The sequence below is a fragment of the Bacillus sp. BS98 genome (assembly GCF_008432245.1).
Classification (GTDB): domain Bacteria; phylum Bacillota; class Bacilli; order Bacillales; family Bacillaceae_G; genus Bacillus_A; species Bacillus_A toyonensis.
Genome location: NZ_CP043830.1, coordinates 4099205 through 4156875, shown reverse-complemented (window position 1 = coordinate 4156875; position 57671 = coordinate 4099205). Strand labels below are relative to the sequence as shown.

Below are 57671 nucleotides of genomic sequence, written 5' to 3'. Positions count from 1 at the left end.
AAAAGGCAACTGTCTCATATAAAGAAAATACATACAGTTGCCTTTTCTTTATTGGCAAATAAGGGGGAGAACACGATGAATGTATATCGTGGAGTTCATGAGTTAATTGGTCATACACCAATTGTAGAAATTACTCGGTTTTCACTTCCAGAAGGGGTCCGTTTATTTGCGAAGCTTGAATTTTATAACCCAGGCGGAAGCGTTAAGGATCGTTTAGGAAGAGAATTAATCGAAGACGCGCTAGAAAAAGGGCTTGTCACGCAGGGTGGAACAATTATTGAACCGACTGCTGGAAATACTGGTATTGGACTGGCACTTGCAGCGTTAGAACATGATTTACGCGTTATTGTTTGTGTACCAGAGAAATTTAGTATTGAGAAACAAGAATTAATGAAAGCGCTAGGCGCAACAGTCGTGCATACACCGACTGAGCAAGGAATGACCGGAGCAATTGCAAAAGCAAAAGAGTTAGTAAATGAAATACCGAATTCATACTCTCCAAGTCAGTTTGCGAATGAAGCAAACCCACGTGCTTATTTCAAAACATTAGGTCCTGAACTTTGGAATGCATTGAATGGAGAGATTAACATATTTGTTGCTGGAGCAGGAACCGGCGGTACATTCATGGGAACTGCATCTTATTTGAAAGAAAAAAATATAGATATTAAAACAGTTATTGTAGAACCAGAAGGATCTATTTTAAATGGTGGTAAAGCTGGTTCACATGAAACAGAAGGAATTGGTCTTGAATTTATTCCACCATTTTTGAAAACATCTTATTTTGATGAAATTCATACGATTTCTGATCGAAATGCATTTTTACGAGTAAAAGAATTAGCGCAAAAAGAAGGACTTTTAGTTGGGAGCTCTTCAGGAGCAGCATTTCATGCAAGTTTACTGGAGGCAGAGAAAGCAACACCAGGTACAAATATTGTAACGATTTTTCCTGATAGTAGTGAGCGCTATTTAAGTAAAGACATATACAAAGGATGGGAATAAAAAATGAGAGCAAAGACAAAGTTAATTCATGGTATTCGCATAGGAGAACCTTCAACTGGATCTGTAAACGTACCGATTTATCAAACAAGTACGTATAAACAAGAAGCAGTTGGTAAGCATCAAGGATATGAATATTCACGTACAGGCAACCCAACACGAGCAGCTTTAGAAGAAATGATTGCCGTATTAGAAAACGGTCATGCTGGATTTGCATTTGGTTCGGGAATGGCTGCTATTACAGCAACAATTATGTTGTTCTCAAAAGGTGATCACGTTATTTTAACAGATGATGTTTATGGGGGAACGTATCGTGTTATTACGAAAGTATTAAACCGCTTCGGTATTGAGCATACATTTGTAGATACAACAAACTTAGAGGAAGTTGTAGAAGCAATTCGTCCAAATACGAAAGCGATCTATGTGGAAACACCAACGAATCCACTACTAAAAATTACTGATATTAAGAAAATATCTACTCTTGCTAAAGAGAAAGATTTATTAACAATTATTGATAATACATTCATGACGCCATATTGGCAGTCGCCGATTTCTTTAGGAGCAGACATTGTACTTCATAGTGCAACGAAATATTTAGGAGGTCATAGTGACGTAGTTGCAGGTCTAGTAGTGGTAAATAGCCCACAACTAGCAGAAGACCTTCACTTTGTACAAAACTCAACGGGAGGTATTCTTGGACCACAAGATAGCTTCTTACTACTTCGCGGTTTAAAAACGTTAGGAATTCGTATGGAAGAACATGAAACGAATTCACGCGCAATTGCTGAATTCTTAAATAATCATCCAAAAGTAAATAAAGTATATTATCCAGGCCTTGAATCACATCAAAACCATGAATTAGCAACAGAACAAGCAAACGGATTTGGTGCTATCATCTCATTTGATGTAGATAGTGAGGAAACATTAAATAAAGTACTTGAGAAACTGCAATACTTTACACTTGCTGAAAGCCTAGGAGCAGTCGAAAGTTTAATTTCTATCCCATCTCAAATGACACATGCATCAATCCCAGCAGATCGTCGTAAAGAATTAGGAATTACAGATACATTAATTCGTATCTCTGTCGGAATTGAAGATGGTGAAGATTTAATTGAAGATTTAGCACAAGCGCTAGCATAATAAAAATGCACTGCTAATGTGGAGCAGTGCATTTTTATTATGTTTATTTGTGAAATATTTCACAAATTAGACATACACAAATGAAATGATTTCATGTATATTGAATTCATGAAATGTTATTCACGAATAAACTTGTGAAATATTTCACAAACAATGGGATTCATGTAGGACGGTAACTCTATTTTTTTTCGCTAATCGGGACTTATTATGACCTATAGGGACTTATAAAGACCGTGATAACAGAATAGGAGGAAATTTACATGGTAGTCAAAGAGAAAGTTGTAAATGAAATGCAAGAGGTAAAAGAGATGATTGATACGTTAGTAAATAACGGTCAAGAAGCTTTACAAGCATTAGAAAGTTTTACACAAGAACAGATTGACAACATTGTTCATGAAATGGCACTAGCAGGTGTTGATCAACATATGTCGCTTGCAAAATTGGCTGTTGAAGAAACAGGCCGTGGTGTCTATGAAGACAAATGCATAAAAAATATTTTTGCCACTGAATATATTTGGCATAGTATAAAGCAAGATAAAACGGTAGGAGTTATTCATGAAGATCCTCATGAAGAAATAATAGAAATTGCGGAACCAGTCGGTGTAGTAGCTGGAGTAACGCCAGTAACGAATCCAACGTCAACAACAATGTTTAAAGCATTAATCGCGATAAAAACGAGAAATCCAATTATTTTCGCATTTCATCCTTCTGCACAAAATTGTTCCGTTGCAGCGGCCAAAACAGTATATGATGCAGCGGTGAAGGCGGGTGCGCCAAAGCATTGTATTCAATGGATTGAAAGACCATCTGTCGAAGCGACGAAACAATTAATGAACCATGATGGTGTCGCACTCGTTCTAGCAACTGGAGGCGCTGGTATGGTGAAATCGGCTTATTCTACTGGTAAACCAGCACTAGGTGTAGGTCCTGGTAATGTACCGTGTTATATAGAGAAATCAGCACATGTAAAACGAGCTGCTAATGATTTAATTTTATCGAAAACATTTGATAACGGTATGATTTGTGCATCGGAACAGGCAATCATTATCGATAAAGAAATTTATGATGATGTTAAAACAGAAATGATTGCAAATAATTGTTACTTTGTAACAGAGGAAGAGAGAAAGAAATTAGAAAAGCTCGTTATAAATGAAAATACATGTGCAGTAAATAGTGATATTGTAGGGAAATCTGCACAGTATATTGCCGAATTAGTTGGGATGACTGTGCCTGAACATACAAAAATACTTGTAGCTGAAATTAAAGGAATTGGGGCAGCGTATCCACTATCTCGTGAGAAACTGAGCCCAGTATTAGCTTGTGTAAAAGCGAATTCATTAGAAGAAGGATTTACATATTGCGAAGAAATGTTGAATCTTGGAGGTTTAGGGCATTCAGCAGTCATTCATTCTACAAATAAAGAAGTACAAAAACAATTTGGTTTACGTATGAAAGCTTGCCGTCTTATTGTAAATGCACCTTCATCACAAGGCGGAATAGGTGACATATATAATGGGTTTATTCCATCGCTTACACTTGGTTGTGGTTCATACGGGAAAAACTCAGTTTCTCAAAACGTAACAGCGACTCATTTATTAAATATAAAAAGGCTGGCAAATAGAAAAAAGAATATGCAGTGGTTCAAGTTGCCACCAAAAATTTATTTTGAAAAACATGCTACGGCGTATTTAGCAAATATGCCTAACATTTCACGTGCATTTATTGTAACGGATCCAGGAATGGTTGAGCACGGCTATGTAGACACAGTTACGCACTATTTACGTAAGCATGCAAATGATGTGAAAGTTGAAGTGTTCTTTGAGGTCGAGCCAGATCCGTCAGATGAAACTGTTTTTAAAGGTGCGGAAATGATGAGAAGCTTTAAGCCTGATGTAATTATTGCACTTGGTGGCGGTTCAGCTATGGATGCGGCAAAAGGGATGTGGTTATTCTATGAGCATCCAGAAACATCATTCTATGGCATTAAACAGAAATTTTTAGATATAAGAAAACGTACATGTAAATATCCGGAATTAGGAAATAAAGCGCAGTTTGTTGCCATTCCAACAACATCAGGAACAGGGTCAGAAGTGACACCATTTGCGGTTATTACAGATAAGAAAAATAATATAAAGTATCCGCTTGCAGATTATGAATTAACACCAGATGTAGCGATTGTTGATCCGCAATTTGTAATGACAGTACCACCACATGTAACAGCAGATACTGGTATGGATGTTTTAACACATGCAATTGAGGCGTATGTGTCTGTTATGGCAAATGACTATACAGATGGATTAGCATTAAAAGCTATTGATCTCGTATTCAAATATTTACCGAGAGCATATAAAGATGGAAATGATGAAGAAGCAAGAGAAAAAATGCATAACGCTTCTGCAATTGCAGGGATGGCATTTGCAAATGCTTTCCTCGGTATTAATCACAGCTTAGCACATAAGATTGGACCAGAATTCCATATTCCGCACGGACGCGCAAATGCCATTCTAATGCCGCACGTAGTCCGCTATAATGCTATTAAGCCAAGAAAACACGCATTGTTCCCAAAATATGAGTACTTTGTGGCAGATGAAAGATATGCACATATAGCGAGAATGCTCGGGCTTCCAGCAAGTTCGGCAGCAGAAGGGGTGGAATCACTTGTCCAAGCAATTATTGAGCTTGGAAAAAGCTTGAATATTAATATGAGTATTATGGGGCAAGGAGTCGATAAAGAGAAATTTGAAGAGGTTGTTGGAGTATTAGCAGAACGGGCTTTTGAAGACCAATGTACAACAGCTAATCCGAAATTACCGCTCATTTCAGAGTTGAAAGAAATTTATATGGAAGCATATAAAGGTGTGGAATAGATAGGAAAGAGTCGCAATTAAGCGGCTCTTTTTCTTTTGGAAAACATCTCCCCGAATGGCTGCATTTACTTGTCTTTCAGTTTCATAGAATATGATACAGTGAAATGGAGGAGTGAGAATATGATGAAAGAATTACAAGGGAAAATAGAAGATTATACTCGGTTCGGACAGATCCTTCTCGCTGTAAGCACATTGTTAATGGTTGGCTTATTGATTCCGAATGGAGCAAAAGAAACGATACAATTTTTTGTTATGATGGGGAGCATCGTTATATTTTTAAGTTTATCGTTCTTTTTCTTTCAGCGTGTAAAAGTGATGCGTGACCAGTTGGAGGAAAATGAATGTGAGTAATAGTATTAAATAGAGCGCTACAAAAAGAAAGGATCTTTTTGTAGCGCTTTTTGTTTTTTTTTTTTTGAAGAAAATGTATGCGTTTTTGTTGACAATGATAATCCTTATCAATTAAAGTAGAATAGTAGTTAATGATTATCATTATCAATTAGAGGTGGAAGAATGAAAAAGTCTATTACGCTATTTACAGCGATTTTATCTGTTTTTTTCTTATTAATAGGTTGCAATGCAAAGGGAAACGACAAAGCGTCTGCAACCAAAACAGAAAAAGGAAAAGAAAAAATCGAAATTACCGACCTATCGGGAAGAAAGGTAACATTCGATAAAACACCAGAGAGCTTTGCAACATTAAGTATGGGTGATATGGATATTATTCATGCTTTAGGCGGAAAGATTATAGGTCGTCCAGATACGAAATTAACTCTTCCGGAGGAGTTAAAGAAAGCGCAAGTAATTGGGAATGCACATCAGCCGAATTTTGAGCAAATTGCTAGCTTAAAGCCAGATGTACTTGTTGCTAACAATGGATTCCAAAAGAATGTTCCAACGGTTGAAGGTCAAGGGACGAAAGTAGTCATTTCTACTGCAAATTCTGTACAAGATATTCAAAAGAATATTGAAATATACGGAGCAGTAATGAAGAAAGAAGATAAAGCAAAAGAACTGAATCAAAAAATGAATGATCAAATGAAGAAATATGAGAAAAAGAGTGATGTGAAAGCATTGCTAGTGTATGGAGCACCAGGAACTTATTTAGCAGCATTACCAACATCTCTGTCAGGTGACATTTTAGAGAAAACGGGCGGAAAAAATATTGCAGCTGGTTTTCCAGAAATGAAAGAATATCCGCAATATGCACAGCTAAGTGTAGAACGTATTATTGAGGCGAATCCAGATGTAATTTATTTAATTACACACGGAGACCCGAATAGCGTGAAAAAAGCATTTGAAGGCGAAATGATGAAAAATGAAGCGTGGAAAAATTTAGATGCAGTAAAACAAAATCGTGTAGTTATTTTACCACCAGACTTATTTGGATCAAATCCTGGAACAAAAGTAACAGAAGCTATGGACTTTATGTATAAAAGTATACAAGATGTAAGGAAATGATAAGTATGGAGAGTAATGAAGTAGTAAGAGAAAAGGAACATCCTTTTGCGAAAAAAAGATGGGGAATAGCAGTTATTTTAGTTGTATTAACGATTCTAGGTCTTTTTTACGGTCTTTTCGCGGGAAGTTTATCCTTTTCTTTACGAGACATCCTAACAGGGATGCAAGATGAAGGTTCGATAGTTCATCGAATTGTATGGGATCTTCGTATACCAAGGGTGCTCGTTGGATTTATAGTAGGAACGTGTTTAGCGACATCAGGTGCATTATTGCAAGGGGTTATGAGAAACCCTCTTGCAGACCCTGGTATTATCGGGGTTTCATCTGGAGCGGGTCTTGTAGCAATTATAATTATGATTTTATTTCCTCAGCACATGGCTTTTTTACCGCTAGGGGCGTTTTTAGGAGCTTTCATCACAGCAATGGTCATCTATGCTTTATCATGGCAAAAAGGGGCACCACCTTCAAGAATTGTCTTAGTAGGTGTGTCGATTAATGCATTGATTGGTGCAGCAACGTCAGCATTAATGTTATTACATAGTGACAAAGTACAATCTGTTTTACCGTGGTTAGCTGGTGGCATTGGTGGTGTAAGCTGGGCACATTTAAATATGATTATTTATTATGCGATATTTGCTATTATATTAGCCTTCTTTGGTATTAAGCATATTCGAGTATTAATGCTTGGAGATGAAATGGCAAAGTTATTAGGACATAACGTGGAAAAAAGTCGTTTTTATTTAATCGTAGTAAGTACATTATTAGCTGGAATAGCAGTTAGTGTTTCTGGACTTATTGGGTTTGTCGGTCTTGTTGTACCGCATATGCTACGTTTATTAGTTGGAAATGATTATAAATATTTGCTGCCTCTATCATGTCTTGGCGGCGGGGTATTACTTGTTTTTGCGGATGCGATAGCTCGAAGCTGGTTCGATCCAATCGAATTGCCTGTTGGTATTTTATTATCCTTCTTAGGTGGTCCGTTCTTCTTATATTTAATTCATAGAGGAGGAAAACAACGTGATTTCCGTTGAAAAAGTGTTTTACGCACATTCTGAAAGATTTCAAATGCAAAATATGAATGTACATATTAAAGCTGGAGAAGTTGTTAGTTTAATTGGACCGAATGGATCGGGGAAATCTACTTTGCTTCGTTTAATGGCAAGGCTACTTAAACAAAGCGAAGGGGAAATCATTTTAGATGGGAAAAATATTCATACGATGAAGAGTGCCGATGTAGCAAAGCAATTAGCGATGTTACCACAAATGCATGATCATCAATTAGATTTAACAGTGAAAGAATTAATTGAATTTGGAAGAGGCCCCCATAAATCATGGAGTGTTCGCTTAAATAAAGAAGATGAAGAAATTGTTAATTGGGCATTGTCTGTTACAAATCTTGAAGGGTATGAATATCGTCTTTTACAATCTTTATCAGGAGGAGAAAGGCAGCGTGCTTGGATTGCAATGACGCTAGCACAACGCACGAATGTTTTATTATTAGATGAGCCAACAACTTTTTTAGATATCGTTCATCAGTTGGAAGTAATGGAACTTGTGAAACGATTAAATGAGGAGTTTGGTATGACAATTGTAATGGTTTTACATGACATTAACCAAGCTACTCAATATAGTGATCGTTTACTCGTATTAAAGCGAGGGGAGATTCAGTATGACGGTGTACCAGAAGAAGTATTATGTCATGAAATGTTTCAATATGTATTTGGTATAGAAGTGGATATTTTTCAAGGAAGTGACAAACCATTTTTTACACCGAAACGAATTTCTAAAAAAGGAGAAGAGCGATGCATACAGAAGAGCGTATTACCACTGAGTTAGTAAGAGAATTTGTTATGGCAGCTCACGGAAATTTAGAAAAAGTACAGGAACTGTTGGTTGAATCGCCCAGCTTACTTCATGCCTCTTACAATTGGGGCGGATCAGATTGGGAAAGTGCCTTAGGAGCATCGGCACATGTAGGTCGTAAAGATATTGCTCTTTATTTACTGGAAAAGGGTGCTCGCATGGATATTTTTGCTGCAGCTATGCTTGGAGAGTTAGAAGTTGTACAAGCTATTTTAGTAGCACAACCAGAAGCATTACGTGCATCTGGCCCACATGGTATTTCCCTTCTTCAACATGCGCGAATGGGTGGAGAAAAAGCACAGCGTGTGTTTGATTACTTAACAGTGCTCTCTTAATGACCGCAAAAGTTCTTATGTGCGGTAAACTTTTCACTTTCAAATAATTGAAAAGTTTACCGCCCGTTAGAACGGGATAAGTATCTAGTATATTTGAAAATCCTACACCCCCCTCAATTGTAGTTTTCTTTGTACTAGTTATGATATGGATGCAGTAGACAATATTTGTCTACTGCTTTTTTTATCGGGTAAAAGAATGAACATTCTGCATTTTTGTTTCGTTCATTTATAATAGGTAGTAATACTTATTATATATGTAAAATATGGTCGTGAAATAAAGAACACATTAGTGGGAAGGAGTGCAGAAATGTTTCATACAGATCGTTTACAAGTTCGCAAATATACAATGGATGATTTACAGTTCTACGCTTCACTATGGGGAAACGAGAAGGTAATGCGCTATATTGGAAATGGAACGTTAAAAACATATATGCAATGCAAAAAAAGCTTGGAGGAGTGGGTAATTCCTAATTATAAAAATGGTCTCGGTTTATTTGTAATGATTGAAAGGGAAACGGGAATACGAATTGGTCATGCGGGACTAGTAAAGCAGAAGATAGATGGAAAAGAGGAAATTGAAATTGGTTATTGGTTACTTCCTCAGTATTGGGGAAAAGGGTATGCGAAAGAAGCAGCTGCGGCATTTCGAGACTACGGTTTCCAAGCATTACAAATGAATAAATTAATTTCTCTTATTAATCCGAACCATCCCGCCTCAATATTTGTTGCTAGAAAAACAGGGCTTAGTTATGAGAAAACAACTTCATTTCAGGGGATGGATGTTCTTGTTTATTCGATTAAGCGAGTTGGATGAAAAAAGGTAAATTGCATCTTTTGAAGAATGGTATATAAAAATAAAGGGGGGATTACATGTATATTTACCATAATGGGCTTATTATCCGTGAAGGAACGAATGGAGTACCAGCATATGCAATTAAAACTTTATTTGAAGATGCCGGTTGGAGTAATGATAATATCCCTTCTTGGCAAATTGAAAAATTTACGCTTGCATTTGAAAATTCAACATGGGCTTTCACAATTTGGGATGAAGAAGAAATGGTTGCGATGGTTAGAGTGATTTCTGATCAAATGATGGTTGCTAACATAGTAAATTTGGTTGTGAAGTGTGAGTATAGGGGGAAAGGATTGGGTAAGAAACTTGTAGCTCTTTGTTTACAAAAGCTTCCCCATGGTGATTGGTTTGCACATACATCTGCGAACAATTTTGATTTTTATAGAAGTTGTGGATTTGAAGTTAGAGAGTTATCCAGAAATGGTACATGTGCGTATTATGGATACCAAATCGCAAAAAGAGATGGTCATCGGTAAATGGGTGAAAAGTAAAGAAATACAGTTATAAGTATTTCTAATTATTTTTTGTAATAGAAAATGAATTAAGACTCATTTCATGATAAAATGAAAGAAAATTCGGTTTATTATTAGGGGGATAAAAATGAGTATAAAAGTTGGGGAAGTATTTAAATATGAAAGAAGATTTACTGAGGAAGAAGTTTTCGAATTTGCAAATATTACAGGTGATAAAGGGAGACATCATATGGAATATGATGAGAATGGCCGATTAATGGTTCATGGTTTATTGACTGCTAGTATTGGAACGAAAGTAGGCGAAGAGTTACATTACATAGCAAGAGAATTAGTAAGTGAGTTTATTAGACCAGTTTTTACAGGGGATACGATTACTTGTGAATTAACTTTAACAAATATAGAGCAAATGGAAGGGTATAAAAAAGTTTCAATCGAATCAGTTTATCGCAATCAACATGAAAAGACGGTGCTAGTTGGGACAAGTTACGGGATTATACGAGAATAAAAAAGAAGCCTGTTTGAAGCAGGCTTCTTTTTTATTGATTAGTAAACGCGTTTTCGATTCTCCGCATGACTAGAGATAAGTAATAGTGCGGATTCTTTTCCTACATTACGAACAATATGTGGAACGCATGCATTCCAAGAGAAAGAATCACCTTCTTCTACAATTGCAATATCTTCACCATGTTGAACTTCTAGCTTTCCGCGTAGTACAAGATGACACTCTTCACCTTCATGGGCATTTGGTGAGTTTTCTTTCGGAAACCCGGCAGGAATTTCTACGAGATTCAGGCGAAGGCCACCTTGCTCCGCAACATGTTCAATTCTTTGCTCATCTTTGCCGTATACACTGTATTTTCGTTCTTCTTTTTTAACAATTTTCAATCGATCTTTTTGTTCTAACAATAAATAGGGAAGGGGAACGTTTAAAAAATTTGAGATCGTTTCTAACGTTGAGATAGATGGTGATGTTTTATTATTTTCAACCTGACTCATAAAGCCTTTAGAAAGACCTGTTCCTTCACAAATTTGTGCAATTGTTATGCCTCTACGTTGACGAATTTCACGTATTGCAGAACCAATATTCATAAAATCAAGCTCCTTTTTGTAAACAACTATTTGTATCATAGCAAAAAAAATATATTTTTTCCCAATGAAAATGAATTGACGAATAAAAAAAATTAGTGTATGTTTTGTAATGTGAATAAAAGTTTTGTATAAGAAAACTATAAAGGAGAGAAAGAAATGAATCAACATATTGGTAACTTAATTATTCGTATCGTGTTAGGGGTAACGTTCTTTATGCACGGTTTAACAAAATTCCAATCAGGAATTGACAATATTGCAGGATGGTTTACAAGCATTGGTTTACCAGGAGGACTGGCATACGGTGTAGCAACATTTGAATTAGTTGGAGGCCTATTATTAATTCTAGGTTTAGGTGTAAGATATATTGGATTATTATTTGCACTTGTTATGGTTGGGGCAATCGTAAAAGTGAAATGGTCAGCTGGTTTATTGGGAGATGGAAAAAATCCTGGTTTCGAATTAGAACTTGCATTATTAGCAATGGGTGCATACTTATTTGTTGCAAAAGCTGATGGTTTTGTAGATAATTTCTTAAAAGAAAAAATGTCAAAGAAGAACTAATTTAAATGGGGGGGCTAACAAGATGAGTTTTCAACTTCATCCCGATACAACACTTGATGTTGTTCATTTATACGTATCTAATGTAAAGAAATCACTAGAGTTTTATACGGAAGTACTAAGTATGAAGGTGCTAAAAGAAGAAGAAGCAGTCGTTACATTTGGGAATGAAAATGATGAACCACTTCTTATCATTGAAGAAAAGAAAGAAGCTTTTCCGAAGCAAAGAGCAAGAACAGGGTTATATCATTACGCAATTTTATTACCAAGTAGGCAGGATTTAGCGAATGTTCTTCGTCATCTTGTAGAGATGGTATATCCACTACATGGTGGAGCCGATCATTACTTTAGTGAAGCTCTTTATTTAGCTGATCCAGATGGAAACGGGATTGAAATTTATCATGATCGACAAAAAGAAGTTTGGCGTGATGAGAATGGAGAACTCCCATTTGTTAGTAACCCGTTAGCTGGTGAAGAATTATTACAGCAAGGAAGTACATGGAATGGATTTCCAGATGGTACTGTGATGGGGCATATTCATTTCCATGTAGCTGATTTAGAGGAAGCGAAACGTTTCTATGTTGATGGTCTTGGTTTTGAAATAACGATCCCAGCTCGTAATGGAGCGTTGTTCGTATCAGCAGGTGGTTATCATCATCATATCGGTTTAAATACGTGGCAAGGTGAAGGGGTACCACCGCAAATGCCAGGTTCTGTTGGTTTGAAATATTTCACAATTGTACTAGCGGATGAAAAACAAAAAGAGCAAGTATGTGAAAGCTTAAAAAATATTGGCAAAATTGCTACGTACAAAGATGGAATATTACAAGTCGAGGATCCATTTGGACATTGTATCCATTTCAAAATAAAAAGAGAAGCCTAAAAAGGCTTCTCTTTTTTTATTTTCTTATAATTGCATTTTCGTTTTGTAAAAATAGTTCATCAAATTGTTTTGCAAGCTCAAAATCTAGTTTCGTTAAACCTTTTGCATTCCAAGATGACAAAGTAATAATAACTGCTTTATACTGGATAAGGATAAATGGATGGTGATTATGTTCTTCTGATAGTTTGGCGGCTTCAGAGACAAATTCGACTCCTTTTAAGTAGTCGGAAAACATATATTTTCGTTCAATCCATTTCTCATCTTTTACCATCCATTTATCTACCTTCAATAACTCCTCGCGAACTTCTTCTTCAGTTAATCTTAGCATCATTTCTCACACCCTTTACTGGAAGTAACGTAAGACCATTGTTAATAAGGCGTGTTACAGCTTCGTCAGTTGTGAAAGTAGAAAGTTGATGTAGTAATGCTGCAGATGTTTCATGCCCTTTGTTATGCTCTAAAAGTAATTCTAATATTTCAAGGCGAAGCAGCCATTCTTTCGCATAAAATGTATTTAATACTTCTTGAATTGCTACTAATTGATCGATATGCGCGTCGTGTAAAATCCCCTCACTTCGAATATCTCGAACTGTTTGATACATACGTTCAAGTTCATTCAGTACAAGTGGAGCAGGAATTTCTTGAACTTCTTCATCCATTGGGAAAAATGCTGCTGCATCTGCGGCACCTGGGAATACTGAAGTGATTTGTGAGCCAACAGCCATATCAAATGCGCCCCATGAAGCATCAAATAGTAAACGATCTTTATAAGTAACTGTACAATCTATAAACGAGATAAGGGCAATTTTATTATCATTCTTTACAATATCAGTTACTGTTCCTTTTACATGAATGTCACTTGCAAAAGTAAAATCTGCGCTGTTTCCAATTGTAATGCCTAATGAATGTAACTTTTCTTCTGTACAATCTTCTAGTGCGATATTACCATTTAGTAATCCGATCGGTGTCCCGAATCCATCACTGTGTACAGAGGTAGAATGATTTGCCAACTGCTTATTATGAATTGCTAATGCAGTTGGAGAGCTTGTTCGCATGTAAATGACTTCGCCGGCATCATTTTTAATTGTTTCTGTAAATGTGCCCGTAATTTGTAATCCGCTACTTAACTCAGTTGTGGCATGATTTTCGGAGTGAATTGCTTTTTCTAATCCTTCTGTGCCACCTGTTTTGAATGCCATCGTTTCAGAGAACGTCTCAAGCGCCTCAGTTAACTCTTCAAATGATTGACAAACAAATAGCTGTGGTTGCATTTTTGTCACATCATAAGTTGTCCCTGTGCAAGCTTCAATTGAGAAAGGAACTTTTTCTACAGCATCTGTTAAGCAATGTTTGCTTTCGCCGACAGAGGAAAGAAGACCAGCACCGTAAATTTTTGGATCGTCAATATTTCCAATTAATCCGTACTCCACTGTCCACCAGAAAAGACGTGAAATTTGTTCAGCTTCTGATAAACCAGAAACTAAGTTTTGTTTTTCAATTACAGCATTTTCAGCAGCCTTAACTTCATCAGGAGTAGAAGTAGGGCTTTCTTTGACAATCGTTAATGTACGAACAGCTTCAAATGCATCATGTTCTTCTTTTGTAGAGAAAGCTTTTGCACCAATTTGTCCAAAACGTTTCACATATTTTGCATATGTAGGATCAAGTAAAATCGGTGCGTGTCCTGCTGCTTCGTGTACAATATCTGGAGCTGGTGTGTACTCGATATTTTCTACTTTACGAATATCTGTTGCAATTGGTAGTAATCCGTTCCCCTGAAAATCGAAAAATGCGACGCCAGGAATAAGGCCATCAATTGTTACAGCTCCCCAGCCGCTTGGTGCTAAGCATTCATTCATTTCTTCTACCTTTGGAATTGCATCTATATTAATACCAGATGATTGTAGTCCATTCACATAGGCTGGATGGGCAACGTCTTTTAAGAAGCTATGATTTTGTCTCATAATGTAACGCCACACAGCGTGATTCACCGGTGTGTATTGATCATAATGTTGTGTGGATACGAATGGTTTTAAATGCGATGGGATTTCTATTTTCTTTGTCATTTAGACATCCTCCTTGTTTTCTATAAAATTGAATATGAGTTTCGTATAGCTTATATCACCCCCTTTCAAATTGTAAGCGCTTATAAAATTTTATCATAAGATTCGGAATTATTTAACATTTGTTTCTTTGAGAAATAGAAAAAGCCCCTATCGGAACATCCGATAGGGGCGAAAGAATCGCGGTACCACCCTATTTGTAAGTGAAAATACACTTACATCTCAATTCATGATAACGGAAAAACTCCGTCTTTTCCTTCATGCATAAAAGCACTACGAAAAAGAAGCTCCAGAATTGTAATTCGTACTTATATATGTGCTAATTTCCACCGACCACTAGCTCTCTGTAACAGGGATATAATATACTACTGCGATTCTTTCAATGCGTATATATGAAGTTGTATAAAAGGGAAGGACGCAAAAAAGCCCCTATCGGAAAATCCGATAGGGACGATAAAAATCGCGGTACCACCCTAATTGTAAACATAAAAATTGTTTACCACTCACTTTAAGATAACGGAAAGATCCGTCTTCCTCTTCATGCACTATGTGCACTACGGGAAAGAAGCTCCAGAATTGTAATTCACGCTTGTATATGTACTGATTTACACCAACCATCAGTTCTCTAAGACAGGGATATAAGTCGCTACTAGTATTCCTTCAAAGCCGATATATAATTCGTTCAACTAAACTATGTTTCGTATTATAAAACTATTTTTAAAAGATTGTCAACAATAATTTAATTATTTCACTTCTAAATCAACATTCAAATTAGATGTATTTCCAGCGGCATCAGTTGCTACAATGTGAATTGTATTCTTTCCTTGCTGTAATTGACTACGATCGAAATAAATTTCGTAGTTTTTCTCCCAATGGTTCAGGAATGCATTTTCCCATGTACCATTCCCGTTAATTTCATACTGTATCGTGACAGGATGCCCTGGAGCAACCCATCCGGATTCTGTCATCCAATCTAACAGTATATCAGTTACTTTCCCTCTAATTATGAGATTTTCTTGATCAACTTCGTGTGTTAATTTAGGTGCAGTGCGGTCGACAAACACAGCCCCTGTTTGTTTCGTTTCTCCACCAGAATTAGAAGCAACAGCTTCAATTTGGTATAAGCCGTCAGGCAGAGGGGATCCACCAACTTTTGTACCATTCCATTTGAAAGATTTATAACCTGGTGTTTCATTTTTACCTTGATAAACGATACCTTGATAGGTTACTCGGTCTTTCGTAATTAAATTAGCGTGAAACGTTACATCCTCAACGGGTGTAACTAAATAGTAATTGATAAGGTTGTCATCTAGTATTTGGTCATTATTTGGACTGAAAGTAGAATTAACAATTTCAAGGCCATCAATACGTTTGTATTCTTTTGGATCAATGCTAAATGTAAATGGAATACGTATTTCTTCTGTCTTACCTTGTTCTTTTACATATACATTCCCTGTATATACACCTTGTGGCAAAGAACTATCCACAGTAATGGTAAAAGGTTTTTCTATGTTACTATTCGGTTTTACGCTCACAGAAGAAGCGAAAGAAGTTTGAACTTTCGTTTTTGTATCTAATAGTTCAATGCGAATTGAAAAGTTTTTCTTTTTGCTAGAAAGATTTTGTAATGTAATATTTTGTGTTAATTTTACTTTTCCGCTATTTGGTTTAATTAGACCGAAACTTACATTGTTTGGTGTAACTAATGCGTCCGCTTTTACTGCTTTTGGAATATTAATTAAGCCCGATCCTTGTGTCATAACAGGATATGTGTTTTCATTTACGTCTTTTAATGTTTCGGCTGTATTGGCAAGAGATGATTTTAATTGTTCTGTCGTCCAATCAGGATGCATTTGACGTAATAGAGCAACGGCTCCAGCTACTTGCGGCGCAGCCATACTTGTCCCATTGTGAGATTCATAGCCACCTCTTGGTACTGTACTTGTAATTTGTACGCCAGGTGCAACAACATCAGGCTTTATAAGCCAACTTCCTTGTGATGGTCCCCTTGAACTAAAATTACCAATAAGTTCTGTTTGTTTTGGTTGTCCAATTTTTATATTTTTCTTTCGTTTTGTAATTAAACTTTTCAACTCTTCGCCATTCGTATTGGATAGCTGCATAACAGGAAGAGCTACTTCTTCACGACCAAAATATTCTGGCATAATATTAATTTCTTTTTCGTTAGAAATTAGTAGCACGCCGAGAGCGCCAGCTTGTTTTGCTTGTTCTGCTTTTACTAACGTGCTCGAAGTCCCTTGTAAGACAAGCGCGAACTTACCTTTTACATCTTGTTTAGCGTAATCACTTGGATTACCGTATCCAACATATACAAGCTGGGCATCGTTTCCTACTTGGAAATCCGATTTTGATAACGGTAATCCTTGGTAAGATTTATTGGAACCAGCTACTTGGAATGTTGGAAATGGAATAGAAACTATAGATGCTCCAACAGAGATGACACTACTTGCATTCCCAGGTGCATCTACAGACCAAGGTTTGGGTCCATCATTTCCATTTGATACGACCGCAGTAACACCAAGTTTCGCCGCACGTTCTAGCGTCATTGTTACAGGTTGATCGGGTACATTTAAATCTTGACCAAGAGATAGATTTAAAACATCGGCACCATCTTGAATAGCATGCTCAATACCTTGAATAATATCTTCGGTTGTACCAGTACCCCCATCATTCATGACACGGTAAGCAAGTATAGAGGCATTTGGAGCAATCCCTTTTATTTTTCCATTACCAGCGATAATTCCAGCAACATGAGTACCGTGTACGTTTCCGTCCATCGGATCATTATCTTCATCGACTGTATCATAGCCGCCGATATAATTTGCTTTTAAATCAGGGTGTGTATAGTCTACACCTGAATCGATAATAGCGACTTTCATTCCTTTTCCATCAAGTGGTTTGCCAGTCGGATCTTTTGAATTCCAAGCTTCAGGCGCACCAACTGTCGGTCCTCCAATATTTGGTGTTTCTTGATTAGCCGGACTTTTTGACGTTTCATGTAATTTGTATGTTAAGTTTGGATAAATTGCTTTTACTTCAGGTAAAGAAGCTAGAGCGGTAATTTGATCCCCTGGAATAGAGATAGAAAACCCAGAAAATAACGTACTATACGTTTCTTTTATCGTTGCTTTCGGTGCTTTTTCTTTTATTTTCTTAGTAGTATCTTCTTGTGCTTTTTTTAGTTGCGCATGATAAGACTGGGCATTATTATTTTGTAAATCTGGAGCATGTTGAATGTTACTTTGTGAAGCGAGTGGAGCATGTTGCAATTCTACAATGACAGATATTTCTTTTGATGTTTTTGTTTCAACATTTTGCGCAATTTTATTTTCTCCCCATTGTGTAATGTTTGCTTTTAACTGTGGACTAAATTGCTTCTCTTTTTGCAGTGATTCAGCATGGGCGCTTAAAGCTCCAAAACTGGAAAAGACGAGCGCCATACTCAGTAGTGTAGATGTAGTTTTTTTCATAGAAACGCCCCCTGATAAAAAGTGCTAATATTCCGAAAATTAATCTTACAAATTTATCTCAAATTACATAATCGGATGTTAGATAAACTATATTTTCGACATAATTCATACCAATCCTCTATGAATTTAAAATTTCTTGGGAAATTTTTTCTGATTATGTCGAATAGGTATTTTTTACATATTGTAGGTGGACATTGAGGAATGCTATGAGGGAAATGGAGGGGTATTATGAAACGGTTCATAGTAAGCGTTGGTACAATGTTAGTCTTATTTTTATGTTCAATCATTAATAGTAGCGCAGAAAATAATGAAGCGAAAATTGCTTTTATTCGTCATCATGACCTCTGGATTAAAGTTGAGGGGAAAGAGAAACAACTTACAAAAGGAGAGTATATAACAGGGCCAAAGTGGTCTCATGATGGAGAGTGGCTGGCATATGTAAAAGGAAAGAAAGAAGGTAGTCTTGAGTTATATCGGCTGAAAGATGGAAAGAAAGTTACGCCGTTTCACTCAGAAGCATCGAATTATCAATGGTCACCAACAGAAAATATAATTGCATTTATATTTACAGGTACATTAAATACATTTGATGTAGAAAAAAAGAATACAGATTTTGAAAATGTATCGGCAGGTGTAGGAGATTATGCATGGTATCCTGATGGAAAGAAGTTTTTTGTATCATCTGAAGCACATTTACTTCCAACAGGGTGGACAGGAGCCCAGCTATATGAAGTACAAAAAGATGCACATATGAATCCTCATAAAATGAAGCATTTGTATGCATTACCAAATGAACATGATGATTTCCTAGCATTAGTTGCAAGTGGCTTTCGGTGGTCGCCAGATCAAAAGTGGATTTCATTTTTAGCAGTACCGACAGCTTCATGGTCAGCTGATAGCAATACGCTTTGCTTAGTTCGTGCAGATGGTAGTCGTTTTGAAAAGGTAGATCAAATGTTATTAAACACACAATGGTTCAAATGGGCGCCAGCCAACAATATATTGGCCTATATTGAAGGAAGCGGGAGAGTTGCGTTAGAGAATAAACATTTAAAAGTAAAAGAATTGCCAGCACTTCAACAGAACACATTTACACCGAAAGGATATGTCGATTGGGATTTTACATGGAAGAATGATAACGTAATTATCGTTTCACGAGCAAAAGAGGCGGGGATAGAAACTCCACCAGAAAAAAGACCACTACCATCTTTATATGAAATCGATAGTACAAGCGACGAACAACATCGAATCACAAAGCCACCTCATAGGCAAGGAGATTATCATCCGCTCTTCATGAATAAGAGTAATCAATTAATATGGATACGTTCAGACCGTAAGAAAGCGGATGTATGGCTTGCTCATAAAGATGGAAAGCATGAAATGAAGTGGATTGAAAATATAGATGTACCAGAGTGGTATTATGAGAAATGGAATTGGGAAAATGTTATCTCGGTGAAAGAAGAATAAAAAACCTGCCTAAAAGATAATTTTAGGCAGGTTTTTTATTGTTATTTATGTGTTTTATTTGGCTTCTTTTTCGCTGGGTTTCCGTTCCCCTGACGTTTTCTATTTTGTTCATCTTTTGCTTGTTTTTCATGCAGTGTATCTAAAAAATCATTCGAGTTACTCATTTTTCTATCGCTCCTTTCATTTCGTCCTAATTACTATAACCATTTAGGAGGATAATCATGAGATAAAAAGTTAAGCGCTTAATTTTCTTCGGTAGTATATGTAAAAGATGCCATACGTAATAAATAGCATAAATAAAATTTGTAACTCTATATTTTCTTTTAAAATAGTTGCGATAGAAGATGGTAAGTAAGGTGATGTATTGTTTGTTTCTACACCTAACCATTTGTTTAAGAGGTTAATGGTACAAAACATAAAAACACCGGACCAGCTTGCAATAATTGCTTTCTGTTTAATTTTTGTTTCTCGTTCATCATCTGTAATCCAAGGATTAGCAGTTTTATCACTACTAAAAAATCCGTTTATATATCCCCATATAATCATTCCAATTAAGATGGTTATCCATTTCATATTTATAATTCCCCTCTTCCTTGTAAAAAGTATTTTACATATGCAATTGTAATATTTTCCTGTTATTTATGTCAAATACTTTTTACATATTGTTTTTTTATAGCAGGAATAATGAATGAGATAGGGAAGAAATTATGTTGAAGGATTTCATGGAGAGAGGAGGATGGGTATGAAACTCGTCTTTGTTCGGCACGGTGAAGGAGAACATACAAAGGATTTGCCGGCAAGTTTACAAATGTTGAATCCATCATTAACGGATGAGGGAAGGAATCAGGCTGGATTCATTCAATTCAATGTACCATTACAGAAAACAGATATATTAATCGCTAGCCCTACACTTAGAACTTTACAAACGGCGGCGATATGGAGTGAGAAAGTAGCTTGTCAAAAAATCGTTCATCCATATGCATCCCCACGTATTTTTCCTTATCGAGAAGGAGCGAAAACATTACCATGTGATCACATAGTAGATCAAGGAATAATAACAAATTTATTTCCACATTTTTCGATTGCGAAAAGTACAAATAAGCAGTTATGGACGGAAGGTATAAATACTATTTCAGAGAATCGTTTTCAGCAAATAGTAGATGAATTTCTTCTTTGGTGTTATGAGCTGGGGGCGGAAAGAATTTGCATTGTATCTCACGACGGGACAATTACAGCGTATCGGCAATATTTACAGAAAGTCGTTTTAACTAGATCTGATTTTTTGAAAGAAACGGGTATATATAAAATGGATGTATCCCTTAATAGTTTGATTGAGGAGATCTAATTATAGGATGGAGGGTGTATGTTGAATGTTGCACTAGTAGTTGGCTTTAATTCTGATTTAGAGGCACAATCAATCCGAGCATCGCTTGAATATTTTGGGGCAAGAGTTGTGACATATTGGATTGGTAGGCCGAATGATTTCGTGGAAATTCTTTCTGGAAAGAACTTATATAACGATATCAATTATGTTGTTTTTTGCTTTCATGGTGAGGAAGGAAAGTTTGTCATGGAAGAGTTAGGTGAAGATATTTACGAACAAGATGAACCGAGAGGGAACTTTGGAGCGAAAGAAATTTATAAATATGCAAAATTGCATAATACACATATTGTAAATAGTGGGTGCACGTTAGGGGAGGGGAAATTAGCAGAATCATTTTTATATAGTGGCGCGAAATCGTATATTGGGTCGATAGATTACGTAGATGGGAATGCAGCGCTTATGTTTACAATACGCTTATTTTACAGTGTTATTAACCATGACAAAACGTTAGAAGAAGCCTTTCAAGAAGCGAGATTAATTGATGAAGAGACCGATACTTTTCGATTATATAAGTAGTGCGAGACGTGTTTATTTAAATATAGAATAAACACGTTTCACATTTAGCACACATTTTTTTTACAATTTTTTCAATGAAAATGATTATCACCTGTGGTATGATATGTTCAAGTTTTTATAGGTAATAAAAGTTACTATATAAACGTTAGTTTTTAATGTTTAATATGTATGACACAAATTATTCATAATTAACGTTTGAAAAATAAGTAACTAATGTTATTATATTATCTGTAACTGACTTAATTACACCTTTAGGAGGAAGATATGGTTATTCAATTTTTAAGAGAAAACAAAGCAGTTTCTTTTGTATTAGCAGTAATTCGAGTATATCTTGGTTACACATGGTTAATGGCTGGAATTGGTAAACTACAAGGAAAAGGATTCGATGCAACGGGTTATTTACAAGGTGCAATTGAAAAATCTAAAGGAGCACAACCGGCTGTTCAATCTTGGTGGGCATCATTTTTACAAGAATTTGCAATTCCAAATGTAGATTTGTTTAATACACTTGTAACATGGGGAGAAATTTTAGTTGGAATTGGTTTAATTGTAGGCTGTTTAACAAAAACAGCGGTCTTTTTTGGCCTTGTAATGAACTTTTCCTATATGTTTAGTGGGTCAATCGGTGTGAACCCTGAGATGGTTATCTTATCTATGTTTGTTCTTGTTTCCGGTATGAACGCTGGGAAATTTGGAATGGATGGTTTCATTATCCCGAAAGTATTGGGATCAAAAACTCAAAAACGTCAAAAGCAAGCTGCTTAATATATGAAAACGGGTATCTCAAAATGAGATACCCGTTTATGTTATTTTTCAAATTGGATCGGATTATTGTTAAAGAAGTCTTTTACATACCCTACAAATTCTTGTGGTTCTTGGCGAAATGGTGCGTGATAACCTTTTTCAATAATATGTAAAGTGCTGTTTGTTAAGAATTGGTGATACGTTTCTCCTTCTTTCCAAGAAACGCTACTATCATTTCTTCCCCATATAATTAAAGTTGGTTGTTTCATTTCATTTGCATTGATTTTAAGTCGTCTAGGCCATAACTTCATTTTATTATAATGCTCTTCATCATTACGCTTGAATTTCACTTTGCTCTCATCATAATCTGCAATTGAAGAAACGGCACTTAAATCAGTCGACAACTGTGGCTTTGGTGATCCTTGTTTATGAACGAATGTATGAGGGCCACCTGTAGCGTCAGTTAAAATAAGGTGGGTAACCGCTTCAGGGTATAAATATGTTAAATTAAGAGAAATTTCTCCACCCATCGAATGCCCTAATATTGCGAATGAATCATACCCTAGTTTTTTCATTAACTTATAATACAAATTTGCATGAGTTGGGAAAGAATAATAAAAATCCATCGGCTTAGATGAACGCCCGAATCCTAAAGCATCTACAGAAATAATCGTATGATCTTTTGCTAAATCGGAATAAATCTTTTGGAAACCATCTGATGATCCTCCAAATCCATGGATCATAAGTAAAGGTGGTTTTTCATTACCGATTTTTTTAAAGTAAATCGTTTGACCGTCTATTTCTACCATTTTTTCCTCGGTAGCTAGTTTTGCTGTAATTGTATTTTTAACTTGTTTTACTTGTTCTACTGGCTTTTCTGCTGCACTACATCCTACTAATAGTGTAAGAGTAAGACAACCTACCATAAAATAGCTAAACTGCTTCAATTAGTTGTCTCCTTTCTAACATAATGCTGTATCTATCACAGCAAATAGCATATTACGATTTCCAGGAAGTTGGCTACCATTTTTTATCATAAGAGGTGAAAGGAGCGTTTCTTGGAAATTGTCTGTTTGAAGAAAGTTACGAAATGTAAATTGTGAATGCGGGACATCAATTCGTACGATACCATGCCAACACTCACAAATCTTTTTTAATAATCGAATAGCATCTTCCTCTTGTTTTGCGATAAGTGGATTGATACATAAAATATTCCCTTTCTGTATACAGAAGGAAAAAGCTTCTATACAGTTATTTCTCTCAATTTTAAAAGAGTGTACAGCTCTTGGTAATAATAATGAGTAGAGTAGAGAGCGATTGGCACCAGTTACAATTTCATCGAGAGAGGTAATAGAGATAAGGTCTTTTTCTTTCACTTGTTGTGTTTGAACGGTATTCGTCTTAGTAGTTTGTTTTTCAAAACGATGTATCGTCGTTACTGTTTGAAATCCGCATGATGTGTATAAGGGCTCGCCAGCTTTTGTTGCAATAAGTGCAATTGGTTGTTTTGAGTGAGCGTGTTTCAAACAGCTATCTAGTAACATACGTCCAATTCCTCGTCCTTGAAAATGAGGATGAACGATTAACATGCCAATGGAAGAAAAGCTACTTGTAAAGGGAAATACACCTCCAGTTGCAATGAGTTTATTTTCATGAATATAACCTACAAGTGTGCCAATAGAGAGGTACATTTTGAATTGTTTTTTCATAAAGATTTCATCTTGTAACCATCCAACAGATTTGCAAAGATTGAGTAATTCAACAATGAAAGATTCATTTAGCTTTACTATTTTCATAAAAGTACACCACATTTCTATTTGTTTTCATAAAAATAGATTCGAAATGTAAAATAAGAGGTTTACGTTAAAGGGAATCCAACTTGTTTATATTTAGATTGTAAAGGGAACGATGCTTGATATGAAAAGACAAACTTATACAAATTATAACTTATATTTACATAAGTTAACAAAAAATTTACATATAACTAATTTTCCCTTAACAGTCTTCTATTAAATTTGATAGTGGGAAATGAATAACCTAATTAGGGGGACAAGACAGTGAAAAAGTTTGTAAAAAAAGCATGGCCATTTGCAGTTGTGGCGTCGTTAGCAGTTACTTCGGTAGCAACATGGAATTTTACACGTTCTAGTGAGGTTAATGCAGATGAGAGCGGAAACAATGCAAAGATTAAAAATGTTATTGTGTTAATTGGAGATGGCATGGGTCCTTCATATATGACGGCTCATCGTTATATGAAGGATAATCCAAAAACATTCGAGATGGAATCTACAGAATTTGATAAGCATCTTGTAGGAACACAAAAAACATATCCGGAAGATGAACATGAAAATATTACAGACTCTGCATCAGCGGCAACAGCTATGTCAGCAGGGATTAAAACATATAATGCGGCAATTGCGGTTGATAATGATAAAGCAGAAGTGAAAACTGTTCTTGAACAAGCGAAAGAAAAAGGGAAATCAACGGGACTTGTTGCGACTTCTGAAATTACACATGCAACACCAGCTGCTTTCGGTGCTCATGATATTAGCCGTAAAAATATGGACGCAATTGCAAATGATTATTTTGATGAAAAAATTAAAGGGAAGCATAAAGTTGATGTTATGCTTGGCGGCGGTGTAAAGAACTTTGTTAGAAAAGATCGTAATCTTACAGAAGAGTTTAAGAAATCTGGTTATAGCTACGTAACAGATCGAGATCAATTGTTAAATGATAAAAATGATCAAATCCTTGGTTTATTTGCACCAGGCGGTTTAGATAAAATGATTGATCGCAATGAGAAAACACCTTCACTAGAAGAAATGACGAATGCAGCAATTGAACGTTTAAACAAAAACAAAGATGGTTTCTTCTTAATGGTTGAAGGAAGTCAAATCGACTGGGCTGGGCATGATAATGATATTGTCGGTGCAATGAGTGAAATGGAGGACTTTGAAAAAGCATTTAAAGCAGCGATTGAGTTTGCGAAAAAAGATAAAAATACGTTAGTCGTTGCAACCGCAGACCACGCTACAGGTGGATTATCTCTAGGTGCGAATGGTGAGTACAACTTTAAAGTAGATCCAATTAAAGCTGCAAAACGTACACCAGACTTTATGGCAAATGAGATTGCAAAAGGTGCAAATGTAGAAGAAACATTGAAAAAATATATCGATTTACAATTAACACCAGAAGAAATTAAAGCTGTAAATGATATAGCTCCATCAAAAGATGTAACGAAGATTGATAATGCGATTGAAGATATCTTCAATAAGCGTTCGGTTACAGGGTGGACAACAGGTGGACATACAGGTGAAGATGTAAACGTATATGCATTTGGACCAGGTAAATACTTATTCTCCGGTGTTCAAGAGAATACAAATATAGCGAAACGTGTCTTTGATATTGTTGGTGGTGGCGACCCGAATAAAGGAAGACGCTAATTATGAACGAAAGTGAGGCAAAATGCCTCACTTTTCTTTTTAGGAGATGGACAGATGAGATTTTTTTTACGGAATTTAAGTTTTCTTCTATTCTTTGTATTATTGCTAGTTGGATGTCAACCTCAAGAGAATAATATAGAACAAAAACCTACTACGAAAAAAACTGAAGAAAAAGTACAGATAACGAAAGAGGAAGAACAGTCTATTCAAGATGTTATTGAGGCATTTGTACGGACGACGAATGAACGAAAATTTGCTGAACATATGGAGTTATTTTCAAAGAAGCTACCTAGTGCCGAAGACTTAAAAACACAAAAAGAAGCAGCTTTTCAAAAAGGAAATAAAAAAATTGAATTGGAACATATAGATATGAAAGCTAGTAAAGCAGGATATATCATTGTTGAAACAAAGGAAAAAGAATTAGATGGGGAAATTGCTATTCAAAAGAAAGTACAGTATGCGCTTGGAAAAGAAGATGAGACCTGGAAGATCGAAGAGGTCCGCACGATAGAGAAGAAATAAAAAAGGTTCTCCTTGAAGAGAACCTTTTTTATAGTGGTAACAGAATTTGATTTGAGCATGCTTCAATGTCATCAATATCTTGGCGAATGGTTGCCATTTTATTATCAAGATCTTCAGCTTTCATTGCTGCATCATGTAGTTCATCTTTTAAATATTCAGGTATATTTCCTTCATATTTATAATAAAGTTTATGTTCTAAACTTGCCCAAAAGTCCATTGCAAGTGTACGTAACTGAATTTCTGCAAATACATCTTTTGTACCAGAATTTAGTGATAAGGGATACTTAATAATCATGTGTAAACTTTTATATCCGTTTCCTTTTGGGTTAGCGATATAATCTTTTACTTCTATGACTTCCATATCCTCACGCTTTTGAATTACTTCTTTTAAATGATAGATGTCTTCTACGAAGCAACATGTAATACGAATACCAATGATATCTTGCAAATTTGTTTGAGCATTTTCAATTGTTGGCAATAAGTTTTTTCGCTCTAGCTTTTTTATAATACTTTCAGGTTGTTTTAGTCTAGTTTTTATATGTTCAAACGGGTTGTAATCCTCTAAAAATTGAGCTTCCCGGTTCATAATTTCAAATTTTGTTTTTAACTCTTCTAAAGCAAATGTATACGGTAATACAAAAGCTTTCCAGTAGTTAACTGTTGATTGATTATATTCCATTTATATACACACCTTTTCCTATTTACAAGTGAGGTTGTTATTTATACTAAATACCAAATCATATAAGCGCAAGCAGCAAATGATGAGATCATAAAACGATATTTAGTTTTCATACTTTCAACTCCTTTCGAGTGAGATTCTATATGAGTAAACGTGATTGTTAATAAATTCACTATGTACAACTTCTATAGTAATAGATTCATGTGAATTTCGTATGAACTAATTGTTTCAGCTTTTTGTCTTTTTTTTGTAAATCATAATTATTATCTGTAATTTAAAGTGTTTTAATTTGATTTATTCATTTGTATAAATTAATGTATATTTAAATTTATAGTTATTAAGGAGGATATATGTTGAACTTTGAAGAATTGGCAACTGCTAGGCGTTCCGCAATGAAATTTATACAAGGCATAGAAATCCCTGATGAGGATTTTAAAAAAATATTTGAGTTAACAAAGCTTTCCCCCTCTTGTTATAATTTGCAACATGCACATTATGTCGTAATTCGTGATCAAGAGCGAAAAGAAAAATTAAAAGAATTAGCTTTCGGACAATATAAAGTAGCGAGTGCATCTGCTGTAGTGCTTGTTTGTGGTGATAAGAGAGCGTATCAAAATGTTGAAAATATTTATTTTGGTATGAAGGTTTTAAAAATGATTGATGAATGTGAATATGAAGATACAATTAGGCAAACGAAAGGGTTATATGAAAGAAAAGGAGAGCGCTTCATGGAAGAGGAAGCGATTAGAAATGCTTCGTTAAGCGCAATGACTTTTATGTACGCTGCTAAATATTACGGCTATGATACGTGTCCAATGATTGGTTTTGATGAAAAAGCAGTACAAAATGAGTTGAATATGCCAGGGCATATAGTACCTGTTTTAATGGTTACGATAGGGAAAAGTGATACCACTAAAATTCGTCCTAGAGGATATCGAAAGCCAATTAGCGAGTTCGTTACATACGAATCGTTTTAATCAAAATGATAGATTACTAAAAACAAAAGGGTTCTATTTAGAATCCTTTTGTTGTGTGATTGACAAATAGAATGAAGTTATATAATATATAAATCGTAATCATTACGTTTTAGTTGCAATCTTTGAAAGAGAGGAGAATTACATATGCGTGTAAATATTACATTAGCTTGTACGGAGTGCGGTGATCGTAATTACATTTCTAAAAAAAATAAACGAAACAATCCCGAGCGCATCGAACTAAAAAAATATTGTCCACGATTAAAGCGAGTAACGTTACATCGTGAAACGAAGTAAAAGACTAGAGATTTCTCTAGTCTTTTTTTATTAATAAGTTTTGGATTTGTTTGTTATAATTACCTTAAATTGTAACGCAGGGAGAGGTATGATGAATCAAAAAGATAAAGAAAGAAAAGATCAAGTGGCTCATATGATTGACATTCCAGATGAATATAGGCTTGTTGTAGATGATCAAGAAGGTGTGGATGACCCATATCATCTAGTATGGTGGGAGCATAAAGAGGATGAGGAGAGAACGATACAAATTACGTTGAATAGACATACTGGTAATTTAATTGAATTTAGTATAGATGATGAAATTTATTTTTCGAGTGGTAAGGAAGCGATAGATGAGAATAAAGCAAGAGAGATTGCAAATGCATTCTTAAAAAAATATACAAAAGAAGGATATGAGTTTTATACATATATAACGGTTAAGGATGACAGGCGTGGGTGGAAAGAAGTAAATTATATGCAAGAAGTGAATGGCTACCCATTACGGAATGCAGGGTGTGTTGTGCGAGTTCATCCTTCAGGCAATGTTGTACATTTTCGTTATAATGGACAAAAAGCTATTGAGAAAAAACCGTTATGGCCAAGTGAAATTGTTGAGGAGAACGTCGTTTTAGAAAATCTGAAAGCTAGACAAGATATGAGACTTGTATTTGTAGATTTAACACATTCCTCATGTAAATATGAAAATGGTGAGGAAGTAAAAGGGTATCATCTCGTATATGAACCAGAACCTAGTCATGCGTTTATTGATGCAAGTACAGGTAAAGATTTGTTTGGAACAGATCATTATAAATTGCCTCTAACTGTAGCTGTTGAAAACCCGAAAAAAGGTATTCGACAAGATGATATATTCGATTTGTTTGATTGGGATAAAGAAAATTTTACAAAAGTTGCTGAGAAGGAAAATGATTATGAAATAAGGATGAAATTTGTTCCGAAAGAGGAATTACAGAAACAGAAAGAAGAAAAGAATCCATATTTAATGAATGAATTTTTTAAAAAGCATTTACCGATGTTAAAATATAATAATTTTGTTGGCATTATGATTGATAAATCTACCAATGAATTAACTGGTTTTATAAAACTGACAGACGATAATGAAGTAAAGCAAATACTGTCTAGAGAGGAATGCATACAAAAAGCACTTCAATTTTTGGAACAAGTTATTCCAGATGTCACACAATATCTACGTCTTTGGGAAGAACGTGAAGAAGCAGAAGATGGGATTGAAAGGTTTACCTTTTCCGTATATGTGAATGGTATTCCAGCAGAGTATAACCAATTTAGAGTCAATATCAATGCAGAAAATGGTGCTGTGATGCACTACTCCGGAGAGTCTAGCAAATTTATAAAAGAATTACTTACATATGAAACAACAATAAAAATAACAAAAGAAAAAGCGCTAGAAATATACAGAGGGGCCATGCGAGTGAATTTAGAATGGTTTTTAGAAAATGATGTAGAGGAAACGAACTACGTACTACTGTATAAACAAACAACGGATGAAAATCATAAAGAATCCTTCGATTGTAGTCGAGAAATTCGTTATATTGATGCGCATACTGGGGAGAAAATTTGGAGTGAATAAGGAAAAGGTCTTCGAGAGAAGACCTTTTTTTAGAAATAACGATTTATTCTTCGTATATATCGATTTTGTATAACCACTTTTGTACACTAGCAGGTGGTCCTTCTGTTCTCCACTTTGTTGTGCACATTCCACAGGAACAGTGAATTTTTCCTTTTGCAAAAATACCAGCTGTTTTAGGTGTATGTCCCCATGCATGTTTTACGATAATCATCTTTCGGCGCATCGTACGCTGACGTTGGTGCCTTGTATAAGCACGTGTTCTTTCAAATTTCATATTTGTATAATCCCTCCTTGTAGTACAAGTAGCTTGCAAGAGCGTACAAGGAGTTCATCTCTTACCAGCTACTTATGAACAAGAGGGTAATGAAATGTTTCATATTCCACTCTCCAATCTTTTGTTTAAGTATATGTAGCAAAGCTTTTTGAGACAAATATTATGCGTAAAAACATATTGGAATGATATCGTACAGACACAAACAACCTCACGCCCACATACACATAATAAAGACCACTATTTTGGCGGAGGTGAAAGGTTTGAGTCTATTCGCCGCAATTGGATATATGGTTCGAGAAGTGTTTGTCTTTGTTTCTTATGTGAAGAACAATGCGTTCCCGCAGCCGTTATCATCAGATGATGAGAGAAAGTACTTAGAGTTAATGGAGCAAGGTGATGCTCAAGCGAGAAATCTTTTAATTGAACATAATTTACGGCTTGTAGCTCATATCGTTAAAAAATTTGAAAACACAGGAGAAGATGCAGAAGATTTAATTTCAATTGGTACAATTGGGCTCATTAAAGCAATTGAGAGTTATTCAGCAGGGAAAGGAACAAAGCTTGCGACGTATGCAGCACGCTGTATTGAAAACGAAATTTTGATGCATTTACGTGTACTAAAGAAAACGAAAAAAGACGTTTCACTTCATGATCCGATCGGGCAAGATAAAGAGGGGAATGAAATATCGCTTATTGATATATTAAAATCTGAGTCTGAAGATGTAATTGATATGATTCAGCTTAGTATGGAGTTAGAAAAGATTAAAGAGTATATCGATATTTTAGACGAACGAGAGAAAGAAGTTATCGTAAAGCGCTTTGGACTTGGGCTTGATAAGGAGAAAACGCAGCGGGAGATTGCGAAGGCACTTGGTATTTCAAGGAGCTACGTATCAAGAATTGAAAAGCGTGCGTTAATGAAAATGTTCCATGAATTTGTAAGAGCAGAGAAAGAGAAAAAAGCGAAAGAATAATGTGCATTGCAAGCAGCCAAATTTTAAAATGGGCTGCTTTTCTTTTTGTAAATAAGGAAAGAAAACGAGTTGTATTAAGAAGAAATACATGTTCACTGTTGAAAATGACGGATTCTATCTGTAATATTAGAGGGTGCTAAACAATTTAAGAATAATACCATACTTAACTTAGTTTTCGATTTGCATAATGAACAGTTCTATATGATATGTGGGAATAAGAACCAGTTTTACATATGATATAGAAAGAAAATAAGGGAAAACTAAAGTTATAGACTGGTTAGGAGGTTTCGCAATTTGCGACGTACATTATATCGACTTATGATAGAACTTACAAATGGTCGCTTTACTTCTTATATATTACGTAAATTTGCACAATCTCGTTTGAGCTCCATCATAATTCCATCATATGCGAAAGTTTTTCAAATTAATCAAGATGAGATGGAAAAGGGTTTGAAGGAATATAGAACATTGCATGACTTATTTACGCGTAGGCTAAAAGAAGGAAAGCGTAGTATTGATACAGATACATCGAGTATCGTTAGCCCTGTTGATGGTGTTTTTGCTGACCACGGTCCTATTGAGGATACAAAAACATTTGATATTAAAGGTAAGCGTTATTCAATTGTGGATATGCTAGGTAATGAAGAACGTGCAAAGCGATATGCAGGCGGTACATACATGGTCATTTATTTGAGTCCAAGTCATTATCATCGCATTCATAGTCCACTTTCTGGGGCTGTGACTGAAAGATTTGTACTCGGTAGAAAATCATATCCGGTAAATGCAACTGGTATGGAATACGGTAAAGAACCACTGTCAAAAAATTATCGTTCTGTTACAGAAGTGAATAGTGACGGCGAACATATGGCACTTGTAAAAGTAGGGGCTATGTTTGTTAATAGTATTGAGCTTTTGCATGAAAGAAGTACTGTTCAAAAAGGTGAAGAAATGGCATACTTTACATTTGGTTCAACAGTTGTATTATTGTTTGAAAAAGATATGATAGAAGTAGTGCAGAATTTGAAGAGCGGACAAGAACTTCGTCTCGGTGAAAAAATTGCTACTCGATTAACTCACAAGTAAAGAGAAGATTTTATAATCGTAAATAAGAGTTATGGACAAAGATGCTTAATGATGAAATCCCCTAGATGGGAGTACTTGTTTATTCGAGAGCCATCGTAGGATGGCTCTTTTTACAGGTTATTAGTAATCTATATGTACTCAAGAAGATTTGGCAAGCTTGTCCTCTAATGAGCGTCTAATAATTTCTTGTTTTATAAGTAAAATGAAGTCGGGATTTAATTTTAGTTCTTTTGCTTTATAATAAGACTCAGTGAGTAACTCAGTAGATAACTGTTCCATATGTTTTGTTTTCAAGGTGAGTCACCTCCTAATAATATAAGGATTGATTCGTTGTTGCATTTAATGTACCAAAAAAATATGACAGTCACAAACAAGTGGTTATCCACATACCACAGTGGATAAATTGTGTATAGATTGTTAGTAAATTCCAAATTGACTGAAAAATTAATGTGGAAAGTGTGTACAATTTTATCCACAGGTTGTATATCGAAAAATGTTGTCGAAAAATTTTATGAAAAATCCTCAAAGAGGTGAAAGAAATTGAAATTATTTTTACCAAATGAATATGTGAAAAATGTATATCATGTTCAACCAGAAGATTTGAAAAAACGTGGAATTAAAGGAGTTATTACTGATTTAGATAACACGTTAATTGAATGGGATCGTCCAAATGCAACGCCGCAACTTGAAGAGTGGTTTTTAAAAATGAAAGAGCAAGGCATTCAAGTAACGGTCGTTTCGAATAATAATGAGCAACGTGTGAAAGACTTTGCTGATCCATTAAATATTCCATTTATTCATAGTGCACGTAAACCATTTGTTCGTGCATTTAAGCGTGCGATACAAGAGATGCACCTGCAGCCGGATGAAGTTGTAGTAATTGGGGATCAGTTGCTTACAGATGTGCTTGGTGGAAATCGTGTAGGACTTCATACAATCTTAGTTGTGCCAGTAGCGCAAACGGATGGATTGGTGACTCGCTTTAATCGAAAAATTGAACGAAGAATTATGAAAAATATGAAGAAAAAAGGTTTAATTAACTGGGAGGAATAAAGTTTGACTGAAACAATTAAATGTATTGGTTGCGGTGTAGAAATTCAAACAGAAAATAAAAATGAAGTTGGGTATGCGCCTGCCTCATCTTTAGAAAAAGAGCAAGTGATTTGTCAACGCTGTTTTCGCTTGAAACATTACAATGAAATTCAAGATGTATCGCTAACAGATGATGACTTCCTACGCATTCTAAATGGAATTGGAAGGTCAGATGCATTAGTAGTCAAGATTGTAGATATTTTTGATTTTAGTGGTAGCTGGTTACCTGGCTTACATCGTTTCGTAGGAAATAATAAAGTATTACTTGTAGGAAATAAGGCGGATTTAATTCCTAAGTCAGTAAAACATGATAAAGTAAAGCATTGGATGCGCTATAGTGCAAAGCAGTTAGGATTAAAGCCAGAGGATGTCTTTTTAATTAGTGCAGCGAAGGGACAAGGGATTGCTGAATTAGCGGATGCTATTGAGTATTATCGCGACGGCAAAGATGTTTACGTTGTTGGATGTACGAATGTAGGAAAATCTACATTTATTAATCGTATGATTAAAGAATTTAGTGATGAGACTGAAAATGTAATTACAACATCTCATTTCCCAGGAACAACACTTGACTTAATTGATATTCCATTAGACGAAGAATCTTCTTTATATGATACGCCAGGTATTATTAACCACCATCAAATGGCTCATTATGTTGGAAAGGAAAGCTTAAAGCTTATTACACCAACAAAAGAAATTAAGCCGATGGTATTCCAATTAAATGAGGAACAAACATTATTCTTTAGTGGATTGGCACGCTTTGATTATGTAAGTGGTGGTCGTCGTGCGTTTACTTGTCACTTCTCAAATCGTTTAACAATTCATCGTACAAAGCTTGAGAAAGCAGATGAATTGTATAAAAATCATGCCGGAGATTTACTAAGCCCGCCAACACCAGAAGAATTAGAAAATATGCCTGAGCTGGTGAAATACGAGTTTAATATTCGTGAACCGAAAACGGACGTTGTATTCTCTGGATTAGGATGGGTTACTGTAAACGAATCAGGAGCAAAAATTGTTGCTCACGTACCAAAAGGAGTAAGTGTTTCATTGCGTAAATCTTTAATTTAATATGGAGAGGGATTTATGAAACAATTATATGGTGTAATCGGAAATCCAATTGGACATTCATTATCGCCCGTTATGCATAACGATGCATTTGAACACTTGAATATGGATGCCCATTATCATGCGTTTCTTGTAGAAGAAGGGCTAGGGGAAGCAGTAAGAGGTTTAAAAGCGTTAGGTATTTCAGGATTTAATGTAACAACTCCGCACAAAGTTGCTATTATGGATTATTTGGATGAGATTGACCCACTAGCAAGGCAAATTGGTGCAGTAAATACAGTGGTTCATAAGGATGGAAAATTAATTGGCTACAATACAGATGGAATCGGTTTTGTCCGAGCCTTACAGTCAATTAGTAGTGAACCACTTCAAGAGAAACGTATTTTATTACTTGGCGCTGGTGGTGCTAGCCGAGCTATTTATTTTTCTCTTGCTGATGTAGGTGTGAAAGAAATTGATGTAGCAAATCGTACAGTCGATAAGGCGAAAGAACTTATTGCTGCATGTGCGGCTGATGTTCATTCTGTTGCTTTATCGTTAGAAAAAGCGACAGAAGAACAAGGGAATTATGATATTATCATTCAGACGACAACAAGAGGTATGCATCCGCATGTCGAACATACGCCATTACAAATTTGTTCGTTAAAAGAAGGAACAATTGTATCAGATATAATTTATAATCCATTTGAAACGAAAATTTTATGTGAGGCAAAAGAGCAAGGTGCAATCATTCAAAATGGTATTGATATGTTTGTTTATCAAGGGGCACTTGCATTTGAAATGTGGACAGGACGCGTGCCAAATATTGATAGAATGAAACAATTAGTAATGAGAAAGCTTGGAGGCTAATTATATGTTAACAGGAAAACAAAAAAGATTTTTACGTGCACAGGCACATCATTTAACACCAATTTTTCAGGTTGGAAAAGGCGGCGTAAATGAAAATATGGTGAAACAAATTGGAGAAGCATTAGAGGTTCGTGAATTATTTAAAGTGAGCGTGCTACAAAATTGTGAATTCGATCGTCGTGAAGTTGCAGAAGAACTTGCACAAGGTGCACGTGCTGAAATCGTTCAAGTAATTGGAAGCACAATTGTTTTATATAAAGAATCAAGAGAAAATAAACAAATTAAGCTTCCTCGATAAAAAGATTAGCATGCGGTACTTTTATTGCTAGTGCTTAATGATGTAGAGAGCGAAACCAATTGAACTTTTATTAACAGTGAACTCTCTTCGAATTGATAGGAAGAGAGTTGCTGTATGTAAAAGGAAGGGGCGTTTCTTTTGAGAAAAATTGGCATCATTGGCGGTACATTTGATCCGCCTCATTATGGGCATTTGCTAATTGCAAATGAAGTATATCACGCTTTGGACTTGGAAGAAGTATGGTTCCTGCCAAATCAAATTCCGCCACATAAACAAGGGCGGAATATTACAAGTGTAGAAAGTCGTTTAAAGATGTTAGAGCTTGCGACTGAGGAAGAAGCATACTTTTCAATTTGTTTAGAAGAGCTAAACAGAGAAGGCCCATCTTATACGTATGACACTATGTTACAATTAACGGAAAAGTATCCGGATGTGCAGTTCCACTTTATTATTGGTGGAGATATGGTTGAGTATTTGCCAAAGTGGTATAACATTGAAAAGTTACTTACACTTGTAACTTTCGTTGGAGTTACGAGACCAGGTTATACATTGCATACGCCTTATAATATTGTAAAAGTGGAAATTCCAGAGTTTGCAGTTTCTTCTTCTTTGTTACGTGAGAGGTATATGGAGAAGAAAACGTGCAAATATTTACTTCCGGAAAAAGTACAGGTATATATCGAGAGGAATGGGTTGTATGAATCGTGAGGAAGCACTTCATATTGTGAAACAACAAATGCATGAAAAGCGTTATGTACACACAATAGGTGTAATGGAAACAGCGATTGAACTGGCTCGTTTATATGATGTAGATGAGAAAAAGGCAGAAACAGCTGCTATCTTTCATGATTATGCAAAATGTAGAGCGATTTCAGAAATGGAAGAGATTATTAAGAGGGAAGGTTTGCCGAAGGATCTACTTCACTATAACAAAGAGTTATGGCATGCACCTGTTGGGGCATACTTAGTAGAAAAAGAAGTAGGCATTACGGATCCTGAAATTTTGCAAGCTATTACATACCATACAAGTGGTCATGAGAAAATGACGATGTTAGATAAAGTGATTTATGTAGCAGATTACATTGAGCCGGGGCGTAAGTTTCCTGGTGTAGAAGAAGCGAGAAAACTCGCATATAAAGATATAAATCAAGCGTTACTGTTTGCTTTAAAGCGAACAATTCAATTTTTAATGGAAAAAGATCAAACGATTTATCCATTAACATTCCAAACATACAATGCAGTTATCAAGGAGGAAATTATTAAATGAAAGATAAAGATTTATTAGTATTAGCAGCAAAAGCAGCTGATGATAAGAGAGCAGAAGATATGGTTGTACTAAATATGCAAGGGATTTCACCAATTGCAGACTATTTCATTATTTGTCACGGAAACTCTGATAAACAGGTGCAAGCAATTGCGCGTGAAATTAAAGCGAAGGCGCATGAATTCGAAATTAATGTACAACGTATGGAAGGTTTTGATGAGGCTCGTTGGGTATTAGTAGACCTTGGTGATGTGGTTGCTCATGTATTCCATAAAGATGAGCGTGATCACTACAATTTAGAGCGTCTATGGGGCGATGTACCACGTGAAGATATTACTGAAGAGTTAGATCAATGAAATACGAACAATTTGCATTACTGTATGACGAACTGATGAATGATGTCCCGTATGATAAATGGGTAGAGTTCACAGAGGAAAGTTTGCAGCATGCGGGCATGAAAGAGGCAAAAATTCTTGATGTAGCATGTGGAACTGGTAACGTAACACTACCGCTTATGCGAAAAGGTTATGATTTAACTGGTGTAGATCTTTCAGAAGAAATGTTAACTGTCGCACAGCAGAAATTAGGAGGAGAAGGTTATTTTCTTCCTTTTTACCAACAAGATATGAGAGAACTTGATGTTCCTGGTGAATTTGATTGTGTAACAATCTTTTGTGATTCGTTAAACTATGTATTGCAAGAAGATGGAGTGCAAGAAACGTTTAGAAGAGTCTTCCATCATTTACGTCAAGATGGCTTGTTTTTATTCGACGTACACTCTTTATATAAAATACATCACGTATTTCAAAATGAAACATATACAGTGAATGGCGAGGAAATATCACTTATTTGGAACTGTTTCCCTGGAGAAGAATCCAATAGTGTGGAACATGATTTGACATTCTTTGTACAAGATCCAGAAGAAGATGTATATCATCGTTTTGATGAATGTCACGTGCAACGAGCATATTCGGTTGAAGAATTAACGAAATGGCTTGAAGAGGCTGGATTTACAGTGCTTCGCGTCACAGGAGACTTTGAACGAATTGAAGTGACAGAACAAACAGAGCGCATCTTTTTTATGGCGAAGAAGAATGGATAAAACAAAAGCAACCGATAAGGTTGCTTTTGTTTTTTAGAAAAGATTTGATTTCATTTCTAGAATATTAAAAAGATGATACATGTAAAGTACAAAAATGCTAGTTTTAGTGAAAATGTAGCATAAAAAAGATACGTATTAATAAAAAGGATTTGGAATGGCGATGGCGTATTTATTATGTGTGTTTATTGAATTGCTGATCAACGCATTTTAAATCTTCATCAAACTTCTCGTGTGTCCGTTCGATTAATTTATGAAACATATCTCCAACATGTTCTTCTAAAACTAGAATACCTTCTCCTGTAACGCCGCCTTTGACACATACCTTTTCTTGTAAGGTAGGTAATGTGAAAATCTCTTTTTCAAGTAATTTCCCCATTCCAACGACCATTTCACTTACTAAAGTAGTAGCTTCTTCATGTGTAATATTTGTTTTATCTACAGCAGCGTTAATGAAACATTGTAATAAATAACTAAAGAATGCAGGGCCGCAGCTTGCTATATCAGATGAAACGCGCGTTATATCTTCTTCTATTACAAGTGGAGTAGAAATTTTTTTGAATAGCCGAAGTAGTTTTTGTTGCCACTCTTCAGAGCATTTACTTCCAAATGTAAATAATGATGCGCCAGATAGGGCGCGGTTTGTAATGCTCGGAATGATACGTGCGACGTGGCAAGGTACAAGTGTCTCTAATTGTGATGGAGATATTGGACTTGTGATAGAAACTAAGCACTTTTCATCAGAAAAATGTTCAGCATATTTTTGTAGGATAGGGTATATATCTTTTGGTTTAACGCAAATAAAAATAAGTTGTGATTGTTCGAGTACTTCTGGGATTGTTTTGGCTATATGAATAGAAGGGTATTTTTCTTTTATATGATATGCTTTGGCAGGTGTCCGATTAATGATTGTAAGGCACGAAGGTTTGACAGCACGGGTCTCTAAAAATGCATCGATTAGTATGTTCCCCATGTTTCCTGTCCCTATAATTCCTATGTTCAATGTTTCATCCCTCCTTCGTAACAGCTTTCTCCTAAACAATATGAATGATGTTATAAATTTATGATTAGAGGTGTAAAATGATGTGGGATTTTCCGAAAAAATGGTTGGGGTTAGTAGTTATTATTGTAACTGTACTTTTTCTTTTTTTCTGGAAAACAAACCAGCATACAGAGCGATCGGTCATTGCAACGGATGTTCAGGCGAAAGATGTAGAGAAAAAAAGTAAACCGAAAATATTAGATGCAAAGGAACAGAAAAAAATACTAATTGATATGAAAGGGGCCGTTGTTAAAGAGGGGGTGTATGAAATGAAGGAAGGGGACCGGTTCAAGGATGCCGTTGAAAAGGCGGGTGGTTTTTTGCCTGAGGCAGATATAAAGAAGGTGAATTTAGCACAAATTGTACAAGACCAAATGATTCTTTATGTACCCAATAAAAATGAGCAAGTGCAAGATTTGGCTACCTCTTCAAAGGGGGAAGGGAAAGTTCAAATAAATGCAGCTTCTAAAGAGCAACTTGAAAAAATCACAGGCATTGGCTCTCGAAAAGCGGAAAGTATTTTGAAATATCGAGAGGAACATGGTCCGTTTCAGAAAATAGAAGATTTATTAAAGATTGATGGGATTGGTGTGAAGTCTTTGGAAAAAATAAAAGATCAAATTATTATTCCGTAAAAGATTGACGAAGTTTTTCTTCATTCGCTACACTACAAGTAGACAAAAAAGAAGGTGAAAAATATGGAACGAATTTCGTGGGATCAATATTTTATGACGCAAAGTCATTTGTTATCTTTACGTAGTACATGTACAAGACTTGCAGTAGGGGCAACAATCGTTCGTGACAAGCGGATTATTGCTGGCGGCTATAATGGTTCAATTAAAGGTGGGGTGCATTGTATCGATGATGGATGCTATGTCATTGATAATCATTGTGTTCGTACAATTCATGCAGAAATGAATGCTTTATTACAATGTGCCAAGTTTGGTGCGAAAACAGAGGAAGCAGAAATTTACGTTACGCATTTCCCTTGTTTACAATGTTGTAAGGCAATTATTCAAAGTGGTATTACAGCGGTTTATTATGCGCAGGATTATAAAAATCATCCATACGCCATAGAGTTATTTGAACAAGCGAATGTAACAGTGAAGCACGTTCCACTAGAATATGATATTGCTGCATTAGAGGAGCAAAAACGTTATACGGAGTTAAAAGAATTATTTGGGTCTTTCGAAAAAGATAATTTATCAATGGAAGAATTACAGCATGTATTCACGAAAGCAAAAATGATGCTATAAGGAGTGAGTATAAGTTGCATGAACAATGGGGCTATATTGCAATCTCTTTTATAATGGGGATTGCAATCGCCTTTTCCTTGTCATTTTTATGGATTGCTTGTTGTTTCGTTTTATATGTTTTCTTCTGTTTATATCGTACTTCGCGTAAAACCTTCATTTTTTGTATGATAGCGTGTTTTAGTGGTGCTATGTACACTTCGTATGTTCAAGGACAAAATAAGCCTCTAGGGGAGCCCTATGAAGCTACAAGAGGGGTGATACAAAATACACCTCTTATTAATGGGGATCGCCTATCTTTTCAATTTGAAGATCAGAATAAAAATACAGTGCAGTTAAGTTACAAAATGAAATCAGCCTTGGAAAAGAAACAATTACAACAATTATATGCGGGAGTATCCTGTGTATTCAAAGGTGAGAGGAAAGAACCGCAAACTGCTCGGAATTTTCATGGTTTTGATTACCGAGATTATTTATATAAACAAAATATTCATTTTATATTCCATGCTACATATATTTCTGAGTGCCAAAAAACATCATTATCATTTGTGCAATGGATTCTTTTTTATAGGCAGCACATAATCTTTAAAGTTACAGAAATGTTTCCAGAGCAATCAGGTGCTTTTATGAATGCATTATTATTTGGTGACCGACAACAAATGACGTTTGAAGTTGAAGAACAGTATCAGCAATTTGGTCTTGTGCATTTATTGGCGATTTCAGGGTCGCATATTGTTCTGTTAATGGTGATAGTTTACTTTGTTTTACTGAGAAGTGGTGTGACGAAGGAGATGGCGACAGTATTTCTAATTGTTTGTATTCCAGTGTACATGATTATAGCAGGCGCATCACCGTCTGTTATAAGAGCTTCTATAACAGGTGTTTTATTGTTGGTTGCTTTCATTTGTTCTGTTCGCTTATCTAGTTTAGATGCCTTAAGTATAACGGCTATATGTATGCTTATATACGACCCATATCTTGTTTTTAATATAGGATTTCAATTTTCATTTGTAGGTAGTTTCGCTTTAATTTTATCTGCTCCGATACTACTAAGGCATAGTAATGGAATAATTCGAAATGCTATTTATATTTCTATTATCTCGCAGCTCGTTAGTACCCCGATTTTGTTATATCATTTTGGTTATTTTTCTCCATATAGTATTTTCCTCAACCTCATATACGTTCCATTTTTATCTATACTTGTATTACCATGTAGTATTATTATTCTGGTATTTATACCAATTATCCCATTTCTCGCAAAAGGACTTGCAAATATACTGTCAGTAGGTTTAATTATTTCTAATAATTTACTAAGTTATTGTGAAAGCTTACCGTTTCCCCGCCTTGTTTTCGGGCAAACATCTATACTTCTTATAGTTGTATATTGTGTGATGATTGTTAGTATATTGATCGTCTTGGAAAGAGGGCTGCCGAAAAAAATTGTATTCATAGTCATGAGTGGATTTCTTTTTATTAGCACGTGTCATTATGTATACCCGTATTTTCGCGAGAGTGGGAGTGTGACATTTATTGATGTTGGACAAGGTGATGCAATATTAATTCGACTTCCATATGATAAAGGGGTTTATCTTATTGATACAGGTGGAACACTTCGGATAAATAAAGAAGAATGGCAACGGAAAAAGCATGAATTTTCTGTTGGTCACGATATTCTTGTTCCTTTTTTGCAAAAGGAAGGTGTGAAAACAATTGATAAATTAATCATAACGCATGGAGATGCGGATCATATAGGTGCCGCATCAGATTTATTATCGTATATAACTGTAAAAGAAGTTGTATTTGGTCAAAAGAAACAAGAGACAGTATTAGAAAAGGTGTTAAAGAAAAAGGCATTAGAAAAAGAAGTGAAAATAAGTATAGTGGAAGAAGGGGAGTGTTGGAGTATAAATGGAGCGGAATTTTTTATACTAGCTCCGAAAGGGAAAGAAAAAAGTGAAAATAACTCTTCAATTGTAATGTGGGCCAAATTAGGAGGATTAACATGGCTGTTTACAGGTGATTTAGAAGAAGAGGGAGAGGAACTTTTAGCATCGACATATCCATATTTACGGGCGGATGTTTTAAAAGTTGCGCATCATGGGAGTAAAACGTCATCTACAGCACCTTTTTTGAGGCTTATACAGCCTAGTATAGCGATTGTTTCTGTGGGAGAACGGAATAGGTATGGACATCCGGATAAGGAGGTGATAGAGCGTTTTGAGAAGATGGGTACTGAAGTATGGCGAACGGATAAACAAGGTGCTATTTCCTATGTTTTTAAAGGGGAAACCGGAACCTTTAAAAGTAAAATCACATATGATGAAATACATAATAGATGAAAAAGAGAAGACTGCCATGAAATGGCAGCCTTTAAGAACCGATGAATTTAATAACAGTTGCAATAATGAAAAGTGTTGCGAAAAAACCAAATGAGACGATAAATCCTACCCCTGAATCAATAGCGTCATTGCGTTTACTTTGAACATTTTGTTCAAAATCATTCATTTAGAATCCCTCCCCAACATTCCACTTTAGTATAAAATATTGTCAGAAAAAAATCTACAATTTCCATATGAAGAGGAACCGAGTATTTTTACTACTTTCTAGTTCGTTAAGTGACATGAGTTTTTCGTTTCCAAGCATGTTAAGAGTTGGCACTTATACTCGGATTTTTATTGTGAATAATAAAGGGAAGGTGATTACCGCACACCAATAAGAAACCCGGGACTTATTGCGTGGCGTTTAATATAAATAAAGGGGCGGGTTGTAAAGCCTGTTCCTTTGTACTTGTAAAACAAAAGCTAGGGCATTAGTATAAATATATATTGCCAAGTTAGGGAGTAGGAAAAAAGTATGAGTGATATACATAAAAAAATTAATAAGAAGCAGTTTGCTCCGTTATATTTACTGTATGGAACGGAAGCGTTTTTTATAAATGAAACGATAAAGCTTATTACAACAGAAGCACTTGAAGAGGAAGATCGAGAATTTAATGTTGTGACATACGATTTGGAAGAATCCTATTTAGAAGATGTGGTTGAGGATGCGCGTACACTTCCTTTTTTTGGGGAACGGAAAGTACTATTAATGAAATCACCACTTTTTTTAACTTCACAAAAAGAAAAGTTAGAACAAAATATAAAAATTTTAGAAGAATATATTGGTGAACCTTCTCCATTTTCTATTCTTGTTTTTGTTGCGCCTTACGAAAAACTCGATGAACGAAAAAAAATTACAAAACTATTAAAGAAAACAGCGGATGTAGTAGAAGCGAATGCGATGCAAGTGCAAGATGTTCAGAAATGGATTGGTGCTCGTGCTGATGAAGTACATGTGCATATTGATAATGCAGCTGTTAGTTTGTTATTAGAGCTTGTGGGAAGTAATGTAACGATGTTGGCGAAGGAAATGGACAAGTTAACGTTATACGTTGGTATGGGCGGAGAGATTACACCAAAACTTGTTACAGAGCTTGTGCCGAAGTCTGTGGAGCAAAATGTATTTGCTTTGACAGAAAAAGTAGTGAAAAAGGATATTGCGGGTGCAATGCAAATTTTAGATGGATTATTTACGCAGCAGGAAGAACCGATTAAATTGCTTGCGTTATTAGTGAGTCAATTCCGCTTGCTGCATCAAGTGAAAGAGTTGCAACAACGTGGTTACGGACAAAATCAAATCGCGTCTCATATTGGTGTACATCCGTATCGTGTAAAGTTGGCGATGAATCAAACGAAGTTTTTCTCTTTTGAAGAATTAAAAAAAGTTATTATAGAATTAGCGGAAGCTGATTATAGTATGAAGACGGGGAAAATGGATAAGAAACTTGTGCTTGAGTTTTTCCTGCTGCGGCTAAATCATATGTAGTGATACAAAAAAGTTCATGTACTTGTTACGTGAACTTTTTTGTATATAAAAAAACGATCCAAATGGATCGTTTTTTAAACGCCTTACGCGTTTACTTGTTTCGCTAAGCGAGATTTTTGACGAGCTGCAGCGTTTTGGTGGATAAGACCTTTACGAGCTGCTTTGTCAAGTTTTTTAGAAGCAGTTTTGAAAGCTTCTTTAGCATTTTCAAGATCGTTATTAGTAACTAAAGCTTCTACAGTTTTAACAGCAGAACGCATGTCAGACTTGATAGAAGCGTTATGTGCACGACGCTCTTCGCTAAGTTTAGCGCGTTTGATAGCAGATTTGATGTTTGCCATACTTTTCACCTCCCTGGTGCAATCGAATGACTCGATTCTTAACATAGAACAAGTGATATTCTATCAAACGGTGAAGAGAATTGCAATAGTATATCAATGAAATTTCACGTAAAGGAAAGAATGACCTTATATAACTTTGGGAAATCTAACGATATTTACTATGAATTACGGAGGAGATACGATGAAAGAACCATTAGATTTAAGTAAATATAGTGTTAGAACTGACCTTGCTGTAGAAGCGCATCAAATGTTGCAAGAACGCCAAGAAGAACAAGAAGGGGTACAAGGAGTTATTGTAAAAGAGAGGGAAGAAGAGGGTATTACAATTACAAAAGTCACAATTGATGAAGTTGCATCTGAATCGATGGGTAAAAAACCTGGAAATTATTTAACGCTTGAAGTGCAAGGTATACGTCAACAAGATACGGAACTGCAACAAAAGGTAGAGCGTATTTTTGCGAAAGAATTTTCTTATTTCTTAGAAGAGGTTGGCGTTACAAAAGAAGCGAGCTGTTTAATTGTTGGTCTTGGGAATTGGAATGTAACACCGGATGCACTTGGACCGATAGTTGTAGAAAACGTATTGGTAACGAGACATTTGTTTCAATTGCAGCCTGAAAGTATAGAAGAAGGTTTTAGGCCTGTTAGTGCAATTCGTCCGGGAGTAATGGGAATTACAGGAATTGAAACGAGCGATGTTATTTATGGAATCATTGAGAAGACGAAGCCAGACTTTGTAATTGCAATTGATGCGTTAGCTGCACGCTCTATTGAACGTGTAAATAGTACGATACAAATTTCGGATACAGGGATTCATCCTGGATCTGGTGTTGGGAATAAACGTAAGGAGCTAAGTAAAGAAACATTAGGAATCCCTGTTATTGCGATTGGTGTTCCAACTGTAGTAGACGCAGTTTCTATTACGAGTGATACGATCGATTTTATTTTGAAGCACTTTGGAAGAGAGATGAAAGAGGGACATAAGCCGTCACGGTCTTTATTACCAGCGGGATTTTCATTCGGAGAAAAGAAAAAATTAACAGAAGAAGATATGCCGGATGAAAAAAGTAGGAATATGTTTTTAGGTGCTATTGGTACATTGGAAGAAGAAGAAAAAAGAAAATTGATCTATGAAGTACTGTCTCCTCTCGGTCATAATTTAATGGTGACCCCAAAAGAAGTAGATGCTTTTATAGAGGATATGGCAAATGTAATAGCGAGTGGGTTAAATGCAGCGCTGCATCATCAAATTGACCAAGATAATACAGGAGCATATACACATTGAGGGGGAGAGACGATGATAGTTTAAGTCGTTTTGCACTTCTGTGTATATGTAGTGCAGTTTTATGTTTACTTATGATGATAGCAGGAGTTGCGCTTGCTAATCATGGTTTGAAAAGTATGAAAGGTTATCAGCAGCTGTCGTATGAACAAATAGCTCATATGACAGGGACAGAGGGTGCGAGTGCTGAATCAGAAATTTTGGGAAGTTCGTTTTCAACTATTGAGAAACAAAAACAATTAGAAAGTTTAAGAAGTTTTAATGTCGTAGAAGGAATTGGTATGGCGATAGCAAGTGTTGCTTATGAAATAACAAAGTTTGGAACGGATATAGTTGTTGGGAAAGTGAAAGAGATTTTTAGCTAAGAGTAGCAGGAAGAACGGTTGTCTTATCGTTTTGTACGACAGCCGTTTTTTAATTTGAAAAAGGTTTGTCTCTTATGGTTTGTTCGCATAAGATATAGATAGAATGATTTGTCTTGTAAGCAGCACGAGTTTTCATTGAATCTTTGCTGCTCTATTGATATAATCAGTGCTAGTGTATATTGGCGAGACTATTAGGAGTTGAGAACATAGATGAATAAAGAAGAAAGAGCAAAAAGACAGTCCAAAATTCGTAACTTCTCCATCATTGCTCACATTGACCACGGGAAATCAACGTTGGCAGACCGTATTTTGGAGAAAACAAACGCGTTAACACAGCGCGAAATGAAAGCTCAGTTGCTTGACTCTATGGATTTAGAGCGTGAGCGCGGTATTACAATTAAATTAAATGCAGTACAATTAACGTATAAAGCGAAAGACGGTGAAGAGTATATTCTTCACTTGATCGATACGCCAGGACACGTCGATTTTACGTACGAAGTATCTCGTAGTTTAGCGGCTTGTGAAGGTGCAATTCTTGTTGTTGATGCAGCGCAAGGGATTGAGGCGCAAACATTAGCAAACGTATATTTAGCGCTTGATAATAATTTAGAAATCTTACCAGTTATTAATAAAATCGATTTACCAAGTGCGGATCCAGAACGCGTACGTCAAGAGGTAGAAGATGTAATTGGTTTAGATGCATCGGAAGCTGTACTTGCTTCGGCAAAAGCAGGCATTGGTATTGAGGACATTTTAGAACAAATCGTTGAAAAAGTACCAGCTCCGACGGGTGATTCAGAAGAGCCGTTACAATGTATGATTTTCGATTCCTTATATGATCCATATCGTGGTGTAATTGCATATATCCGTGTTGTAAACGGAACGGTAAAAGTTGGCGATAAAGTACGTATGATGGCAACTGGTAAAGAGTTTGAAGTAACAGAAGTAGGTGTATTTACACCGAAAACAACGCAGCGTGATGAGTTAACTGTAGGTGATGTAGGTTTCTTAGCAGCATCTATTAAAAACGTAGGTGATACACGTGTTGGTGATACGATTACACATGCGAAACGTCCGGCTGCAGAGGCGTTACCAGGTTACCGTAAATTAAACCCGATGGTATTCTGTGGGCTGTATCCAATTGATTCTGCTCGTTATAACGATTTACGTGATGCGTTAGAAAAATTAGAGTTAAACGATTCTGCTCTTGAGTTTGAACCAGAAACATCTCAAGCGCTAGGATTTGGTTTCCGTTGTGGATTCTTAGGTTTACTTCACATGGAAATCATTCAAGAACGTATTGAACGTGAATTTAAGATTGACTTAATTACAACAGCGCCAAGCGTTATTTATAAAGTTTATTTAACAAACGGTGAAGATGTTATTGTTGATAATCCATCTAATATGCCAGATCCACAGTCTATCGATCGTGTAGAAGAGCCGTTTGTTAAAGCTTCAATTATGGTTCCGAATGACTATGTTGGAGCTGTAATGGAAATTTGCCAAGGTAAACGTGGAACGTTTATTGATATGCAATATTTAGATGAAACGCGTGTTACATTAACATATGAAATCCCGTTATCAGAAATCGTATATGACTTCTTCGATCAATTGAAATCAAATACGAAAGGATATGCATCATTTGACTACGAGTTAATTGGTTATAAACCGTCTAAACTTGTGAAAATGGATATTCTTTTAAATAATGAACAAGTGGATGCTTTATCATTCATTGTGCACCGTGATTCAGCGTATGACCGTGGTAAAGTAATCGTAGAGAAATTAAAAGAATTGATTCCAAGACAACAGTTCGAAGTGCCAATTCAAGCTACTATTGGAAACAAGGTTGTAGCACGTTCTACAATTAAGGCGATGCGTAAAAACGTACTTGCAAAATGTTACGGTGGTGACATTTCTCGTAAGCGTAAACTTCTTGATAAGCAAAAAGAAGGTAAAAAACGTATGAAGTCTGTTGGTTCTGTAGAAGTACCGCAAGAGGCATTCATGGCTGTACTGAAAATGGATGACAACTAATATAAAATAAAGAAGGAGTCGTTTATGCGGCTTCTTTTTTTCTGTATCATTACTTTTTAGACATCTTAGTATCTCTCATTTACAATAGTGAGAGAGCTTTTTAGTTCATACAGAGTTAGGAGATTATTAATGTCCGAAAATATTCGAAAAGATATTCAAGAGAAACTACAAAATGGTAATTTTAATTGTGAAAAGGAATTGACGCTTTCTATTATTAGTGGAAAGTGGAAAGTTGTGATACTGTGGCATCTTGGTGTGGAAGGGCCTCATCGTTTTAGCGAATTACAACGGTTATTCCCAAGCATTTCTCATAAAGTTTTGTCGAACCAATTAAAAGAGTTAATGGAAGATGGGATTGTTGATCGAACAGTATATCCCGAAATTCCTCCTCGTGTTGAGTATTATATGACGGAACTAGGCATGTCACTTTTACCAATCGTTGAAATGATGTATGATTGGGGAAAAATGCGAATGGAACAAATCCGTAATACGTTAGAGAAGTAGAGAACCCTCCGGAGTGCGGAGGTTTTCTTTTTAGAAAGGTAGGAGTTATATTTGGTACAAGCTGCATATATTCATATTCCGTTTTGTCAGCATATTTGTCACTATTGTGATTTTAATAAAGTGTTTATTGAACGCCAACCGGTAGATCAATATTTAGAGTACTTAGAGAAAGAAATAATAAATACGGTTCAAAAAGTACCGTTTGATAGTATGAAAACGATTTTTGTTGGTGGAGGAACGCCGACAGCATTAAATATGGAACAGACAAAAAAATTGCTCGATATCATTAATCGTCGTTTGCGTCCATTTGCTCCGAATTGTGAATTAACTTTTGAAGCGAATCCAGGGGACTTACCGAAAGAGAAGTTGAACTTACTGTTAGAAGGTGGCGTGAACAGAATTAGTTTTGGTGTACAAACGTTTCGTGATGAACTGCTTGAGAAAATCGGGCGCAAGCATACGAGGGAGGATGCGTTTGTAGCAATTCGAGAAGCGCAGGAAGTTGGCTTTACAAATATTAATATAGACATAATTTATGCCCTGCCAGGGCAGACGATAGAAGATGTAAAAGAAACGTTAGACATTGCCTTTACGCTCGGTGTGCAACATTTCTCAGCATATTCATTAATTGTGGAACCGAAAACAGTGTTTTATAACTTAATGAATAAAGGGAAATTAAGACTCCCAGGTGAAGACCATGAAGCGAAAATGTACGAAATGGTAATGGATGAAATGGAGAAACACGGTTATAACCAGTATGAAATTAGTAATTTCTCAAAAGGTGACAATAAAAGTAGACATAATCTCACATACTGGAATAATGAAGAGTATTATGGTTTTGGAGCTGGAGCTCATAGTTATGTAAATGGGGAACGTATTCAAAATGTAGGTCCGCTGAAGCAATATTTTAATAAAATTGATGAAACAGGATTTCCTTATTTAGATGTTCATGAAGTGACTGAGAAGGAAAAAATGGAAGAAGAGTTGTTTTTAGGACTTCGAAAAACAAAAGGTGTTTCTAAAATAGCATTCCAAAAGAAATTCAATATAGAGATGGATCAAGTTTTCGCGAAGCAGTTACAAGGCAATCAAGAACAAGGGTTGCTTGAAGAAAGAGATGGATATGTGCGTTTAACACGAAAAGGGAAATTATTAGGGAATGAAGTGTTCCAGTCATTTTTGATTGACTAATTAAATGTTTCATAAACGTGAAAAAAATTCATTATTTCGTGACGTTTCCGTTGACAATTGAATGTCAATTTTGGTAAGTTATTAATAGATTTAGCACTCGAAGACAAAGAGTGCTAACAGAGGTGATGATGAGATGCTTACGGAACGTCAGCTCTTAATTTTACAAACAATTATTGATGACTTTATTGGATCAGCGCAGCCCGTTGGGTCTAGAACGTTGGCTAAAAAAGAAGAAATCACATTTAGTTCAGCTACTATTCGAAATGAAATGGCTGATTTAGAAGAATTGGGTTTTATTGAAAAAACACATAGTTCTTCTGGACGGGTTCCTTCTGAGAAAGGATACCGATTTTATGTAGACCATCTTTTAGCGCCGCAAAACTTACCGAACGATGAAATTGTACAAATTAAAGATTTATTTGCTGAAAGAATTTTTGAAGCAGAAAAAGTTGCACAGCAATCTGCTCAAATTTTATCAGAGCTTACGAGCTATACGGCGATTGTTCTAGGGCCTAAGTTAAGCACAAATAAACTTAAAAACGTACAAATTGTGCCGCTTGATCGTCAAACAGCAGTCGCTATTATTGTAACGGATACAGGGCATGTACAAAGTAAAACGATTACCGTTCCGGAATCTGTTGATTTATCAGATTTAGAAAAAATGGTTAACATTTTAAATGAAAAGCTATCTGGTGTACCGATGGCAGAACTTCATAATAAAATCTTTAAAGAGATTGTTACAGTTTTACGTGGGTATGTTCATAATTACGATAGTGCGATAAAAATGTTAGATGGTACATTTCAAGTTCCGTTATCGGAAAAGATATACTTTGGAGGGAAAGCGAATATGCTTTCGCAACCGGAGTTCCATGACATTCATAAAGTAAGATCTTTGCTGACGATGATTGATAATGAGGCTGCGTTTTATGACATTTTGCGTCATAAACAAGTCGGAATTCAAGTGAAAATTGGTAGAGAAAATTCTTCTACGGCAATGGAGGATTGCAGTTTGATTTCTGCAACGTATTCGATTGGAGAAGAGCAACTTGGAACAATTGCAATTTTAGGTCCGACGAGAATGCAATACTCTCGTGTAATTAGTTTACTGCAGTTATTTACAAGACAGTTTACAGACGGACTTAAAAAGTAAATGGGAGTAATACATTCGCTCAAGTGATGAAATTTTCATTGCTGTGTGTAATATATAATGCTTAGGTAATCATGCTAAGCATGATACCTAATACCTTTTAAGGAGGTGAAAATTGTGGAAGAGCGTAACGAACAAGTGGTAGAAGAAGTGAAAGAAGCGCAAGTTGAAGAAGCTGTCACGCCAGAAAACAGTGAAAAAACTGTAGAAGAAAAAAGTGAGGCTGCTCTTTTACAAGAAAAAGTAGATGAGTTACAAGCGAAACTAACGGAAACGGAAGGTCGCACATTACGTCTACAAGCTGATTTTGAAAATTATAAGCGCCGTGTCCAAATGGATAAACAGGCTGCTGACAAATATAGAGCACAAAGTCTAGTTTCAGATATTTTGCCAGCTCTTGATAATTTTGAAAGAGCGATGCAAGTGGAAGCGACTGACGAGCAAACGAAATCCTTGTTACAAGGTATGGAAATGGTGCATCGTCAATTGCTAGAAGCGTTGACTAAAGAAGGTGTGGAAGCGATTGAAGCTGTTGGTAAACAGTTTGATCCGAATGAACACCAAGCTATTATGCAAGTGGAAGACAGTGAATTTGAATCAAACGCGGTAGTTGAAGAATTCCAAAAAGGTTATAAACTAAAAGACCGTGTGATTCGCCCATCAATGGTAAAAGTAAATCAATAATTTACATAAAAGTAGGAGGATTCGCCATGAGTAAAATTATCGGTATTGACTTAGGTACAACAAACTCTTGTGTAGCTGTTATGGAAGGTGGAGAACCAAAGGTTATCCCAAATCCAGAAGGAAACCGTACAACACCTTCTGTTGTAGCTTTCAAAAATGAAGAGCGTCAAGTTGGGGAAGTTGCGAAGCGTCAAGCAATTACAAACCCAAATACAATCATGTCTGTTAAACGTCATATGGGTACAGACTACAAAGTAGAAGTTGAAGGTAAAGATTTTACACCTCAAGAAATTTCTGCAATCATTTTACAAAACTTAAAAGCTTCTGCTGAAGCATACTTAGGTGAAACAGTAACGAAAGCTGTTATTACAGTACCTGCATACTTCAACGATGCAGAGCGTCAAGCAACGAAAGATGCTGGTCGTATCGCTGGTTTAGAAGTTGAGCGTATCATTAACGAACCAACAGCAGCAGCACTTGCTTACGGTTTAGAAAAACAAGATGAAGAGCAAAAAATCTTAGTATATGACTTAGGTGGCGGTACATTTGACGTATCTATCCTTGAGTTAGCAGACGGCACATTCGAAGTTATTTCAACTGCTGGTGACAACCGCCTTGGTGGAGATGACTTTGACCAAGTTATCATCGATCACTTAGTAGCTGAATTCAAAAAAGAAAATAACATTGATTTAAGCCAAGATAAAATGGCACTTCAACGTTTGAAAGATGCAGCTGAAAAAGCGAAAAAAGATCTTTCAGGTGTAACACAAACACAAATTTCATTACCATTCATTAGTGCTGGAGCTGCTGGCCCATTACACTTAGAATTAACGTTAACAAGAGCGAAATTCGAAGAGATTTCAGCAGGTCTTGTTGAAAGAACGTTAGAGCCAACTCGTCGTGCATTAAAAGACGCTGGCTTTGCTCCAAGTGAATTAGATAAAGTTATCCTTGTTGGTGGATCTACTCGTATCCCAGCTGTTCAAGAAGCTATTAAACGTGAAACTGGTAAAGAGCCATACAAAGGCGTAAACCCTGATGAAGTTGTAGCATTAGGTGCTGCGGTTCAAGGTGGCGTACTTACTGGTGATGTAGAAGGCGTACTATTATTAGACGTAACTCCACTTTCTTTAGGTATTGAAACTATGGGTGGTGTGTTCACGAAATTAATCGAGCGTAACACTACAATTCCAACAAGTAAGTCACAAGTATTCTCAACAGCTGCTGATAACCAACCGGCAGTAGACATTCATGTACTACAAGGTGAGCGTCCAATGTCAGCTGACAACAAAACATTAGGTCGTTTCCAATTAACGGATCTTCCACCAGCACCACGTGGTATTCCACAAATCGAAGTAACATTCGATATTGATGCGAACGGTATCGTTAACGTACGTGCAAAAGACTTAGGAACAAGCAAAGAGCAAGCTATTACAATTCAATCTTCTTCAGGTCTTTCTGATGAAGAAGTAGATCGTATGGTACAAGAAGCAGAAGCAAATGCTGACGCTGACCAAAAACGTAAGGAAGAAGTTGAACTTCGTAATGAAGCTGACCAACTTGTATTCCAAACAGATAAAGTTGTAAAAGATTTAGAAGGTAAAGTAGATGCGGCTGAGGTTGCAAAAGCGACAGAAGCGAAAGAAGCGTTGCAAGCGGCAATTGAGAAAAACGATCTTGATGAAATCCGTGCGAAAAAAGATGCTTTACAAGAAATCGTACAACAATTAAGCGTTAAATTATACGAGCAAGCTCAAGCAGCTGCAGGGCAAGCAGAAGGTGCACAAGGAGCACAAGACGCTGGCGCGAAAAAAGATAATGTAGTAGACGCTGAATTTGAAGAAGTAAAAGAAGACAAGTAATTTAAGTACAAACATAATAAGTAAGATGACAAAAAGTCAAAGTCAAGCGTGCCTTGGCTTTGGCTTTTTTCATAAATGAGGAGAAATGTGTGAGGATCTTAAGTTTTTTACCTTGCATACTGTAAGTGAGGAAACTTTGTTGCAAAGCACTTTCTTTCGGTGTTAAAATTACGTTTATGTGAAAGATTCGGGGGTTGCAAATTTATGAGTAAACGAGACTATTATGAGGTCCTTGGACTTAGCCAGGGCGCTTCAAAAGATGAAATTAAAAAAGCGTATCGTCGTTTGGCTAAAAAATACCATCCAGACGTGAGTAAAGAAGAAAATGCAATTGAAAAGTTTAAAGAAGTACAAGAGGCATACGAAGTGTTGAGCGATGATCAAAAGCGTGCGCAGTACGATCAATTTGGTCATGCTGGTGCAAATCAAGGCTTCGGTGGCGGAGGAGACTTCGGCGGTGGCTTCGGTTTTGAAGATATCTTTAGTTCGTTCTTTGGCGGCGGTGGCGGCAGACGTCGTGATCCAAATGCTCCGCGCCAAGGTGCTGACTTACAATATCAAGTCACTTTAGACTTTGAAGAAGCTATTTTTGGTAAAGAGTTAAACGTTGAAATTCCAGTAGAAGATCCATGTGATACTTGTAAAGGTAGCGGGGCAAAACCAGGAACTTCAAAAGAAACATGTAAACATTGTTCAGGATCAGGTCAAGTAAGTGTAGAACAAAATACACCGTTTGGTCGTATTGTAAACCGTCAAGCTTGTGGTCATTGTTCAGGAACTGGTCAAATGATTAAAGAAAAATGTACGACATGTCATGGTTCAGGTAAAGTACGTAAGCGTAAAAAAATTAACGTTAAGATTCCAGCTGGTATTGATAATGGCCAACAAATTCGTGTATCTGGAAAAGGTGAAGCGGGCGTAAATGGTGGACCGGCAGGAGATTTATATGTAGTTGTTCATGTAAGAAATCATGAATTCTTCGAGCGTGAAGGTGATCATATTATTTGCGAAATGCCATTAACATTTGCGCAAATGGCACTTGGTGCTGAAGTAGAAGTTCCTACTGTTCATGGGAAAGTGAAGCTGAAAATTCCAGCAGGAACACAAACAGGAACAGAATTCCGCTTAAAAGGAAAAGGTGCTCCAAACGTACGTGGATACGGTCAAGGAGATCAATATGTAGTCGTTCGTGTTGTTGTACCAACAAAATTAAATTCACATCAAAAAGATTTATTACGTGAATTTGCAGGGCAAGAAGAGCAGGATGATAGTTTATTCGGAAAGCTTAAACGTGCTTTCAAAGGGGAATAATGGAAATAAAAAATGGAGTTGGTAAATTGTGAAATGGTCAGAAGTTAGTATTCATACAACAGAAGAAGCAGTAGAAGCTGTCTCTCATATTTTACATGAAGCTGGTGCTAGTGGAGTTGCGATTGAGGATCCAGCAGAGTTGACGAAAGAGCGCGAGCAACAATATGGTGAAATTTATGCATTGAACCCAGATGAATACCCGGCAGAGGGTGTATTAGTAAAAGCATATTTCCCACAAACGGATTCTTTACAGGAAACGATTGCGGGTGTAAAATCATCTATTGATGTGCTTCCATCTTACGACATTGAAATTGGTACTGGAAATATTACCATTAACGAAGTCAATGAAGAAGATTGGGCTACTGCTTGGAAAAAGTATTACCATCCAGTACAAATTTCTGATACATTCACAATCGTACCGACATGGGAAGAGTACACACCATCTTCTCCAGATGAAAAAATCATTGAATTAGACCCGGGTATGGCGTTTGGTACAGGAACTCATCCAACAACAACGATGTGTATTCGTGCTTTAGAAAAAACAGTTCAATCAGGTGATACTGTCATTGATGTAGGAACGGGTTCAGGTGTACTTAGTATTGCAGCGGCAAAATTAGGTGCGTCTTCTGTTCAAGCATACGATTTAGATCCAGTTGCAGTGGAAAGTGCGGAAATGAATGTACGTTTAAATAAAACAGATGATATCGTATCTGTTGGACAAAATAGTCTTTTAGAAGGTATTGAAGGACCTGTTGATTTAATCGTAGCGAATTTATTAGCAGAAATTATTCTTCTATTCCCTGAAGATGCAGCACGAGTTGTAAAATCAGGTGGATTATTCATTACATCTGGTATTATTGCAGCGAAAGAAAAAGTAATTTCTGAGGCGTTAGAAAAAGCTGGATTTACAATTGAAGAAGTATTACGAATGGATGATTGGGTAGCAATTATTGCACGAAATGCGTAATATAGATTTTAGTTTATAATGAAAAGGGGAGTCTCTCACTATAAGGTGAGGGACTTGCCGTTTGTTATATGAAAAATGATAACGTTTCGTTCTTTTCGTAAGTGTTGACTTACGAAAGGAACGAAACTCTACTAAGGTGATTATATGCAACGTTATTTTGTAGAAGAAAAATATGTAAGTGAAGCAAAGATTCGCATTGTAGGTGATGATGTACATCATATTGCGAGAGTAATGCGTATGTCAGCTGGTGATCACATTTATTGCTGTGTAAACGGAAAAACAGCAGTATGTTCAATTGATGAAATTACCAGTGAATTTGTTGAGACAGCTATTGTAGAATGGGTAGAGGCATCGAGTGAACTTCCTGTGTTCGTGACGATTGCAAGTGGACTGCCAAAAGGAGACAAGCTAGAGTTAATTTTTCAAAAAGGAACCGAGCTTGGGGCAGCCGCATTTTTACCATTTCAAGCATCTCGCTCTATCGTAAAATGGGATGCGAAAAAAGCTGATAAAAAAGTTGAGCGTTTAAGAAAAATTGTGAAAGAAGCTGCGGAACAATCGCATAGAAGTGAAGTTCCAGAAGTACATGCTCCAGCATCGTTTAAGCAATTGCTTTCAATGAGTGGTGAGTATGATGTTTGTCTTGTTGCGTATGAAGAAGTAGCAAAACAAGGCGAGAAATCTAATTTTGCGAAAGCTTTAACGACAATGAAACCAGGTCAAAAGCTATTAATTGTATTTGGCCCAGAAGGCGGTTTAGCTGAGGAAGAGATTACAGCGCTTCGTGAACATAAATTTGTACTATGTAGTTTAGGACCAAGGATTTTAAGAACGGAAACGGCACCGCTTTATGCGTTAAGTGCTGCTTCTTATCATTTTGAATTGATGGGGTGATGATCAATGTCAACTGTTGCGTTCCACACGTTAGGTTGTAAAGTAAACCACTATGAAACAGAAGCTATTTGGCAATTGTTTAAACAAGGTGGTTATGAAAGAACTGAATATGAAAAGAAATCTGATGTATATGTTATTAATACATGTACAGTAACAAATACTGGAGATAAAAAAAGCCGTCAAGTAATTAGACGTGCTGTGCGTCAAAATCCAGATGCGGTTATTTGTGTAACGGGATGTTATGCGCAAACATCTCCAGCTGAAATTATGGCAATTCCAGGTGTAGATATTGTAGTTGGTACACAAGATCGTGAAAAGATGTTAGGATACATCGAAGAATTCCGTAAAGAGCGTCAACCAATTAATGCTGTCCGTAACATTATGAAAACACGTGTATACGAAGAACTTGATGTACCATATTTCACGGATCGTACACGTGCTTCATTAAAAATACAAGAAGGTTGTAATAACTTCTGTACGTTCTGTATTATTCCTTGGGCGCGTGGTTTAATGCGTTCTCGTGATGGAAAAGAAGTTATTAAACAAGCGCAGCAATTAGTGGATGCAGGCTATAAAGAAATCGTATTAACTGGTATTCATACAGGTGGATACGGTGAAGATATTAAAGATTATAACTTAGCTGGATTACTTCGTGATATGGAAGCAGAAGTAGGTGGATTAAAACGTCTTCGTATTTCTTCTATTGAAGCGAGTCAAATTTCAGATGAAGTAATAGAAGTGTTAGACAAATCTGAAGTAGTTGTACGCCACTTGCACATTCCGTTGCAATCAGGATCTAATACTGTATTAAAACGTATGCGTCGTAAGTATACGATGGAATTTTTCCAAGAGCGTTTAGATCGTTTGAAAGAAGCGTTACCAGGTCTTGCGATTACATCAGACGTAATTGTTGGCTTCCCAGGTGAAACAGAAGAAGAATTTATGGAAACGTACAATTTCATTAAAGAGAATCGCTTCTCTGAGTTACACGTATTCCCTTATTCAAAACGTACGGGAACACCTGCAGCGCGTATGGAAGATCAAGTTCCTGAAGATGTGAAGAACGATCGTGTTCACCGTTTAATTGAACTATCTAATCAATTAGCGAAAGAGTATGCTTCACGGTTTGAAGGAGAAGTGCTTGAAATTATCCCGGAAGAGCAATTTAAAGATGGCGACCGTGAAGGGTTATATGTAGGTTATACAGATAACTATTTGAAAATTGTCTTTGAAGGGTCAGAAG

62 protein-coding genes and 2 other annotated features (1 of these 64 cut by a window edge) are annotated in these 57671 nt (G+C 36.1%); of the genes, 48 read left to right on the top strand and 14 right to left on the bottom strand.

All coding sequences use genetic code 11. The annotated features are described in order from the left end of the window. Positions 1-75 precede the first annotated feature (75 nt). The 11 genes from F0362_RS21570 to F0362_RS21515 all read left to right on the top strand — a co-directional run bounded on the left by F0362_RS21570 (position 76) and on the right by F0362_RS21515 (position 10496). Entirely contained in the window at positions 76-999 is a 924-nt protein-coding gene (locus F0362_RS21570; protein ID WP_001103866.1) for an O-acetylserine dependent cystathionine beta-synthase, read from the top strand. Between the two features lie 3 nt (positions 1000-1002). Then, complete coding sequence (locus tag F0362_RS21565) at positions 1003-2136, top strand: bifunctional cystathionine gamma-lyase/homocysteine desulfhydrase (protein ID WP_001201921.1); 1134 nt, start codon at positions 1003-1005, stop codon at positions 2134-2136. A 260-nt stretch (positions 2137-2396) separates the two neighbouring features. Next, the gene (gene adhE, locus F0362_RS21560) at positions 2397-5003 is read left to right on the top strand and encodes a bifunctional acetaldehyde-CoA/alcohol dehydrogenase (RefSeq protein ID WP_000260456.1); all 2607 of its coding nucleotides are present in this window, start codon (positions 2397-2399) and stop codon (positions 5001-5003) included. Positions 5004-5126: 123 nt separating this feature from the next. After that, a complete protein-coding gene (locus F0362_RS21555) occupies positions 5127-5354 on the top strand; it encodes a YrhC family protein (RefSeq protein ID WP_033657341.1) in 228 nt (75 codons plus the stop codon). Between the two features lie 162 nt (positions 5355-5516). Next, positions 5517-6464, top strand: a complete 948-nt coding sequence (locus F0362_RS21545) for an ABC transporter substrate-binding protein (RefSeq protein ID WP_000748487.1) — start codon at positions 5517-5519, stop codon at positions 6462-6464. 5 nt (positions 6465-6469) lie between these two features. After that, positions 6470-7498: a FecCD family ABC transporter permease gene (locus tag F0362_RS21540; protein ID WP_000445395.1), complete on the top strand. Its 1029-nt coding sequence runs from the start codon at positions 6470-6472 to the stop codon at positions 7496-7498. Next, positions 7485-8303, top strand: a complete 819-nt coding sequence (locus F0362_RS21535) for an ABC transporter ATP-binding protein (RefSeq protein ID WP_000626361.1) — start codon at positions 7485-7487, stop codon at positions 8301-8303. Before F0362_RS21540 ends, F0362_RS21535 begins: the two co-directional genes overlap by 14 nt. Continuing rightward, positions 8270-8665, top strand: coding sequence for an ankyrin repeat domain-containing protein (locus tag F0362_RS21530; protein ID WP_000556701.1), 396 nt, complete (start codon positions 8270-8272; stop codon positions 8663-8665). The genes F0362_RS21535 and F0362_RS21530 overlap by 34 nt, the downstream gene beginning before the upstream one ends. A gap of 307 nt (positions 8666-8972) precedes the next feature. After that, positions 8973-9479 (top strand): GNAT family N-acetyltransferase, encoded by a 507-nt coding sequence (locus F0362_RS21525; RefSeq protein WP_000469138.1) that lies wholly within the window; start codon positions 8973-8975, stop codon positions 9477-9479. A gap of 56 nt (positions 9480-9535) precedes the next feature. After that, positions 9536-9994 carry a GNAT family N-acetyltransferase gene (locus F0362_RS21520; protein WP_000276121.1) on the top strand — a complete coding sequence of 153 codons (459 nt, stop codon included), beginning with the start codon at positions 9536-9538 and terminating at the stop codon, positions 9992-9994. 124 nt (positions 9995-10118) lie between these two features. Continuing rightward, positions 10119-10496 (top strand): hotdog family protein, encoded by a 378-nt coding sequence (locus tag F0362_RS21515; RefSeq protein ID WP_000025016.1) that lies wholly within the window; start codon positions 10119-10121, stop codon positions 10494-10496. 38 nt (positions 10497-10534) lie between these two features. Here F0362_RS21515 and F0362_RS21510 read toward each other — a convergent pair whose 3' ends face one another. Then, positions 10535-11080 carry a helix-turn-helix domain-containing protein gene (locus F0362_RS21510; RefSeq protein WP_001020691.1) on the bottom strand — a complete coding sequence of 182 codons (546 nt, stop codon included), beginning with the start codon at positions 11078-11080 and terminating at the stop codon, positions 10535-10537. A 156-nt stretch (positions 11081-11236) separates the two neighbouring features. Here F0362_RS21510 and F0362_RS21505 point away from each other — a divergent pair, with 156 nt between their 5' ends. Continuing rightward, positions 11237-11641: a DoxX family protein gene (locus F0362_RS21505; protein WP_001071553.1), complete on the top strand. Its 405-nt coding sequence runs from the start codon at positions 11237-11239 to the stop codon at positions 11639-11641. A gap of 22 nt (positions 11642-11663) precedes the next feature. Continuing rightward, positions 11664-12521: a VOC family protein gene (locus tag F0362_RS21500; protein ID WP_000009834.1), complete on the top strand. Its 858-nt coding sequence runs from the start codon at positions 11664-11666 to the stop codon at positions 12519-12521. A gap of 16 nt (positions 12522-12537) precedes the next feature. Here F0362_RS21500 and F0362_RS21495 read toward each other — a convergent pair whose 3' ends face one another. From F0362_RS21495 to F0362_RS21485, 3 genes are all read right to left on the bottom strand, one after another. Next, entirely contained in the window at positions 12538-12852 is a 315-nt protein-coding gene (locus F0362_RS21495; protein ID WP_000979552.1) for a 4a-hydroxytetrahydrobiopterin dehydratase, read from the bottom strand. Then, a complete protein-coding gene (locus F0362_RS21490; RefSeq protein WP_000162268.1) occupies positions 12833-14587 on the bottom strand; it encodes an aromatic amino acid hydroxylase in 1755 nt (584 codons plus the stop codon). Before F0362_RS21490 ends, F0362_RS21495 begins: the two co-directional genes overlap by 20 nt. A gap of 161 nt (positions 14588-14748) precedes the next feature. Next, positions 14749-14976, bottom strand: a binding site (T-box leader). A 51-nt stretch (positions 14977-15027) separates the two neighbouring features. Next, positions 15028-15257 (bottom strand) — a binding site (T-box leader). A 70-nt stretch (positions 15258-15327) separates the two neighbouring features. Then, on the bottom strand, positions 15328-18075 hold the full coding sequence (locus F0362_RS21485) for a S8 family serine peptidase (protein WP_149889952.1): 2748 nt from the start codon (positions 18073-18075) through the stop codon (positions 15328-15330). 228 nt (positions 18076-18303) lie between these two features. Here F0362_RS21485 and F0362_RS21480 point away from each other — a divergent pair, with 228 nt between their 5' ends. Beyond that, a complete protein-coding gene (locus F0362_RS21480; protein WP_000819444.1) occupies positions 18304-19542 on the top strand; it encodes a TolB family protein in 1239 nt (412 codons plus the stop codon). Positions 19543-19583: 41 nt separating this feature from the next. Here F0362_RS21480 and F0362_RS21475 read toward each other — a convergent pair whose 3' ends face one another. Next, the gene (locus F0362_RS21475) at positions 19584-19706 is read right to left on the bottom strand and encodes a DUF4023 domain-containing protein (RefSeq protein WP_000071861.1); all 123 of its coding nucleotides are present in this window, start codon (positions 19704-19706) and stop codon (positions 19584-19586) included. 70 nt (positions 19707-19776) lie between these two features. Then, positions 19777-20115 carry a hypothetical protein gene (locus F0362_RS21470; protein WP_000871278.1) on the bottom strand — a complete coding sequence of 113 codons (339 nt, stop codon included), beginning with the start codon at positions 20113-20115 and terminating at the stop codon, positions 19777-19779. Between the two features lie 169 nt (positions 20116-20284). Here F0362_RS21470 and F0362_RS21465 point away from each other — a divergent pair, with 169 nt between their 5' ends. The 3 genes from F0362_RS21465 to F0362_RS21455 all read left to right on the top strand — a co-directional run bounded on the left by F0362_RS21465 (position 20285) and on the right by F0362_RS21455 (position 22207). Continuing rightward, complete coding sequence (locus F0362_RS21465; protein WP_000779723.1) at positions 20285-20887, top strand: histidine phosphatase family protein; 603 nt, start codon at positions 20285-20287, stop codon at positions 20885-20887. Positions 20888-20905: 18 nt separating this feature from the next. Beyond that, positions 20906-21442 (top strand): hypothetical protein, encoded by a 537-nt coding sequence (locus tag F0362_RS21460; RefSeq protein WP_000935637.1) that lies wholly within the window; start codon positions 20906-20908, stop codon positions 21440-21442. A gap of 264 nt (positions 21443-21706) precedes the next feature. Then, on the top strand, positions 21707-22207 hold the full coding sequence (locus F0362_RS21455; protein ID WP_000236610.1) for a DoxX family protein: 501 nt from the start codon (positions 21707-21709) through the stop codon (positions 22205-22207). A gap of 41 nt (positions 22208-22248) precedes the next feature. On the opposite strand, the gene F0362_RS21450 is transcribed toward F0362_RS21455, so the two are convergent. Both F0362_RS21450 and F0362_RS21445 read right to left on the bottom strand, forming a co-directional pair. Continuing rightward, the gene (locus tag F0362_RS21450) at positions 22249-23133 is read right to left on the bottom strand and encodes an alpha/beta fold hydrolase (RefSeq protein WP_000808868.1); all 885 of its coding nucleotides are present in this window, start codon (positions 23131-23133) and stop codon (positions 22249-22251) included. A gap of 15 nt (positions 23134-23148) precedes the next feature. Beyond that, positions 23149-23982, bottom strand: a complete 834-nt coding sequence (locus F0362_RS21445; RefSeq protein ID WP_000706708.1) for a GNAT family N-acetyltransferase — start codon at positions 23980-23982, stop codon at positions 23149-23151. A gap of 261 nt (positions 23983-24243) precedes the next feature. On the opposite strand from F0362_RS21445, the gene F0362_RS21440 reads away from it, so the two are divergent. Together F0362_RS21440 and F0362_RS21435 are read left to right on the top strand one after the other, a co-directional pair. Then, positions 24244-25629, top strand: coding sequence for an alkaline phosphatase (locus F0362_RS21440; RefSeq protein ID WP_000714919.1), 1386 nt, complete (start codon positions 24244-24246; stop codon positions 25627-25629). 54 nt (positions 25630-25683) lie between these two features. Next, entirely contained in the window at positions 25684-26151 is a 468-nt protein-coding gene (locus tag F0362_RS21435) for a hypothetical protein (protein ID WP_001210411.1), read from the top strand. A gap of 28 nt (positions 26152-26179) precedes the next feature. On the opposite strand, the gene F0362_RS21430 is transcribed toward F0362_RS21435, so the two are convergent. After that, positions 26180-26830: a GTP pyrophosphokinase gene (locus F0362_RS21430; protein WP_000456209.1), complete on the bottom strand. Its 651-nt coding sequence runs from the start codon at positions 26828-26830 to the stop codon at positions 26180-26182. Between the two features lie 350 nt (positions 26831-27180). Between F0362_RS21430 and F0362_RS21425 the strand changes: the two genes are divergently transcribed. The 3 genes from F0362_RS21425 (at position 27181) to F0362_RS21415 (ending at position 29686) form a co-directional block, all read left to right on the top strand. Further along, positions 27181-27807 carry a nitroreductase family protein gene (locus tag F0362_RS21425; RefSeq protein ID WP_000931468.1) on the top strand — a complete coding sequence of 209 codons (627 nt, stop codon included), beginning with the start codon at positions 27181-27183 and terminating at the stop codon, positions 27805-27807. Positions 27808-27951: 144 nt separating this feature from the next. Continuing rightward, complete coding sequence (gene rpmG, locus F0362_RS21420; RefSeq protein WP_001265617.1) at positions 27952-28101, top strand: 50S ribosomal protein L33; 150 nt, start codon at positions 27952-27954, stop codon at positions 28099-28101. An 88-nt stretch (positions 28102-28189) separates the two neighbouring features. Then, complete coding sequence (locus F0362_RS21415; protein WP_131229289.1) at positions 28190-29686, top strand: YcdB/YcdC domain-containing protein; 1497 nt, start codon at positions 28190-28192, stop codon at positions 29684-29686. 43 nt (positions 29687-29729) lie between these two features. Here F0362_RS21415 and F0362_RS21410 read toward each other — a convergent pair whose 3' ends face one another. Then, entirely contained in the window at positions 29730-29960 is a 231-nt protein-coding gene (locus F0362_RS21410; RefSeq protein ID WP_000667452.1) for a hypothetical protein, read from the bottom strand. A gap of 260 nt (positions 29961-30220) precedes the next feature. Between F0362_RS21410 and sigK the strand changes: the two genes are divergently transcribed. Together sigK and F0362_RS21400 are read left to right on the top strand one after the other, a co-directional pair. After that, the gene (gene sigK, locus F0362_RS21405) at positions 30221-30934 is read left to right on the top strand and encodes an RNA polymerase sporulation sigma factor SigK (RefSeq protein ID WP_000051382.1); all 714 of its coding nucleotides are present in this window, start codon (positions 30221-30223) and stop codon (positions 30932-30934) included. Between the two features lie 294 nt (positions 30935-31228). Continuing rightward, the gene (locus F0362_RS21400) at positions 31229-32017 is read left to right on the top strand and encodes a phosphatidylserine decarboxylase (RefSeq protein ID WP_149889951.1); all 789 of its coding nucleotides are present in this window, start codon (positions 31229-31231) and stop codon (positions 32015-32017) included. 138 nt (positions 32018-32155) lie between these two features. On the opposite strand, the gene F0362_RS21395 is transcribed toward F0362_RS21400, so the two are convergent. Next, entirely contained in the window at positions 32156-32311 is a 156-nt protein-coding gene (locus F0362_RS21395; RefSeq protein ID WP_000850093.1) for a sporulation histidine kinase inhibitor Sda, read from the bottom strand. A 246-nt stretch (positions 32312-32557) separates the two neighbouring features. Here F0362_RS21395 and F0362_RS21390 point away from each other — a divergent pair, with 246 nt between their 5' ends. The 8 genes from F0362_RS21390 (at position 32558) to F0362_RS21355 (ending at position 37690) form a co-directional block, all read left to right on the top strand. After that, positions 32558-33070: a YqeG family HAD IIIA-type phosphatase gene (locus F0362_RS21390; protein ID WP_000765312.1), complete on the top strand. Its 513-nt coding sequence runs from the start codon at positions 32558-32560 to the stop codon at positions 33068-33070. A gap of 3 nt (positions 33071-33073) precedes the next feature. Continuing rightward, complete coding sequence (gene yqeH / locus F0362_RS21385; RefSeq protein ID WP_149889950.1) at positions 33074-34180, top strand: ribosome biogenesis GTPase YqeH; 1107 nt, start codon at positions 33074-33076, stop codon at positions 34178-34180. 15 nt (positions 34181-34195) lie between these two features. Continuing rightward, positions 34196-35026, top strand: coding sequence for a shikimate dehydrogenase (gene aroE, locus F0362_RS21380; protein ID WP_000812081.1), 831 nt, complete (start codon positions 34196-34198; stop codon positions 35024-35026). A 4-nt stretch (positions 35027-35030) separates the two neighbouring features. After that, positions 35031-35324: a ribosome assembly RNA-binding protein YhbY gene (gene yhbY, locus F0362_RS21375; protein WP_000955228.1), complete on the top strand. Its 294-nt coding sequence runs from the start codon at positions 35031-35033 to the stop codon at positions 35322-35324. 138 nt (positions 35325-35462) lie between these two features. Continuing rightward, positions 35463-36032: a nicotinate-nucleotide adenylyltransferase gene (locus F0362_RS21370; protein WP_001226034.1), complete on the top strand. Its 570-nt coding sequence runs from the start codon at positions 35463-35465 to the stop codon at positions 36030-36032. After that, complete coding sequence (yqeK, locus tag F0362_RS21365; RefSeq protein ID WP_001078252.1) at positions 36022-36591, top strand: bis(5'-nucleosyl)-tetraphosphatase (symmetrical) YqeK; 570 nt, start codon at positions 36022-36024, stop codon at positions 36589-36591. Before F0362_RS21370 ends, yqeK begins: the two co-directional genes overlap by 11 nt. Beyond that, entirely contained in the window at positions 36588-36944 is a 357-nt protein-coding gene (rsfS, locus tag F0362_RS21360; protein ID WP_000653199.1) for a ribosome silencing factor, read from the top strand. The genes yqeK and rsfS overlap by 4 nt, the downstream gene beginning before the upstream one ends. Then, a complete protein-coding gene (locus F0362_RS21355; protein WP_000873061.1) occupies positions 36941-37690 on the top strand; it encodes a class I SAM-dependent methyltransferase in 750 nt (249 codons plus the stop codon). The genes rsfS and F0362_RS21355 overlap by 4 nt, the downstream gene beginning before the upstream one ends. A gap of 172 nt (positions 37691-37862) precedes the next feature. Here the strand turns inward: F0362_RS21355 and comER are convergent, their stop codons facing one another. After that, positions 37863-38690 (bottom strand): late competence protein ComER, encoded by an 828-nt coding sequence (gene comER / locus F0362_RS21350; protein ID WP_001020544.1) that lies wholly within the window; start codon positions 38688-38690, stop codon positions 37863-37865. A gap of 77 nt (positions 38691-38767) precedes the next feature. Between comER and F0362_RS21345 the strand changes: the two genes are divergently transcribed. The 3 genes from F0362_RS21345 to F0362_RS21335 all read left to right on the top strand — a co-directional run bounded on the left by F0362_RS21345 (position 38768) and on the right by F0362_RS21335 (position 42321). Beyond that, on the top strand, positions 38768-39364 hold the full coding sequence (locus tag F0362_RS21345) for a helix-hairpin-helix domain-containing protein (protein WP_000989947.1): 597 nt from the start codon (positions 38768-38770) through the stop codon (positions 39362-39364). 63 nt (positions 39365-39427) lie between these two features. Then, positions 39428-39985 (top strand): ComE operon protein 2, encoded by a 558-nt coding sequence (locus tag F0362_RS21340; RefSeq protein ID WP_000439776.1) that lies wholly within the window; start codon positions 39428-39430, stop codon positions 39983-39985. 14 nt (positions 39986-39999) lie between these two features. Continuing rightward, positions 40000-42321 (top strand): DNA internalization-related competence protein ComEC/Rec2, encoded by a 2322-nt coding sequence (locus F0362_RS21335; protein ID WP_000545164.1) that lies wholly within the window; start codon positions 40000-40002, stop codon positions 42319-42321. A 31-nt stretch (positions 42322-42352) separates the two neighbouring features. On the opposite strand, the gene F0362_RS21330 is transcribed toward F0362_RS21335, so the two are convergent. Then, positions 42353-42487: a YqzM family protein gene (locus tag F0362_RS21330; protein ID WP_000997609.1), complete on the bottom strand. Its 135-nt coding sequence runs from the start codon at positions 42485-42487 to the stop codon at positions 42353-42355. 348 nt (positions 42488-42835) lie between these two features. Here F0362_RS21330 and holA point away from each other — a divergent pair, with 348 nt between their 5' ends. After that, positions 42836-43846, top strand: a complete 1011-nt coding sequence (gene holA / locus F0362_RS21325) for a DNA polymerase III subunit delta (RefSeq protein ID WP_001279936.1) — start codon at positions 42836-42838, stop codon at positions 43844-43846. Between the two features lie 83 nt (positions 43847-43929). On the opposite strand, the gene rpsT is transcribed toward holA, so the two are convergent. Continuing rightward, complete coding sequence (gene rpsT / locus F0362_RS21320; protein WP_001274011.1) at positions 43930-44187, bottom strand: 30S ribosomal protein S20; 258 nt, start codon at positions 44185-44187, stop codon at positions 43930-43932. A 181-nt stretch (positions 44188-44368) separates the two neighbouring features. Here rpsT and gpr point away from each other — a divergent pair, with 181 nt between their 5' ends. The 12 genes from gpr to mtaB all read left to right on the top strand — a co-directional run. After that, positions 44369-45472 carry a GPR endopeptidase gene (gene gpr, locus F0362_RS21315; RefSeq protein ID WP_000662628.1) on the top strand — a complete coding sequence of 368 codons (1104 nt, stop codon included), beginning with the start codon at positions 44369-44371 and terminating at the stop codon, positions 45470-45472. Further along, the gene (locus F0362_RS21310) at positions 45469-45834 is read left to right on the top strand and encodes a YqxA family protein (RefSeq protein ID WP_001214892.1); all 366 of its coding nucleotides are present in this window, start codon (positions 45469-45471) and stop codon (positions 45832-45834) included. Before gpr ends, F0362_RS21310 begins: the two co-directional genes overlap by 4 nt. 210 nt (positions 45835-46044) lie before the next feature. After that, complete coding sequence (lepA, locus tag F0362_RS21305) at positions 46045-47868, top strand: elongation factor 4 (protein ID WP_001030961.1); 1824 nt, start codon at positions 46045-46047, stop codon at positions 47866-47868. Positions 47869-47997: 129 nt separating this feature from the next. Further along, positions 47998-48372, top strand: a complete 375-nt coding sequence (locus tag F0362_RS21300) for a winged helix-turn-helix transcriptional regulator (protein ID WP_001293547.1) — start codon at positions 47998-48000, stop codon at positions 48370-48372. Between the two features lie 51 nt (positions 48373-48423). After that, entirely contained in the window at positions 48424-49563 is a 1140-nt protein-coding gene (gene hemW, locus F0362_RS21295; RefSeq protein WP_000249444.1) for a radical SAM family heme chaperone HemW, read from the top strand. 133 nt (positions 49564-49696) lie between these two features. Next, positions 49697-50713, top strand: coding sequence for a heat-inducible transcriptional repressor HrcA (gene hrcA, locus F0362_RS21290; protein ID WP_000954961.1), 1017 nt, complete (start codon positions 49697-49699; stop codon positions 50711-50713). A gap of 114 nt (positions 50714-50827) precedes the next feature. After that, positions 50828-51394, top strand: coding sequence for a nucleotide exchange factor GrpE (gene grpE, locus F0362_RS21285; protein WP_000392715.1), 567 nt, complete (start codon positions 50828-50830; stop codon positions 51392-51394). A 26-nt stretch (positions 51395-51420) separates the two neighbouring features. Further along, positions 51421-53256 carry a chaperone protein DnaK gene (dnaK, locus tag F0362_RS21280; RefSeq protein ID WP_000034693.1) on the top strand — a complete coding sequence of 612 codons (1836 nt, stop codon included), beginning with the start codon at positions 51421-51423 and terminating at the stop codon, positions 53254-53256. A 204-nt stretch (positions 53257-53460) separates the two neighbouring features. Next, positions 53461-54567: a chaperone protein DnaJ gene (dnaJ, locus tag F0362_RS21275; RefSeq protein WP_000043956.1), complete on the top strand. Its 1107-nt coding sequence runs from the start codon at positions 53461-53463 to the stop codon at positions 54565-54567. A gap of 28 nt (positions 54568-54595) precedes the next feature. Continuing rightward, entirely contained in the window at positions 54596-55534 is a 939-nt protein-coding gene (prmA, locus tag F0362_RS21270) for a 50S ribosomal protein L11 methyltransferase (protein WP_000872124.1), read from the top strand. Positions 55535-55678: 144 nt separating this feature from the next. Next, a complete protein-coding gene (locus F0362_RS21265) occupies positions 55679-56428 on the top strand; it encodes a 16S rRNA (uracil(1498)-N(3))-methyltransferase (RefSeq protein WP_001190170.1) in 750 nt (249 codons plus the stop codon). 6 nt (positions 56429-56434) lie between these two features. Further along, on the top strand, positions 56435-57671 hold the 5' portion of the coding sequence (gene mtaB / locus F0362_RS21260) for a tRNA (N(6)-L-threonylcarbamoyladenosine(37)-C(2))-methylthiotransferase MtaB (protein ID WP_000108699.1). Its footprint extends 116 nt past the window's final position; 1237 of the gene's 1353 nt are visible here — the first part of the coding sequence; the start codon lies at positions 56435-56437; its stop codon lies off the right edge, out of view.

Coding starts and splice junctions, on each gene's coding strand:
- F0362_RS21265 (WP_001190170.1), top strand. CDS start 55,679: ATGCAACGTTATTTTGTAGAAGAAAAATATGTAAGTGAAGCAAAGATT.
- F0362_RS21520 (WP_000276121.1), top strand. CDS start 9,536: ATGTATATTTACCATAATGGGCTTATTATCCGTGAAGGAACGAATGGA.
- adhE (WP_000260456.1), top strand. CDS start 2,397: ATGGTAGTCAAAGAGAAAGTTGTAAATGAAATGCAAGAGGTAAAAGAG.
- F0362_RS21430 (WP_000456209.1), bottom strand. CDS start 26,830: ATGGAATATAATCAATCAACAGTTAACTACTGGAAAGCTTTTGTATTA.
- F0362_RS21530 (WP_000556701.1), top strand. CDS start 8,270: ATGCATACAGAAGAGCGTATTACCACTGAGTTAGTAAGAGAATTTGTT.
- F0362_RS21485 (WP_149889952.1), bottom strand. CDS start 18,075: ATGAAAAAAACTACATCTACACTACTGAGTATGGCGCTCGTCTTTTCC.
- rpsT (WP_001274011.1), bottom strand. CDS start 44,187: ATGGCAAACATCAAATCTGCTATCAAACGCGCTAAACTTAGCGAAGAG.
- F0362_RS21555 (WP_033657341.1), top strand. CDS start 5,127: ATGAAAGAATTACAAGGGAAAATAGAAGATTATACTCGGTTCGGACAG.
- rpmG (WP_001265617.1), top strand. CDS start 27,952: ATGCGTGTAAATATTACATTAGCTTGTACGGAGTGCGGTGATCGTAAT.
- yqeK (WP_001078252.1), top strand. CDS start 36,022: ATGAATCGTGAGGAAGCACTTCATATTGTGAAACAACAAATGCATGAA.
- holA (WP_001279936.1), top strand. CDS start 42,836: ATGAGTGATATACATAAAAAAATTAATAAGAAGCAGTTTGCTCCGTTA.
- F0362_RS21505 (WP_001071553.1), top strand. CDS start 11,237: ATGAATCAACATATTGGTAACTTAATTATTCGTATCGTGTTAGGGGTA.
- F0362_RS21425 (WP_000931468.1), top strand. CDS start 27,181: ATGTTGAACTTTGAAGAATTGGCAACTGCTAGGCGTTCCGCAATGAAA.
- F0362_RS21465 (WP_000779723.1), top strand. CDS start 20,285: ATGAAACTCGTCTTTGTTCGGCACGGTGAAGGAGAACATACAAAGGAT.
- F0362_RS21545 (WP_000748487.1), top strand. CDS start 5,517: ATGAAAAAGTCTATTACGCTATTTACAGCGATTTTATCTGTTTTTTTC.
- dnaJ (WP_000043956.1), top strand. CDS start 53,461: ATGAGTAAACGAGACTATTATGAGGTCCTTGGACTTAGCCAGGGCGCT.
- F0362_RS21410 (WP_000667452.1), bottom strand. CDS start 29,960: ATGAAATTTGAAAGAACACGTGCTTATACAAGGCACCAACGTCAGCGT.
- F0362_RS21330 (WP_000997609.1), bottom strand. CDS start 42,487: ATGAATGATTTTGAACAAAATGTTCAAAGTAAACGCAATGACGCTATT.
- F0362_RS21460 (WP_000935637.1), top strand. CDS start 20,906: ATGTTGAATGTTGCACTAGTAGTTGGCTTTAATTCTGATTTAGAGGCA.
- dnaK (WP_000034693.1), top strand. CDS start 51,421: ATGAGTAAAATTATCGGTATTGACTTAGGTACAACAAACTCTTGTGTA.
- gpr (WP_000662628.1), top strand. CDS start 44,369: ATGAAAGAACCATTAGATTTAAGTAAATATAGTGTTAGAACTGACCTT.
- F0362_RS21475 (WP_000071861.1), bottom strand. CDS start 19,706: ATGAGTAACTCGAATGATTTTTTAGATACACTGCATGAAAAACAAGCA.
- F0362_RS21345 (WP_000989947.1), top strand. CDS start 38,768: ATGATGTGGGATTTTCCGAAAAAATGGTTGGGGTTAGTAGTTATTATT.
- F0362_RS21435 (WP_001210411.1), top strand. CDS start 25,684: ATGAGATTTTTTTTACGGAATTTAAGTTTTCTTCTATTCTTTGTATTA.
- hrcA (WP_000954961.1), top strand. CDS start 49,697: ATGCTTACGGAACGTCAGCTCTTAATTTTACAAACAATTATTGATGAC.
- F0362_RS21470 (WP_000871278.1), bottom strand. CDS start 20,115: ATGAAATGGATAACCATCTTAATTGGAATGATTATATGGGGATATATA.
- F0362_RS21495 (WP_000979552.1), bottom strand. CDS start 12,852: ATGATGCTAAGATTAACTGAAGAAGAAGTTCGCGAGGAGTTATTGAAG.
- lepA (WP_001030961.1), top strand. CDS start 46,045: ATGAATAAAGAAGAAAGAGCAAAAAGACAGTCCAAAATTCGTAACTTC.
- F0362_RS21540 (WP_000445395.1), top strand. CDS start 6,470: ATGGAGAGTAATGAAGTAGTAAGAGAAAAGGAACATCCTTTTGCGAAA.
- F0362_RS21300 (WP_001293547.1), top strand. CDS start 47,998: ATGTCCGAAAATATTCGAAAAGATATTCAAGAGAAACTACAAAATGGT.
- F0362_RS21340 (WP_000439776.1), top strand. CDS start 39,428: ATGGAACGAATTTCGTGGGATCAATATTTTATGACGCAAAGTCATTTG.
- F0362_RS21355 (WP_000873061.1), top strand. CDS start 36,941: ATGAAATACGAACAATTTGCATTACTGTATGACGAACTGATGAATGAT.
- F0362_RS21565 (WP_001201921.1), top strand. CDS start 1,003: ATGAGAGCAAAGACAAAGTTAATTCATGGTATTCGCATAGGAGAACCT.
- F0362_RS21515 (WP_000025016.1), top strand. CDS start 10,119: ATGAGTATAAAAGTTGGGGAAGTATTTAAATATGAAAGAAGATTTACT.
- F0362_RS21455 (WP_000236610.1), top strand. CDS start 21,707: ATGGTTATTCAATTTTTAAGAGAAAACAAAGCAGTTTCTTTTGTATTA.
- aroE (WP_000812081.1), top strand. CDS start 34,196: ATGAAACAATTATATGGTGTAATCGGAAATCCAATTGGACATTCATTA.
- F0362_RS21525 (WP_000469138.1), top strand. CDS start 8,973: ATGTTTCATACAGATCGTTTACAAGTTCGCAAATATACAATGGATGAT.
- rsfS (WP_000653199.1), top strand. CDS start 36,588: ATGAAAGATAAAGATTTATTAGTATTAGCAGCAAAAGCAGCTGATGAT.
- F0362_RS21480 (WP_000819444.1), top strand. CDS start 18,304: ATGAAACGGTTCATAGTAAGCGTTGGTACAATGTTAGTCTTATTTTTA.
- F0362_RS21445 (WP_000706708.1), bottom strand. CDS start 23,982: ATGAAAATAGTAAAGCTAAATGAATCTTTCATTGTTGAATTACTCAAT.
- F0362_RS21500 (WP_000009834.1), top strand. CDS start 11,664: ATGAGTTTTCAACTTCATCCCGATACAACACTTGATGTTGTTCATTTA.
- yhbY (WP_000955228.1), top strand. CDS start 35,031: ATGTTAACAGGAAAACAAAAAAGATTTTTACGTGCACAGGCACATCAT.
- F0362_RS21490 (WP_000162268.1), bottom strand. CDS start 14,587: ATGACAAAGAAAATAGAAATCCCATCGCATTTAAAACCATTCGTATCC.
- F0362_RS21570 (WP_001103866.1), top strand. CDS start 76: ATGAATGTATATCGTGGAGTTCATGAGTTAATTGGTCATACACCAATT.
- F0362_RS21510 (WP_001020691.1), bottom strand. CDS start 11,080: ATGAATATTGGTTCTGCAATACGTGAAATTCGTCAACGTAGAGGCATA.
- F0362_RS21415 (WP_131229289.1), top strand. CDS start 28,190: ATGATGAATCAAAAAGATAAAGAAAGAAAAGATCAAGTGGCTCATATG.